Origin of the sequence: Mycobacterium sp. AZCC_0083 (assembly GCF_014202335.1) — a bacterium.
In the GTDB taxonomy this organism is placed as follows: Bacteria; Actinomycetota; Actinomycetes; order Mycobacteriales; family Mycobacteriaceae; genus Mycobacterium.
Window position 1 is genome coordinate 112166 of record NZ_JACHGP010000009.1, and the last position, 57671, is coordinate 169836.

Genomic DNA, 57671 nt, shown 5'->3' on the forward strand with positions numbered 1-57671 from the left:
GCCCATTCCTGGTGTGCCACAACCGCATACACCAGACCGCGACCACCGGCGGCGTCGGGCACCAGCCGAGCCGACGAGAGCACGCGCGCCAGCATCGGCAGCCAGGAGAACGGATGGGTGTCCAACAGCGTCCGGCTGATCGCGGCGTTGTCGACGCCGAGTTCCAGCAGCCGGGCGGCCAACCGGTGCGCCCTTGCGCTGGCCCACCGGAACGAGCCGGTGTCGGTGGTCAGCCCTGCGTAGAGGCAGTGCGCCACGCTGGCATCGATCGGCTTGCCCCACGCGTCGAGGATCTCGGCGACCAGCATCGTCGTCGAGTCGGCGGATGGGTCGACGTAGTTCGAGGTGCCGAACAGCTGGTTGGAGGCGTGGTGGTCGATCACCAGCACCTCGCGATCGGGATCGGCGAGGTCCCGCAGGTCGCCCAACCGGTTCACGCTGGGGATATCGACCGTGATGACCAGGTCGGGATCGCGACGCATCAAGTCGGGCGCCACCAGCAGGTGCCCGCCGGGCAGTGTCTGCAGCGATTCGGGCAGGACGGCAGGCGCCGCGAACGCGACCTGAACGTCCTTGCCCGCCTGCGAGAGGACCAGCGCCAACGCCAGCCCCGCTCCGATGGTGTCTGCGTCGGGGAAGACGTGGCACACGATGCCGACGGTTCCGGCCGCGCTGAGTATGTCGACCGCACCAAAGGCGTCGACGCGCAACGAGGGCCGGGCTATCTCAGTCGTCGGATCGATCGCGGTCACCGGTGTCCTCTGGGTCGAACTGGTGGTCAACCACCACATCTGGTTCCCCACCGGATTCCTCCGCCCCAGAGACACGGTACGGGTCCGCGTCACCCGCTGGTGTAGCACCCTGACGAATTCGTGCCAGGTCGGCGTCGGCGGCGCGGGCGCGAGCCAGCAGTTGCTCCATGTGTTGCGAGGTCTCGGGCACCTTGTCCAACACGAATGCCAGCGTCGGGGTGAAGCGCACACCGGTGGCCGCGCCGACCCTGGTCCGCAGCGTGCCCTTCGCGCGCTCCAGCGCCGCCGCGGCGCCCGCATAGTCCGGCTCGTCCTGCAACGTCTCGCCGCGCACGGTGTAGAACAGCGTCGCGTCGTGCAGGTCTCCCGTCACCTTCGTGTCCGTGATGGTCACGAAGGCCAACGGGGGATCCTTGATCTCGAACTCGATCGCCGACGCGACCACGGTGCCGATGCGTTTCGAGAGCTTGCGCGCCCGCCCAGCATCAACCATTGGTATCGACGCCCCTACACACGTGCTTTTTCGACGAGCTCGTACACCTCGATGACGTCGCCTTCCTTGATGTCGTTGTACGTCAAGGTCAGACCACATTCGTAGCCGTCGCGCACCTCGGTGGCGTCGTCCTTCTCCCGCTTCAGCGACGAGATCGTGACGGTCTCGGCCACCACGACGTTGTCGCGCAGCAGACGAGCCTTGGCGTTGCGTCGGATGATGCCCGAGGTGACGAGGCAGCCGGCGATGTTGCCGACCTTCGACGACCGGAAGATCGCCCGGATCTCGGCGCGGCCGAGCTCCTTCTCCTCGTAGACCGGCTTGAGCATGCCCTTGAGCGCTGCCTGGATCTCGTCGATGGCCTGGTAGATCACCGAGTAGTACCGGATGTCCACGCCTTCGCGGTTGGCCAGTTCAGTGGCCTTGCCCTCGGCACGGACGTTGAACCCGATGATGATGGCATCCGACGCCGACGCCAGGTTGACGTTGGTTTCGGTGACACCACCGACACCGCGGTCGATGACGCGCAGCTCCACCTCGTCGTCGATCTCGATACCGAGCAGGGCCTCTTCCAAGGCCTCGACGGTGCCCGAGTTGTCACCCTTGAGGATCAGGTTGAGCTGCGAGGTCTCCCTCAATGCGGCATCCAGATCGTCAAGGCTGATGCGCTTGCGGGTACGCGCGGCGAGCGCATTGCGCTTGCGCGCACTGCGACGATCGGCGATCTGGCGAGCCGTCCGGTCCTCGTCGACGACCAGCAGGTTGTCACCGGCACCAGGCACCGACGTGAAGCCGATGACCTGGACCGGCCGCGACGGCAGGGCGTCGTGGACGTCCTCGCCGTGCTCGTCGACCATGCGACGGACACGCCCGTAGGCATCGCCCGCGACGATCGAGTCGCCGACCCGCAGCGTGCCGCGCTGGATGAGCACGGTGGCCACCGGGCCGCGACCGCGGTCCAGGTGTGCCTCGATCGCCACGCCCTGGGCCTCCATGTCGGGGTTGGCCCGCAGGTCCAGCGTGGCGTCGGCCGTCAGCAGCACCGCTTCGAGCAGAGCGTCGATGTTGGTGCCCTGCTTCGCCGAGATGTCGACGAACATGGTCTCGCCACCGAAGTCCTCGGCGACCAGGCCGTACTCGGTCAGCTGCGCCCGGATCTTCTGCGGGTCAGCACCTTCCTTGTCGATCTTGTTGACCGCCACCACGATCGGCACGTCGGCCGCCTGCGCGTGGTTGATGGCCTCCACCGTCTGCGGCATGACGCCGTCGTCGGCCGCGACCACCAGGATCGCGATGTCGGTGGCCTTCGCACCGCGGGCACGCATGGCGGTGAACGCCTCGTGACCGGGGGTGTCGATGAAGGTGACCAGTCGCTCGTTGCCATCCAGTTCGGTGAGGACCTGGTAGGCGCCGATGTGCTGGGTGATGCCACCCGCCTCGCCCTCGCGGACGGTGGCGTTGCGGATGGTGTCCAACAGGCGGGTCTTGCCGTGGTCGACGTGACCCATGACGGTGACCACAGGCGGGCGGAACTCGAGGTCCTCCTCGCCGCCCTCGTCCTCGCCGTAGGTGAGGTCGAAGGACTGCAGCAGTTCGCGGTCCTCGTCCTCGGGGCTGACGACCTGGACGACGTAGTTCATCTCGCCGCCGAGCAGCTCCAGCGTCTCGTCACCAACCGACTGGGTCGCGGTGACCATCTCGCCGAGGTTGAACAGCGCCTGCACCAGCGCGGCCGGGTTGGCGTTGATCTTGTCGGCGAAGTCGACGAGCGATGCGCCGCGCGCCAGCCGGATGGTTTCGCCGTTGCCCTGCGGCAACCGCACGCCACCGACGACCGGTGCCTGCATGTTCTCGTATTCGGCGCGTTTTGCCCGCTTCGACTTGCGTCCGCGACGGACTGCGCCGCCGGGACGACCGAAGGCACCTGCTGCGCCACCGCGCTGACCGGGACGGCCACCACCACCGCCGCCACCGCCGCCACCTGGGCGTCCACGGAAGCCACCGGCTGGTGCGCCGCCGGGAGCTCCAGCGCCGCCGCCTGCACCGCCACCGCGGTAGTTGCCACCACCGCCGCCGCCTGCGCCGCCACCGGGACGACCACCTGGCGAGGAGCCCGGGCCACGACCACCTGGGCCTGGCCGCGGACCACCGGGACGTCCTGTCGCAGCGGCGCCAGGACGGGCGCCGGGCGGACGCGGCGGCATGTTGCCTGGCGTCGCGCCGGGACGAGGTCCACCGCCGGGGCGGGGTCCGCCACCGGGGCGAGGGGGCGCGCCCTGCGGCGGGCGCGGGGCGGGACGCTCGACCGGCTGCGCCGAGGAGAACGGGTTGTTGCCGACGCGCGGTGCACGGGGGCCGGGCCGCGGGCCACCTGGGGTGGGACCGGGCCGGACGCCTGGGCTTGGCGCCGCAGTGGCCGGTGCCGCGGACTCCGCTGGTGCGGCGGAAGCCGCAGGTGCGGGCGGCGCGACGGCGGCCGCTGCAGGCGGCTCGACGGGTGCCGCGGGCGCGGCGGGGGGTGCCTTGGGCGCCGGCTTCGGGCCCGAGGGCCTTGGCGTCGAGGTCGACACCGCAGCCTCGGCCGGAGCCGCCGCGGCGGCCTTGGCCGGCGCGGAGGGGGCACTCGGGGTGGCACCGTTGCCTGCGGGCTTCGCGGGCGCAGGCTTGGAGCCGCCCAACGCCTCACGCAGCCGTCGGGCGACGGGCGCCTCGACGGTCGACGATGCTGATTTAACGAATTCGCCCTGTTCGCTCAGTCGGGCGAGCACTTCCTTGCTGGTAACACCGAGCTCTTTCGCCAACTCGTGTACGCGGGCCTTACCTGCCACTACAACTCCTGTCTAGGAGGCGACAGCGGAAGGCCGCGCCTCGGGTTTAGCTATGACGCATGGTCATCGAGACTTCACGGTGTGCTCATGTTCTTCGCTACCTGTTCTGTTGCCGGGTGGTGCGAGTCGTAGTACTCGACCACCGCGGAGGTGTCCGGCGAACCGGTGATGCGCAGCGCTCGGGCGAACGCTCGCCGCCGGATTGCCACGCTTAGGCACTGCTGGTGAGGGTGCAACCACGCACCCCGCCCCGGCAGATTACTCGCTGCATCAACGCAAACGACGTGTTTGTCGTTCCCGTCTCGCACCGCGACCACTCGTAGCAGTTCGACGGCCAGCTCTCGCCTTCGGCAACCGATGCACGTCCGCACTGGTCCGACCTGGTGGTCGGGGCGTTCGCGCGCGGCGGCAGAAGTCTCGCGCTGGATCACGGCTCAGTCTAGCGTCACCGTTCCCGCAGACAGAATCGCCTGCTGGCCTACCGCTCGCGGGCGGCTCCCTGGGGGGCTCCTGGGGCCGACGAGCTGTCCGGTTCGGGGGCGGCATCACTGCGAATGTCGATCCGCCAGCCGGTGAGCCGGGCCGCCAACCGCGCGTTCTGGCCCTCCTTGCCGATCGCCAGCGACAGCTGGAAGTCGGGCACCACGACGCGCGCCGCCCGGCCTGCCTCGTCGATGACGCTCACCGACACCACCTTGGCGGGCGAAAGGGCGTTGGCGACGAACCTGGACGGATCGTCGTCGTAGTCGATGATGTCGATCTTCTCGCCGGACAACTCGCTCATCACGTTGCGCACGCGCTGCCCCATCGGACCGATGCAAGCCCCCTTGGCATTGAGTCCGGACACCCGCGACGCGACGGCGATCTTGGAGCGGTGGCCTGCCTCGCGGGCCACCGCGGCGATCTCGACCGAACCGTCGGCGATCTCGGGTACCTCGAGGGAGAACAGCTTGCGCACCAGATTCGGGTGGGTGCGCGACAAGGTGATCAACGGCTCACGGGCGCCGCGGCTGACGCCGACGACGTAGCAGCGCACCCGGTCGCCGTGCTCGTACTTCTCCCCCGGCACCTGCTCGGCAGCGGGGATGACGCCCTCGGATCCCTTGGTCTCGCTGCCGACCCGCACCACGACCAGGCCGCGGGCGTTGGCCCTTGCATCACGCTGGATCACTCCGGCGACGATGTCGCCCTCGCGGGCGGCGAACTCACCGAAGTTCTTCTCGTTCTCCGCGTCGCGCAGACGTTGCAGGATCACCTGACGGGCCGTGGTGGCGGCGATCCGACCGAAACCGTCTGGGGTGTCGTCCCATTCGTTGATCAGGTTGCCGTCTTCGTCGGTCTCACGGGCCATCACCTTGACGATCCCGGTCTTGCGGTCGATGTCGATGCGGGCCTCGGCTTCGTGCCCCTCGGTGTGGCGATACGCGGTGAGCAACGCGGACTGGATCATCTCCACCACCGCGTCGACCGCAATTCCCTTGTCGACCTCGATGGCATGTAATGCCGCCATGTCGATGTTCACGCTTCGGCCTCCTTCTCTGGCTCGCCGGCCAGTTCGAGCTCACGCCGGTCTGGCGGCGAGAACTCAACCTGGACAACGGCTTTCGTAATAGTGTCGCGGGGCACCTCGCGAATGGCGTACTTGCCTCGGCCGCCATCGGCGACCACCAGTGCCACGTTGCTCGTGCCAAGTTCACCCAACCGTCCGGTCACCTGCGAACCGTCGGACAGCGTCATCTCCACCACGCGTCCCCTGGCTCGCCGGAAGTGCCGGTCGGACGTCAGCGGCCGGTCGACGCCGGGTGACGTCACCTCGAGTACGTAGGGCGGGCCGTCGTCATCGAGCTGGTCGAGCAGTTCGGCCGCCGATCGCGCCAGTACGGCGGCTGCGTCCAGGTCAATGCCCTGGTCACCGTCGGCAACGACGACGATGCGCGGCGGCTTGGCGGTCTCCTGGACGACGACGTCCTCGATGTCGTATCCGGCGCGCGTGAACTCTTCCGCGAGAAGCTCGATCACCTGCTGCTGCGATGGCAGTCGCGCGGACCGCAGCGGGACATCCGATGCCACGGCGAGCTCCTCGTCTTGAGTTGTACGGACACGATCTGGGCTGGATGACCAGGAATCGAGTATCAACGATACGCCAGCGCAGGAGGGCCAACCCGCAAACGGCGGCGCCGTCCAGCCGATCCACAGCCCGTGGCAACTGGCAGGATGTCCTCCGATGTCCAAAGTGCCGAGCGCCCTTCCCACAGTCAGTAGGCGGCGCGTCCTGATCTCCGGCGCGGCCCTGGCACTGCTGTCCACGACGGCCGCGGGCTGCGGTGCACCGGCCAAGAAGCCCGACGTCGACGCGCTCGTCGCGCAACTGGACCGCGCGCGTGCGGACAGTCAGCTGGCGGCCGGAGCGGCGTCTGCGGCCCGTCCAGACGTCGCTGCGGCGCTGACCACGGTGGCTGCCGAGCGTTCCGCACACGTCCAGGCGCTCTCCGACGAGATCACCAGGATCTCCGGCGAGACGCCGCAGACGTCGGCGTCGGCCAGCCCGACGTCGACAAGCACCACCGGCCAGCCGCTCCCGCCGCCCACACCGCGCGACGTGATCGCCGCCCTCAAGCAATCCGCAGACAGTGCCGCGCAGTCGGCCGCGCAGCAGTCTGGCTACCCCGCCGGGCTGCTCGGGTCGATCGCCGCATCGTGCACGGCGGCGTTCACCGTCGGCCTCGACGGCGGGCAGTCGTCATGACGACGCCAGGGACGGCACCGGCGACGAGCCCGTCGCGGCCCCCGAACGGTCCGGACGCCGCGTTGTTCGACGCCGTCGCGAACGAGCACGGCGCGATCTACGGGTACGGCCTGGTGTCGGCGCATTCGACGCCGGACGTCAACGACCTGGTGTCCGACGCGATGGCGGGGCACCGCCAACTCCGTGAGGACGCCATCGCCCGCCTCAAGGGTCGCAACGTGCCCGCCCCGCTGCCCGCGACCGGCTACCAGATGCCGATCGAGGTCGACAGCCCCACCGACGCCGCGAAGCTCGCGTTGCGGATGGAGGAGGACTCCGCGGTGGCGTGGCGCGCGGTGCTCGAGCAGGCGACCGCGGGCGAGGACCGTACCTTCGCAGTCACGGCGCTGACGCAGTGCGCGGTCACCGCGGCCAAGTGGCGCGACGTGCTGAAGGTGGTGCCGAACACCGTGCCGTTCCCCGGCGGCACCGAGTAGGGCGCGCTAGCCCGTAACGAAGGCCGAGATGGCTGCAGAAATTTCAAGGCCTGCGTCGTCGACGGCGATCTCCCGATTCTCGCCGGTGAAGCGGTTGCGCAGCTCGACAGTCCCGTCGGCCCAGCCGCGGCCCACCACCACGATCCACGGCACGCCCACCAGCTCGGCGTCCTTGAACTTCACTCCCGGCGAGGCCTTCCTGTCGTCCAACAGCACCTCGACGCCGAGACGATCCAACGCGCCTGCCAGCTCGGTGGCACCGGCGCGGGCCTCCTCATCCTTGTTCGCGATGACCACGTGGGCGTCGAACGGGGAAACCGATGCGGGCCAACGCAATCCGAGCTCGTCATGGTGCTGCTCGGCGATCACGGCCACCAACCGGGACACCCCGACACCGTAGGAGCCCATGGTCAACCGCACCGGTTTGCCGTTCTCGCCGAGGACGTCGGCGCTGAACGCGTCGGCGTACTTGCGGCCCAACTGGAAGACGTGACCGATCTCGATGCCGCGGGCGCTCACCAGCGGACCGGCGCCGTCGGGTGACGGGTCACCGTCGCGGACCTCCGCGACGTCGATGGTGCCGTCGGCCACGAAGTCACGACCGGCAACCAGCCCCGTGACGTGCTTACCGGGTTCGTTGGCGCCGGTGATCCACGTGGTGCCGTCCACCACACGTGGATCGATGAGGAAGCGAACGCCGTTGTCCAGCAATGCCTTCGGACCGATGTAGCCCTTGACGAGGAACGGGGTCTTGGTGAAGTCGTCGTCGCCGAGCATGACGTACTCGGCGGGTTCCAGCGCAGCGCCGAGTCGCTTGTCGTCGACGTCGCGGTCGCCGGGCAGCCCGATCGCCAGCAGCTCCCACTCCCCACCGGGGACCCTGGTCTTCAACAACACGTTCTTGAGCGTGTCGGCCGCGGTGACGGTGCGGCCGAGATCCGCGCCGTTGGCCCAGTCGACCAGGGTGGCGATCGTCGGGGTCTCCCCCGTGTCGTAGACGACCGGCTCGGGCAGCCCGTCGATCGGCAACGCGTCGGGCGCCGTGGTGACGACCGCTTCGACGTTGGCCGCGTACCCCGACTGCAGGCAACGCACGTAGGTGTCCTCGCCCACCTCGCTCTCGGCGAGGAACTCCTCCGAGGCGCTGCCGCCCATGGCGCCGGACGTCGCCGCGACGATCACGTACTTCACCGCCAGCTTGGCGAAGATCCGTTGGTAGGCCTCACGATGCGCGTGATAGGCGTTCTTGAGGCCGTCGTCGTCGACGTCGAACGAGTACGAATCCTTCATGATGAATTCGCGGCCACGCAGAATGCCTGCGCGCGGCCTGGCCTCGTCGCGGTACTTGGTCTGGATTTGGTACAGCCGAAGCGGAAAGTCCTTGTAGGAGCTGTACTCCCCCTTGACGGTGAGCGTGAAGAACTCCTCGTGGGTGGGGCCAAGCATGTAGTCGTTGCCACGGCGGTCCTTGAGCCGGAACACGCCGTCGCCGTACTCGGTCCAGCGGTTCGACGTCTCGTACGGTGCACGCGGCAACAGCGCAGGGAACCGGACCTCCTGAGACCCGACCACCGCCATCTCGTCGCGGATCACCTTCTCGATCTTGTTCAGCACCTTGAGCCCAAGCGGCAACCAGCTGTACAGGCCGGGCCCGACGGGCCGGACGTAACCGGCGCGGATCAAGAGTTTGTGGCTGGGCACTTCGGCGTCTGCCGGGTCCTCGCGCAGCGTGCGCAGGAACAGCTCGGACATGCGGGTGATCACAGCCGACAACCTTAGCGACCACGGCGAACCCCTCCTTCACGTGCGTACCCGACCCGAAATTAGGATCCCCCGTCGCTTCGCTCGCCCCGGTTCACGATCCCCCGTCGCTTCGCTCGCCCCGGTTCAGTCCCTGGCCTGCCACGTGCAGACACACGCCTCGTTACCTTCGGGATCGGCGAGCACCCAGAACGCGGGCGCCCTGACGTCGCTCAGCAGTGTGCCGCCCGCGGCGATCGCGGCTCGGACCCTGGCCTCCCCATCGTCGTGCGGCACGTCGACGTCGATGTGGATGCGGTTGCGTTGCGGGCGGGGCTCGTCCATCTGCTGAAACCAGATCGCCGGACCGCGCCCCATCGGGTCGATCAACCCCGCAGTCAGGTCGGATGGCCCCACCTCACCGACGTAACCGGTGACCGCCTGCCAGAACGGCCTGACCTTGCCGATGTCCATGGCGTCGATGGCGATCTCGAGTCCCTGCAGCCTGCCCGCCCGGTCACCGCTGCCGGGGCCCGTCGTGAACCCGCGCGACGCCAGTGCCTCGGACACCGCGCAGGCCAGCCGAACCTCGAGCGCGGTGACCAAACCGCCCAGCGGGGGCATCAGCCGTAGCAGGGCGCGCTCGGCCTGGATGTCCACGGTGAGACGGTCCTGGCCGTCGGTGCCCACGCCAGCGGCGGCGATCGTGGCGATCTCTGCGGCCTGCACCAGCGAGGCCACGTCGATCTCGGTGTACACCGCGCCGAGGACGAGGCGCCAGCCGAGCGGGCTGACGGCGTCGGAGACCTGCTGGCGGGTGAGCTGCGAGTGATCGGGCATGGCGGCCACGCTAGCGCTACAGCTCGCCTGCCTCCACCGCTTCGCGGGTGTGCTGCGCCCTGGCGATGTCCTTGGCGGAGAAGCCGATCCAGAATGCGGCAATGCCGACCAGGATCGCGATGCCAGCCACCCAGAGCAGCGAATAGGTGTAGCCGTAGCCGAGTGCGTCGAGTTGGGCGGGCGTCATGTTCTTCACCGCACCGGTGGTGCCGCCGAGGTAGAGGGTGCGCGACGTCTGCACCGCCATGATCACCACCAGGACGAGGGGTCCACCGAGGTTCTGCACCATCAATGTGATGGCCGAAACGGGCCCGATCTCCCGAGGTCCAACCCCGGCAACCGCGCACAGCGGCAGGACCACCGAGATGACTCCGATTCCGAAGCCGCCCACCACGATTGGCAGGAACAAGTCGGGGAAGTACGGGATGTCGCGGGTCAGCGTCGAGCCGAACAACATCGCCGCGAGCACGAACAGTCCGCCGCCGATGATCAGCCAGCGCGGCGCGATCAGCGGCGCCAGTCGGGTGGCCAGCACGTTGCCGACGCCGACGGCCACCGCGAACGGCAGGAAGCAGATCCCGGCCCGCAGCGCGGAGTAGCCGAGGACGTCCTGGGCCAACAGCCCGACCATCACGGTCACCGTCAGCAGCACACCGCCACCGAGGAACCACGCGATGAACGTCGCCACCCGGTTGCGATCGTTGAACACCGAGAACGGCACCAACGGGTTCTCGGCGGTGCGCTCGGCGAACAGGAACGCGATGAGGAAGATCACCGCGGCGACGGCGGCCCCGATCACCCACGGGTCGATCCAGCCGCGGGGCGGTCCCTGGGTGAACACCAGCACCGCCGCCGTGCACCCCAGCGTGGCCAGCAGCGCACCTGTGATGTCGAGTTTGAGCCGTTCGTGGTGCGTCTCGCGGATCCGCATGGCGGCGATCGCGATGATGACGATGCCGATGGGCACGTTGATCAGGAACGCCAACCGCCAGGAGATCACGGTCAGCAGGCCGCCGAGCACCAGGCCGAGCACCGATCCGGTGGCCTGCATCCCCGCCGAGACCGCCATCGCCTGGTTGCGGGCGTGCCCGACGGCATAGGTGGTGGCGATCAGCGCGAGGCCGGTCGGTGCCGACACGGCCGCCCCGACGCCCTGCAGCGCGCGGGCCGCGATCAGCGTGTACTCGTCGGTGGCCAGTCCGCACACCAGCGACGCGATGGTGAACACGCCGACGCCGGACAGGAACGCACGCTTCTGCCCGATCGCGTCGCCGACCCGGCCACCGAGCAGCAGCAGGCCGCCGAACGTCAGCACGTAGGCGGTGATCACCCAGCTCTTGCCTGCATCCGACAGATCGAGGTCGGCCTGCATGCGCGGCAGCGCGACGATGACGATGGTGCCGTCCAGCGTCGACATGAGCTGCATGCCGGTGATCGCGACGATCGCAATCCCGAGCACCGACGACGAAAGTGGCGTGTTGGTGCGCTCCGTCGACCCTGACGAACCCCCCGCGACAGACATGGCTTGCCACCCTACCCAGATCCGAATTCGGCGGGGTTCAGGGGCGCGGCGCGACTAGAGCTCGCGCCTGCCCGACGTCGAGCTAGAGTTCGCCTGCGTCGATCGCGTCCTTGACTTCCTGGGCGTGGGCGACCTGCTCGGCAGTGTAGCCGATGAACAGCGCGACGGCGCCGACGACGACGGCGACGGCCGCCACCCACAGCAGGCCGTAGGTGTAGCCCTGATCGAGGGCGTGCAGTTGCGCGGTGTCCATGTTCTTCACCGGGCCCGTCGTGCCGCCCAGGTAGAGCGTGCGCGAGGTGATGACGGCCTGGATGATGGCCAGCACCACGGGGCCGCCGAGGTTCTGCAGCATCAGCGCGATCGCCGAAACGGGGCCGATCTCGTCGAAGCCGACGCCCGCGATGGCCGACACCATCAGCGGCACCACGATCATGCCGATGCCGAATCCACCGACGGTGATGGGGATGACCAGGTTGGGGAAGTACGGGATGTCGCCGTGCAGCGTCGAGCCGTAGAGCATCGCCGCGAGAACCATCACGCCGCCTGCGATCACCAGCACCCGCGGCGGGAACCGCGATGCCAGCGCCGAGGACAGCCCGAGGCCGATGCCGAGCGCGATGACGAACGGGATGAAGCCGATGCCCGCCTTCAGCGCGCTGTAGCCCATGATGTCCTGCACGTACAGACCGATCAGTACGGTCAGCGTGAACATCACGCCACCGGCGAGGAAGACGGCCGCGAAGGTGGCCACCCGGTTGCGGTCGCGGAACAGGCTGAACGGCACGACGGGGTTGATCGCCGTGCGCTCGACGTAGAGGAAGGCAGCGAAGAACGCCATCGCCGCCAGGCAAGAGCCCAGCGTCAGCGTGGACGTCCAGCCCTTTTCAGGGCCCATCGAGAATCCGAACACCGCCGCCGTGCACGCCAGCGTGGCGAGGACGGCGCCCGTGGCGTCCAGCTTCATCGGCTCGCGATGCGTCTCGCGCAGGGTGGTGCGGGCCAGGTAGATCATCACGATGCCGATCGGCACGTTGACCAGGAAGGCCCACCGCCAGGACACCTCGGTCAGCGCCCCGCCGACGACGAGGCCCATCACCGAGCCGACGCCGGTCATGGCGGCGAAGACGGCCGTCGCGGCGTTGCGCGCAGGCCCCTTGGGGAACGTGGTGGCGATCAGTGCCAGGCCGGTGGGTGACGCGATCGCCGAACCCACGCCCTGGAGCAACCGCGCCAACACCAGGGTGGGCTCGTTCCAGGCGATGCCGCACAGGATCGAGGCGATGGTGAACAGCGCGACGCCGACGATGAAGGTGCGCTTGCGGCCGATGGTGTCGCCGAGGCGGCCACCAAGCAGCATCAGGCCACCGAAGGTCAGCACGTAGGCGGTGATGACCCAGCTGCGGCCGGCGTCGGACAGGTTGAGCTCGTCCTGAATCTTAGGAAGCGCGACGATGGCCACGGTGCTGTCCATGGTGGCCAGCAGCTGCATGCCGCCGATGGCGATGACCGCGGCCAGGAACCGGCGCGACGGCAGCCACTCGGGGTACCAGCCACTTCGCCCGATCGTCGACTGCCCCGCGTGCACGGGCAGCGCACGGTTGCTGGCGCGTTTAGCGTCACTCCGGCCTTCAGTAGCCGCCGCGCGCTCTGCGTCGTTGAGAGCCGTCATGGCGGGTTACCTTACAGTAATCTTAAGAATCCTTTAACTGCCGAAGGCCGCCACGGACCCGATCACGATGATCGCGGGAGGCCTTATGCCCTCCGCGCGGATCTGTTCTGGCGCGTCGGCAAGCGTGGTGCGCAGGGTCCGCTGTGCGGCGGTGGTGCCGTGCTGGACCACCAGGACCGGCGTTTCCGCAGCTCGGCCGCCTTCTTGCAAGACCTTGGCGAACAGCTCGATGCGCTCGACGGCCATCAGCAGCACGATCGTGCCCGACAGCGCCGCCAGGGCATTCCAATTCACTAACGATTCGGGATGGTCGGGCGCAACATGGCCGCTGACCACCACGAACTCGTGTGTGACGCCTCTGTGGGTGACCGGAACGCCGGCCAGCGCGGGCACAGCTATGGCACTTGTCACACCGGGCACCACGGACACCGCAATGCCCGCATCCGCGCACGCGAGCACCTCCTCGTAGCCGCGGGCGAAGACGAACGGATCGCCACCCTTGAGCCGCACCACGAACTTGCCCGCCCTGGCCCGGTCGATCAGTACTTCGTTGATCGCGTCCTGGGCCATCGAGCGGCCATAAGGGATCTTCGAGGCGTCGATCATCTCCACGTGCGGTGCGAGCTCGGCCAGCAGTTCGGGCGGCGCCAGCCGGTCGGCGACCACGACGTCCGCCTGCGCGAGGAGCCTGCGGCCGCGGACCGTGATCAGCTCGGGGTCGCCGGGCCCACCGCCGACGAGGGCTACCGCGCCGCGCAGTCCGTCGGGCACCTCGTCGGTGATGACGCCGCTCTGCAGTGCCTCGCGGATCGCGGTGCGGATGGCAGCGGAACGGCGGTGCTCTCCCCCGGCGAGCACGCCGACCGAAAGGCCGTCGTACTCGAACGACGCGGGCGTGACGGCGGTGCCGTCGCGGGCGGCGTCGGCCCGTACGCAGAAGACGTGGCGGCGTTCGGCCTCGGCGACGACGGCGGCGTTCACTGCCGGGTCGTTGGTGGCCGCGATCGCATACCAGGCGCCGTCGAGATCGCCGTCGCGGTAGTCGCGCAGTTCCAGTGTGATGCCCGCGGTGGCCTCCACCGCCGGACCTGCCGCAGTGGCGATCACGTGCACGTCGGCGCCGTTGGCCAGCAGCAGGGGCAACCGACGCTGGGCGACCGTGCCGCCGCCGACCACGACCACTTTCCGCCCAGTTAGGCGCAGGCCGACGAGGTAGGCGTTCTCGGTCACTGGGCGAGCTTAGAGGCTGCCGCCGCGGCGACGAAGCGGGTCGCCGCGGCTGGATGTGCGGCGGCGTGGGTGTGCAGATAGCCGGCATGCACCCCTGAGTGCACGGCGCCGTCTGCCACGACGTCCGAGGGACGCCTGCCGAACCGCCACGCCGGCTCGTAGTCGTGCCCGAATGTCACGGCGGTGCGATGGAATTCGTGGCCGACGATCCGCGTGCCCGCGGCGTGCAGCGTGGAGTCGGCCGTCGCGACGGCGTCGCGGTACCCCAGCGTCAGCCGCTCGGTGAACCGGGCCGAGCCGGACAGCACGCCACACATCGGGATGCCGTCGAGGTCGTCGACGAGATAGGTCAGTCCGGCGCACTCGGCGTGGATCGGCGCCCCCGATGCCGCGAGCTGCCGAACCTGCTGGCGTGCAACGTCGTTGGCGGATAGCTCGGCGGTGAACTGCTCGGGGAAGCCGCCTGGCAGCACCAGCGCCGCGGTGTGCGGGGGTAGCGCCTCGGTCAGCGGATCGAACTCGACGACGGCGGCTCCAGCGGCGCGCAGCAGTTCGGCGTGCTCGGGGTAGCCGAAGCTGAAGGCCTTGCCTGCGGCCAGCGCCACGACGACGTCATCGGCGGCATGCTCGGCGACGGCGGGATTCCATGCGGCGTCGGCGACGCGGGAGCCGGCTGCGTCCACGACCGCGGCGAGGTCGACGTGACGGGCGACCAACTCGGTCATCGCCGCGACGGCCTCTTGCGCGAGCCTGCCGTGCTCTACCGCCGTCACCAGGCCGAGATGCCGTGAAGGAATGGATAATTCGTCGGCCCTCGGGATCGCCCCGAGCACGGGTACACCCGTCTGTTCGCAGGCCTGCCGCAGCACCTGCTCGTGGCGTGGCGTGCCGACCCGGTTGAGGATCACGCCCGCGATCCGGACCGAGTGGTCGAACGTCGCGAAGCCGTGCAACAGCGCGGCCACGCTGTGACTCTGGCCCCTGGCGTCGACGACGAGCACGACCGGCGCACCGAGCAGGCCCGCGACGTGCGCGGTGGAGCCTTGGGCCGGGCCGACGGACTGTTCCGAGATCCGGCCGTCGAACAGTCCCATCACGCCCTCGACGACGGCGATGTCCGCCCCGAGGGTGCCGTGCTGGAAGAGCGGCCCGATCAGAGGCTCCCCGACCAGCACCGGGTCGAGGTTGCGACCAGGCAGTCCGGTGGCCAGCGCATGGTAGCCGGGATCGATGAAGTCGGGGCCGACCTTGAACGGTGCGACGCGGTGTCCGGCCCGGCGCAGGGCGCCCATCAGCCCGGTGGCCACCGTGGTCTTGCCGCTGCCCGACGCGGGTGCGGCGATCACGACCGCAGGCGTACTCACGTCACTCCCCACTCCCCGCGACCCCACTCCCCGCGACCCCACTCCCCGCGAGCGTGCGTGTCTGTTGCCCGACACGCCGCAAAATGGGAGCACTTTGCGCGCGCTCGATCGCGACGAACGCGCGCACGATCGCAACGAGCGCGCGCAGATGTTGGAAAGTATCCGGCGTGTCGCCCGCAGACACGCGCGCTCGCGGAAGGGGTGCTCACCACTCGATGCCGCGCTGACCCTTGCGGCCGCTGTCCATCGGGTGCTTGACCTTGGTCATCTCGGTCACCAGGTCGGCGGCATCGAGAAGTGCAGGCGGCGCATCCCTGCCGGTGATCACGACGTGCTGATGGCCGGGGCGCGAAACGAGGGTCGCGACCACGTCGTCGACGTCGACCCAGCCCCACTTCAGCGGATAGGTGAACTCGTCGAGCACGTAGAAGTCGTGGCGATCCTCGGCCAGCCTGCGGGAGATCTCGGCCCAACCGTCGGCGGCCGCGGCGGCGTGGTCGTCGTCGCTGCCGGGCTTGCGTGACCACGACCAGCCCGCGCCCATCTTGTGCCATTCCACTGGCCCGCCGATGCCCTGCTCGTCGTGCAGGCGGCCGAGTTCGCGAAAGGCCGCCTCCTCGCCCACCTTCCACTTGGCGCTCTTGACGAACTGGAACACCGCAATGTCGAAGCCCTGGTTCCAGGCGCGCAACGCCATCCCGAACGCCGCGGTGGACTTGCCCTTGCCGGGCCCGGTGTGCACCGCGAGCAGGGGGGCGTTGCGCCGGGCTCTGGTGGTCAGCCCGTCGTCGGGTACGGTGAGCGGTTGGCCCTGTGGCATCGAATCTCTCCCTGCCAGTAGATCAAGCGGCGCCGAGCTCGGCCCCGGACTTCACCAAGCGGGTCAAGGCATCCGCCCGGAGCTCGGAGAGCCGGACCGCGGGCGCGCCAAGGTGGTTGGCCAGGTCCTCGGCCAAACCCAGTCTCACATAGGACGTCTCGCAGTCCACCACGACCGCGGCGGCGCCCTCGGCCCGCAGCAGTCTGGCTGCGCTCCTGGTGCGACCCAGCGGGTCGGGACCACCGGTGGCACGGCCATCGGTGAGCACCACCACCAGGCTGCGGCGCGCGCGATCGCGAGCTCGTTCGCGCAACACCACGTCCCGCGCCGCCAGCAGACCCTGCGCCAGCGGGGTCTTGCCACCAGTGTCGAACCGCGCCAGCCTGCGGCTTGCGATGTGCACCGACGACGTTGGCGGCAACACCAGGTCTGCCTGCTGTCCGCGGAAGGTGATGACGGCGACCTTGTCGCGGCGCTGATACGCGTCGCGCAGCAGCGACAGCGTGGCCCCGCCGACGGCCGCCATCCTGTCGCGTGCGGCCATCGATCCGGAGGCGTCGACGACGAAGATCACCAGATTGCCTTCGCGCCCTTCGCGAATCGCGCGGCGCACGTCGTCGGGTACCACCGAGACCCGACCGGGCCGCTCTTGGTGGCGCGCGGCGGCGAGCAGGGTGCCGAACAGGTGCACGCCGTGTCCGGCGTCGGGATCGTCGGTTGCCGACACCGTTGTCCCCGTCCGGTTCCTGGCCCGCGAGCGACGGCCAGGTGCGCCCTCGCCGACCCCGGGCACCACCAGCGCCTTGGTCCGGAAGGCCGCCGCAGCCGGTGCGTTCGGCCGCGAACCGCCCGAGTGCGAACCGCCCTGGGGTGCAGCCTGATCCGGTGCTTCACCGGAGTGCCCACCGCCGCCGGGCGGATCGGGCTCCGGGTCGTGCTCGGCTTCGGGTTCGGGCGGCGGGTCACCGGCTTGGGCGAGCGCCTCGTTGAGCTGTTCGGGGTCCAGCCCCGGATCGTCGAAGGGGTCGCGACGACGCCGGTGCGGCAGGGCAAGTTCGGCCGCGACGCGAATGTCGTCGGCCACCACGGTTGGCGCGCTCTCCCCCGCATCGGCTGCGCGTAAGGCCGCGTGCGCCACCGCCGTCCTGGCCACCACCAGGTCGGCACGCATGCCGTCCACGTCGAACGCCGCGCACAGCGACGCGATGCGCCGCAACTCCCCATCCGGCAACACCACGTCGGCGACGGCCGCGCGGGCGGCAGCGATCCGGCGCGACAGATCCGCGTCGTCGTCGGCGTAGCGCGCGGCAAACCCCTCGGGGTCGGCCTCGAACGCCATGCGCCTGCGGATCACCTCGACCCGCACGTCGACGTCGCGGGACGCGGACACATCGACCGTCAACCCGAATCGGTCGAGCAACTGCGGACGCAGTTCGCCCTCTTCGGGATTCATGGTGCCGATCAACACGAACCGGGCCTCGTGGCTGTGCGAGACGCCGTCGCGTTCCACGTGCACCCGGCCCATCGCGGCCGCGTCGAGCAGCACGTCGACGAGGTGATCGTGCAGGAGGTTGACCTCGTCGACGTAGAGCACGCCGCCATGCGCGCGGGCCAGCAGGCCTGGTGAGAATGCGTGCTCGCCGTCGCGCAGCACCTTCTGCAGGTCTAGTGACCCGACCACGCGGTCTTCGGTTGCGCCGATGGGCAATTCGACGAGGCGGGCATCAGCGTCGACAGCGGACAGCACCGTCGCAAGACCGCGCACGGCCGTCGACTTCGCGGTGCCCTTCTCGCCGCGGATCAGCACGCCGCCGATCTCGGGCCGTACCGCGCACAGCACCAGCGCGAGGCGCAGCTGATCCTGTCCGACGAGTGCGCTGAACGGGTAGGAGGCCGTCACGGGTTGCCGTGAATTCCGGCGCGCACCATCGGGACGTGCGGAATTCCGTCGTCGAGGAACTCCTCGCCGGAACGGACGAACCCGTTCTTGGAGTACATCTCCTCCAGGTAGGTCTGCGCGTTGATGTGGCACGGGTAGTCACCGACCTCGGCCAGCGCGGCCTGCATCAGTCGGTTGGTGTGGCCGTGGCCGCGGTAGTTGCGCTTGGTGCACACCCTGCCGATCCGGAACGCCTTCTCCCCACCGGGATGTTCCTCCATCAGCCGCAGCGTCGCGATGACTCCTCCATCGGGATTCTCCAGCCAGAAGTGGCGGGTTTCGGCGAGCAGATCGCGTCCGTCGAGCTCCGGATATGGCGTGGCTTGCTCGACGACGAAAACCTCGACGCGCAGCTTGAGCAGTTCGTACAGCGTGGCAGCGTCGAGATCCTTGGCCCAGCTCCGCCTCGGAGCGACCATCACGAAGTCACGGCGGGCACTTCATTGGCCTGCCGGTCGAGCTTGAGCGCCTTGGTGCCCCAGTCCCATACCTCCGCGAACAGCTTTGGCTCGTTGGACAACTCGGTGCCAAGCGACGGCACCATCTCCTTGAGCTTGGGCTGCCAGCCCTCGAACCGGTCGGGGAAGCAGCGCTCGAGCACGTCCAGCATCGCGGGCACCGCGGTGGATGCGCCGGGCGATGCACCGAGCAGGCCGGCCAGGCTGCCGTCGGCGGCCGCGATCACCGTGGTGCCGAACTCCAGCACACCACCGGCACCCTTGCGCCGGATCACCTGCACCCGCTGACCCGCGACGTCCAGTTCCCAGTCGGAATCGACGGCGCCCGGCGCGAATTCACGCAGCGCGTCCACCCTGTCGGCCTCACTGAGGCGCAGCTGGCCGACGAGATAGTTCACCAGGCTCATCTCGGTGAGCCCGACGCCGAGCATCGAAGCCAGGTTGTTTGGCTTCACCGAGAACGGCAGATCGGTGATCTTGCCCTGCTTGAGGAACTTCGGCGACCAGCCCGCGAACGGGCCGAACAACAGCCAGGACTTGCCGTTGATGACGCGGGTGTCCAAGTGCGGCATGGACATCGGCGGCGCGCCCATCGGCGGCTGACCGTACACCTTGGCCTGATGTGCGGCCGCCAGTGTCGGGTCGCCGGTGCGGAGGAACTCGCCGCCGACCGGGAAGCCGCCGAAACCCTTGGCTTCCTTGATGCCGGACTTCTGCAGCAGTGGCAGGGCGCCGCCACCGGCACCCACGAAGACGAACTTCGCGTCGATCTTGCGCTTCGCACCGGTGCGACGGTTGGTCACCTTCAGCGTCCAGCGGCCGTCGGACCCCTGACTCAGGTTCTCCACCTCGTGTCCGAACAGCGTCGTCGTACCGCGCTGGGCGCCGTAGCCGATGAGTTGGCGTGACAGCGAACCGAAGTCGACGTCGGTGCCGTCAGTGGTCCAGTTGAGTGCGACGGGCTCGGAGAAGTTGCGCTTGGCGGCCATCAGCGGCAGCCGGCGGGCGAACTCGTCTTCGTCGTCGATGTACTCCATGGACGCGAACAGCGGGTTCTTGACCAGCGTCTCGCGCCGGCGCTTGAGGTAGTCCAGGTGCTCGGCGCCGTGCACGAAGGACACGTGTGGGATCGCGTTGAGGAAGCTGCGCACGTCGGGCAGCACGCCGTTCTCCACGGCGTGCGCCCAGAACTGGCGGGAGACTTGGAACTGCTCGTTGACGTGAACCGCTTTGGTGATCTCGATGGTGCCGTCGGACCGCTGTGGGGTGTAGTTCAACTCACACAGGGCCGAGTGTCCGGTGCCCGCGTTGTTCCACGGGTCGCTGCTCTCGGCGGCGGCGCCGTCGAGGCGCTCGATCAGCGTGATCGACCAGTCGGGCTCGAGCATGCGCAGCAGGGCACCGAGCGTCGCGCTCATGATGCCAGCGCCCACCAGCACGACGTCCGTCGTCGTCGTGTTGGATTTCGTAGTCTTGGATCCGTTGGGCTCAGACACCTGTTCGTTGATCCTTCGCAATCGCACGTCCGCTTGATGCGGCCTACCTACTAGTAGGTTATCCCGCCGCTCCCAGCTCCAACCCGCCAACCGGCCTCCGCTGACGTCCGTTGCATCACAGTGCGCGGTTAAGGTAGCTGTCGTGAGTTCGTCGGCGTCCGGATGGGAGCCCGACGTGCTGCCCGGGTACTGGCGGCAGACCATTCCTCTCGGCCCGGATCCCGACGGGGAGGGCGAGCTGGTGGCCACGCTCGTCCGGCGCGGGGACGCCGCCGGCGCGCAGCACGCCGTGCTCGCGCTGCACGGATATACCGACTACTTCTTCAACGCCGAGCTGGCCGACCACTTCGCCGCCCGCGGCTTCGCGTTCTACGCCCTTGACCTGCACAAGTGTGGGCGATCGTGGCAACCCGGCCAGACGCCACACTTCACCACCAATCTGGCCAGCTACGACGCGGAACTGGACCGCGCGCTGGAGATCGTCGCGGCCGACACCGACGGGGCAACGGTGTGTCTGTTCGGCCACTCCGCCGGCGGGCTCATCGTCACCCTGTGGCTGGACCGGCTGCGCCGCCGCGGTGAGGCCGGCATGCGCAACGTCGCTGCGCTGATCCTCAACAGCCCATTCTTCGACCTGCAAGGCCCTGCCGTCCTGCGCACCCCGCCAACGGCGGCAGCGCTGGTGGCCCTCGCCCGGCTGCGCAAGATGCACGTCGTCCGCAAGCCGACACCCGGCGGTTACGGCAGCAGCCTGCACCGCGACTACTCCGGTGAGTTCGATTACAACCTGGACTGGAAGCCGCTCGGCGGGTTCCCTGTGACGTTCGGCTGGATCAACGCGATCCGAAGGGGGCAGGCGCGGCTGCACCGCGGGCTCGACGTCGGTGTGCCCAACCTGATCCTGCGGTCGGACCACAGTGTCAACGAGGCACCCGATCCCGAGCTGATCCAGAAGGGCGATGCCGTGCTCGACGTCGCTCAGATCGCCCGATGGTCGGGGTGCGTCGGCAACCACACCACCGTCGCCCCGATCACCGACGCCAAGCACGACGTGTTCCTGTCGCTGGGGGGTCCCCGCGCGGCGGCCTACCGCGAGTTGGACGGTTGGCTGGATCGACACCTGGGGACCCAAACCCACGACGGCACTCTGCCAAGCACGACACGATCGGAACAGGGCTGAAACTTGGAGCACTACGACCTGACCATCATCGGAACCGGTTCGGGCAACAGCATTCCCGACCCCTCCGTCGATCCCAGGTACCAATCGATGCGCGTCGCGATCTGTGAGGAGGGCACGTTCGGCGGCACCTGCCTCAACGTCGGCTGCATTCCCACCAAGATGTTCGTCTACGCCGCAGAGGTCGCCGAGACCATAAGGAACAGTTCGCGTTACGGCGTCGACTCGAGCATCGAGAAGGTGCGCTGGCCTGACATCGTGTCGCGGGTGTTCGGCCGCATCGACCCGATCGCGGCAGGCGGCGAGACGTACAAGCGGTCGCTGCCCAACATTTCCGTGTACGCCAGCCACACCCGGTTCGGTCCCACCCAGCCCGACGGCCGCTACACGTTGCGCACCGAGGCGGGCGACGAGTTCACCTCCGATCAAGTGGTGATCGCCGCCGGTTCGCGCGTCAACATTCCCCCGGCGATCACCGACTGCGGCGTCCGCTACGAGACCAGCGACACGATCATGCGAATCCCGGCGCTGCCAGACCATCTGGTGATCGTCGGCGGCGGTTTCGTTGCCGCGGAGTTCGCGCACGTCTTCTCGGCCCTCGGCGTGCACGTCACCATCGTGGTGCGCGGTGACGGGCTGCTCACCCACTGTGACGATTCGATCTGCCACCCCTTCACCGAGTTGGCATCGCAGAAGTGGGATGTCCGCACGCACGAGAACGTCATCGGCTCCCATCACGACGGTGACCGGATCGTGCTCGAACTCGACGACGGGAAGACCCTCGGCGCCGACATGCTCCTGGTCGCGACGGGGCGCATTCCGAACGGCGACCGGCTCGACGCCGAACTGGCGGGTGTCCAGGTGGAAGACGGCATGGTGGTGGTCGACGAGTACCAGCGCACCACCGCCCGCGGCATCTACGCGCTCGGCGACGTGTCGTCGGCGTATCAGCTCAAGCACGTCGCCAACCACGAGATGCGCGTCGTGCGCCACAACCTGCTCAGGGACTGGGACGACACCGCCGCGATGACCAAGAGCGACCATCGGTACGTCCCGTCGGCGGTGTTCACCGACCCGCAGATCGCGACGGTCGGGCTCACCGAGGAGGAGGCAAGGGATGCCGGCCACGACATCGTGGTCAAGGTGCAACGCTACGGCGACACCGCCTACGGATGGGCGATGGAGGACGAGCACGGCATCGTCAAGCTGATCGGCGACCGCGCCACCGGCAAGATCCTCGGCGCCCACCTGATGGGCTATCAGTCGTCATCGCTCATCCAACCGATCATTCAGGCGATGAGCCTCGGTCAGACCGCGAAAGAGGTTGCCAGCGGCCAGTACTGGATCCACCCTGCGCTCTCCGAGGTCATCGAGAACGCCCTGCTCGGCCTGACCTAGCCGTAGCGCTCCTCGACCCGCCCGAAGCGCCACACGGCGAGGGCGACCAGCCAGACCACGACGAACATCCCGACGATGATGAAGCCGACGGACTCGAGGTTGGCCGACGCGATGAACGCCAGCGGGCCCGACTCGATGCCGAGCCGGTCGACCAGCAGACCGGTCAGCACGATGACGCCGATGATCAGGGCGACGATCACCGACAGCACCGTGATGGTGAGGTTGTAGTACACCTTGCGGATCGGCTTGAGGAATGCCCAGCCGTAGGCCCGTGCCATGAAGATGCCGTCGAGCGCGTCGAACAAGCTCATCCCCGCGGCGAACAGGACGGGCAGAACGAGGATGGCGTACCAGGGCAGCGTGAATGCGGCCGTCCCCGCCGCCAGCACCAGCAGCGCCACCTGGGTCGCGGTGTCGAAGCCAAGGCCCATCAGCAACCCGACCGGGTAGAGGTGCCACGGCTTGCTCACCCGGCGCATGACGCGCCCGAGCAGCCGTGCCAGGAAGCCGCGGCTGTTGAGTTGGCGTTCGAGTTCGGCCTCGTCGAACTCGCCGCTGCGCATGTTGCGGAACACCTTGGCGATGCCGACCACGGCGAACAGGTTGGTCAGCCCGATCAGGATGAGGAAGGTGCCTGCCACCACCGAACCGATCAGCCCGAGGGTCTGCAGCATCGGCGAACCCTCGTCCTGCACGGGGCCGACGAGCGCCCGCACGCCCAAGGCGAGCAGGAACGCCAGCCCGAATACGACGCTGGAGTGCCCAAGCGAGAACCAGAACCCTGCGGACAGCGAGCGCGTCCCCTCCCCGACCAGCTTCCGCGTGGTGTTGTCGATCACCGCGATGTGGTCGGCGTCGAAGGCGTGGCGCACGCCGAGCAGGTAGGCGGTCACACCGAGTCCGACGCCGAAGACGCCTGCCGACCCGAGCGTGATGTGCTGTGGCGCGACGCCGAGAATGAGGACTCCCCAACCGAACACGTGCAGGAACAGCACGACGCCGCCGATCCCCGCGATCGACGTCCAGTCGGTCCTGTCGAGTCGGGTCGCCACGTTGGTTTCTGGTTGCGTGGCGATGGATCCGACAGTCATTCTCCGACCCTATGCCCGGAACCGATCGTCTGTCTAGCTGTTCAGATGATCAGGAATGACGGGCGCCGATCCAGTGCAGCAGATCGTGCACGATCTCGTCCTCGAGACGGTAACTGACGGCGCGACCCACCCTAGTGCTGGTCACCCAGCCCTGTTGACGCAGCACCCGAAGCGCTTGGGAGGTGGCGTTTTCCGACCGGCCGACGGCGGCGGCCAGATCACTGACGCAGATTCCGGGCGCCCGGTGCAGGCTCAGCAGGATCTCCAGCCGGTTGGGATCGGACAGCAGATCGAAGCGCTGCGTCCAGCCCGTGGTGTCGACGTCGGCAAGTGCCGACGACGCGCGTTCGATCTGTGCCGTCGCGGCGCCATGCGCCGGGGCCTGGTCACGGGGCTCCACACCTGCAATTTAGTCCAGAAAGCCGGGCAACAGAGCGCTCGACGCTCAGATGTCTTAGTCGACGCAGGGGATTTGTCTGCTGTTGATGGGCTGCCCCTGGTCGGGGACGCCGTCCACGGCTGTGTCACCTGCGGCGGGCGAGGGCATCGAATCCAGCAAGGTGGCCGGAGGCGCGTAGCCCGCGCCGAGCACGATCCGGACGTGCCCGGTCGGCACCGTGGCGTCGGCCTGCGGTTCGGTGTCCAGTCCGAGCAGGGTTCCGAGTTCACGTCCGACGGAGTCGGCACCGGCTCCCACGCCGACGGAGTCGGCACCGGCTCCGACGTCGACCGCGGTGCCGGTGGGTTCGCCGGAAGACGCGTTGCGGACCTCCCCGGCACCGTAGCCGCGAGCGTGCAGCGCCTCCGACACCGTGGCGGCCAGGCCCGGGGTGCCGCCGGCGTTGATCACGTCGACGACAGTCGTCGACCTCGGCGTGTTGTCGGGCACGTTGCCTTCGAAGGCGGACGTTACCTGCGCCTTGATCGCTGCGGCGTCGATGATGTTGACGTCCTGACCGTCCACGTTGTCGTAGCGCAGCACCGGCAGCGTCTGAAATTCGACACCACGCCCGGCGAGTTCGGCGATGCGGCGGAACTGATCATCACCCCATCCGGTGGATACGACGACGTCCTTGTCCGCGACCGCAATCAGGCTCTTCAACTTGCTGAAATCGGCGAGCCCTCCGCTGTCCTGGAGCTGGCGCATCACCGATATCAGGAACGCCTGCTGACGATGGGTGCGGTCGAGGTCGCCGTTGTCGAGGCCGTGGCGCTGGCGGACGAATTCCACGGCTTGCTCGGCATCCAACGTTTGGTTGCCCGCCGGAAAGTTGGCGCCGGAGTAGTCGTCGGAAACCGCCGAGTTGAGGCATACCTGAACCCCACCCAAACTTGCCGCCAGATCGTAGAAGCCAGCCAGGTTGATTTCGGCGAAGTAATCGATCGGCACTCCGGTGAGGTTCTGCACCACCTTGAGGGTCGCCGCCCGGCCTGCTTCGCGGCCCTTGCTCTCCAGTGTTTTCTGATCGGCGACACCCTCGTCGGCGAGGTTTTGCTCGGTATCGGCTTTGGTCAGCCCATACGCTTCCTTGATCTTGATGTGGGTGTAACCCGGCACGATGCCGTCTACGGCCACGTAGTCGTCGCGGGGAATCGAAAACGCCGTCACCTGGTCGTCGGCGGCAATGTGAACCAGGATCAGAGTGTTGGTGTTGTACCCGCCGGCATCGGAGTCACCGGCATGCAGCTTGTTCAGTAGGTCCTCTGGCAGATCGTTGCCGTTCTGGTCCTTGCGCGAGTCCAAGCCCATGAGAAGGACATTCATCGCGCCCTTGCCAGATCGGGGAGCGTCAGCCCCCAAGGCGTCCAACGCTCGCGACACGGTGATGCCGTCGGTCACACGGTGCACACCCCACCAACCCACCCCTGTCACCGCCACGACCGCAACCGACGCCAGCGCGAACCCAGCGCGCCCCCACGCCCGCGCCGACCTGCCCGCACCAACGGGCGCACGGTGCCGCGGCTCTCCTTCACCTCGCACGACGGTCATCTACCGACGGATTCTGGCAGCGTCGACTGGACACTTCCTGCCAGGTTCCATCGAATTGCGATGTACCGCTTAGTCCAAGAAGCCGTGCAGCAGAGCAGCCGACGCCCAGATGTGTGCCGTCATCTCCTCGGCTGCTCGATCGCCGTCACCGGCAAGGATCGCCATCACGATGGCTTCGTGCTGTTCGTCGGAGTGCGCGATGTTGCGCGCGAGCAGCGGGATGTGGTCGAGCAGTTCGTTGAGACGCATTCGGTTCTCGGCGACCAGCGCCACCACCGACGGCGCGCCCGCGGCCTCGGCGATGGCAAGGTGCAGCCGCGAGTCGAGCCGCCGGTAGTCCTCGGGCGGGGCGCCGCGCACGTCGGTCAGCCTGCTCCACAGCGTCTCGCGCTCGGTCGCGGCCAGCGTCCTGCCCGCGGCCATCCGCGCTGCGCCGACCTCGAGGATCTCGCGCAGCCGCAGCGCGTCGTCGATCTCGGCGCGGCTGAAATGAACTCCGTCACCGCTGGGTGCGGGGAGCTCGTCGGCAAGGAATGTGCCCCCGTACCGGCCGCGCCGAGACTCCAGGTAGCCCGCCTCGGACAGGGACTTGATCGCTTCCCGGACCGTGTCGCGGCTGACGCCGAGGCGGGTGGCGAGCTCGCGCTCGGGTGGCAGTGACTCACCCGGCGCGAGCACGCCGAGCCGGATCGTCTCGAGCAGCCGGCCGACGGTGTCCTCGAAGGCGTTGCCGAGCCGCACCGGACGCAGCAGAGCCTCGGAGCTGGGCGGCGGATCCGGTTCTTCACCGATCCCCCGGGTCGCTGCGCTGGAGCCGCGCTCGCGTGGACTGCCCTCCGGAACCGACATCAGGACCTACAGCGGCGTCACGTAGGCCGAGCTGATGCCGCCGTCGACCAGGAACGTCGACGCGGTGATGAACGACGAGTCGTCACTGGCAAGGAACGCCACCGCGGCGGCGAGCTCCTCGGGCTCGGCGAACCGGCCGAGCGGGATGTGCACCAGCCGTCGCGCTGCACGCTCCGGATCCTTGGCGAACAGCTCCTGCAGCAGAGGGGTGTTCACCGGTCCCGGGCAGAGCGCGTTGACGCGGATGCCCTGCCTGGCGAACTGCACGCCGAGCTCGCGCGACATCGCCAGCACGCCGCCCTTGGACGCGGTGTAGGAGATCTGTGACGTGGCCGACCCCATCACCGCGACGAACGACGCCGTGTTGATGATCGAGCCCTTCTGTTGCGGAACCATGTGCCGCAGTGCGGCCTTGGAGCACAGGTACACCGACTTGAGGTTGATGTTCTGTACCCGATCCCATGCATCGAGTTCGGTGTTCTCGATGAGGTCGTCCTCGGGCGGGCTGATGCCCGCGTTGTTGAACGCGATGTCGACCGAGCCGTACGTCGAGGCTGCCGTGTCGAACAGCGTGTCGACGGCCACCTTGTCGGCGACGTCGACGGGCACGAACAGTCCGTCGAGTTCGTCGGCGGCCGGCTTGCCCGTCTTGGGGTCGATGTCACCGATCACGATGGTGGCGCCCTCGGCGCGCATCCGCTTGGCGGTCGCGAACCCGATCCCACTCGCGCCGCCGGTGACGACCGCGACCTTGCCCGAAAGCCGTTGGGTCAGATCCATCTAGAGTTCTCCAATCGCAAAGAAGACGTTCTTGGTTTCCGTGAAGTGCAGCGGCGCGTCGGGGCCCAGTTCACGGCCGAGCCCTGATTGCTTGAACCCGCCGAACGGCGTGTTGTAGCGGACCGAGGAGTGCGAGTTCACCGACAGGTTGCCGGATTCCACCGCGCGAGATACCCGCAGCGCCCGCGACAGGTTGTCGGTCCAGATCGACCCGGACAATCCGTACGGTGAATCGTTGGCGAGCTCGATCGCATCGGCCTCGTCTTCGAACGGCAGCACGGTGACGACGGGTCCGAAGATCTCCTCGGTGACCGCACGATCGGTCCGCTGTGGGGTGAGAACCGTTGGCGGGAACCAGTATCCGGGGCCGGTCGGTGCGGAACCGCGGAACGCGACGGGCGCGTCGTCGGGCACGTACGATGCCACGGTGTCGAAGTGCGAACGCGACACCAGCGGACCCATCTCGCTATCGCGCGATGCCGGGTCACCGACGACGACGCCCTTCACCGCAGGCTCCAGGAGTTCCATGAACTTGTCGTAGACGTTGCGCTGAACCAGGATTCGGCTGCGCGCGCAGCAGTCCTGCCCGGCGTTGTCGAACACGCCATACGGCGCGGTGGCCGCGGCCTTCTCGAGATCGCAGTCGTCGAACACGATGTTGGCACTCTTGCCACCGAGTTCCAGGGTCACCCGCTTGACCTGGGCGGCGGCGCCTGCCATCACCTTGACGCCCACCTCGGTGGAGCCCGTGAAGACGATCTTGCGGACGTCGGGGTGACTGATGAAGCGCTCCCCCACCACCGAGCCCTTGCCAGGCAGTACCTGGAACAGTCCGTCGGGAAGGCCCGCTTCCCGTCCGAGTTCGGCCAGCCGCATGGTGGTCAACGGGGTGATCTCGGCGGGCTTCACCAGTACCGCGTTCCCCGCGGCGAGTGCGGGCACGAAGCCCCACGACGCGATGGTCATCGGGAAGTTCCACGGCGCGATGACGGCGACGACGCCGAGTGGCTCGTTGAACGTGACGTCCAGTCCGCCGGCCACGGGAATCTGCTTGCCGGACATGCGTTCCGGGCTCGCCGAGTAGAACTGCAGCACGTCGCGGACGTGACCGGCCTCCCACTCGGCGTTGCCGATCACGTGCCCGGAGTTCGCCACCTCGAGAGCAGCCAGCTCGTCGACGTGCGCATCCACCACGGCGGCGAACGATCGCAAAGCGCTCGCCCGCTCGGCGGGTGCCAGCTTCGCCCACTGCTTCTGCGCGGACTTCGCGCGGGCGATCGCGTCGTCGGTGGCAGGTACGTCGAGCAGTTCGACGGTGCGCAGCTCCTCTTCGGTCGCTGGGTTGATCAGTGTCGACGTGGTCAAGAGGTGGCCCTTTCCGTTGCATATTCCGCCGCTGCCTGCACGACACCGGCGAACAGTCGAAGGTCATCGAGTCGTTCCTCGGGGTGCCACTGCACCGCGAGGACGAACTGTGGCCCGGGAATTTCGACCGCCTCGACGACGCCGTCGGTATCCCACGCCGTGGCGATCAAGCCCTTGCCCAGTTCGGCGATGGCCTGGTGGTGATAGCACTGTGCATCGGTGGACTCGCCGATCAGCGAAGCCAACCGGGTGCCGGGCACGGTGCTGATCACCGATGTGTTGAACACGGCGTTGCCTGCCTGGTGCCAGTTGTGGCCGACGACATCGGGCAGGTGCTGATGCAGGGTGCCGCCGAGCGCCACGTTGAGAACCTGGGCGCCGCGGCAGATTCCGAGCACCGGCAGGCCGCGTTCGAGTGCGCGCAGCACGAGCGCGAACTCCCAGGCGTCACGTTCGCGGGCCGGCTCGTCCGTGGTCGGGTGCGGCGGCTGGCCGTACGAAGCGGGGTCGACGTCCCTGCCGCCGGTGAGCACCAGCCCGTCCAATCCGTCGAGCACCCGATCGGCGATGTCGGCGTCAACCGGTTGCGGCGGAAGCAGCGTGACGATGCCGCCTGAAAGGGTGACGCCTTCGATGTAGATGGCAGGAAGGAAGCTGGCCATCACGTCCCAGACGCCGGTCTTCGCCTGTTGCAGATAGGTGGTGACGCCCAGAACCGGGCGCCGTGCCGTATCCCGTTCAGAGCCGCTCAAAACCGCGCACCCTCTCCCAGTCGGTCACCGCGGAGTTGAACGCATTCAGTTCGATCCGGGCGTTGTTCAGGTAGTGCTCGACGACCTCGTCGCCGAACGCTTCTCTGGCCACCGTCGAGGATTCGAACAGCGCCGCCGCCTCGGCCAGTGTGGTCGGAAGCCGTTCCGCGTCACCGGTATACGCGTTGCCCGAGCATGGGTCGGGCAGCTCGAGCTCGTTGTCGATGCCGTGCAGGCCGCCCGCGATGAGCGCGGCAACGGCGAGGTACTGGTTGACGTCGCCGCCTGGCGCACGGCACTCCATCCGCATGCCGTGCCCGTGGCCGACCACGCGCAGTGCGCAGGTGCGGTTGTCCATCCCCCACGCGACGGCGGTCGGGGCGAAGCTGCCCTCGACGAAACGCTTGTAGGAGTTGATGTTCGGTGCGTAGAACAGTGTCAGCTCGCGCAGCGTGGCCAACTGGCCCGCGATGAAGCTTTGGAACATCTTGGACATGCCGCGCGGCTGATCCTCGTCGGCGAACACCGCCGAACCGTCGTCGCCGCGGAACGAGATGTGGATATGGCAGCTGTTGCCTTCGCGCTCATCGTATTTCGCCATGAACGTGACGGCCTTGCCGTGCTGGTCGGCGATCTCCTTTGCACCATTCTTGTAGATCGAATGGTTGTCGCAGGTGACCAGGGCGGTGTCGTAGCGGAAACCGATCTCCTGCTGGCCGAGGTTGCATTCGCCCTTGACGCCCTCGCAGTACATGCCTGCGCCCTCCATGCCGCGGCGGATGTCGCGCAGCAGTGGCTCCATCCGGGTCGAGGCAAGCATCGCGTAGTCGATGTTGTAGTCGGTGGCAGGCGTCATCCCCCGGTATCCGTTCGCCCACGCTTCCCGGTAGGTGTTGTCGAACACCATGAACTCCAGCTCGGTGGCGGCGACGGCGCCCATCTTGCGTTCCGCGAGCCGGTCCAGCTGCCTGCTCAGAATGCTGCGCGGCGCAGGGACGACCGGGCTGCCGTCGTGCCAGCCGAGGTCGGCCATCACCAGCGCGGTGCCTGGTAGCCACGGCAGCAGCCGCAGCGTGCCGAAGTCGGCCGTCATCACCATGTCGCCGTAGCCGCCCTCCCAGCTCGACATCGCGTAGCCGTCGACCGTATTCATGTCGACGTCGACGGAGAGCAGGTAGTTGCAGCACTCGGCACCGTGGGCGGCGATGTCGTCGACGAACAGGCGCGCCGAGATCCGCTTTCCGGTCAATCGGCCCTGCATGTCGGTGAAGCCAACGATCACCGTGTCGATCTCACCGGCGGCCACTAGGCGCTCTAGCTCCGTTTGCGACAGCATGCCGGGCCGTTCCGTGGATGTCGCCATCGCGGGCCCTCCCTTGTCAGTCATGTCGAAAAGTCAACCATTGGAAACCGTACTGCTACCTAAATCCAGGGCAGTTTTACACAACTGTCACTGCCAAAGGTAGGACACAAGACCAATAGCACTCTAATGTGCCTAGGCAGTGGACCGCCGCATCAACGGCGGACTAGGCCTGACGAAGGAGAATCACCGTGCCCGAAGGTCACGATCTGCCGGAGCTGACCGATGACGAGAGACACCTCGCCAGCCTCGGCTACACGCAAGAGCTGAATCGCTCCTGGTCCGGCTTCAGCAACTTCGCCATCTCGTTCTCGATCATTTCGATCCTTGCGGGCTGCTTCACGTCGTTCGGCCTCGGCTGGAACAACGGCGGCCCTGCGGCGATCGCCTGGGGCTGGCCGATCGTCTCGGTCTTCATCCTGATCATCGGGCTGTGCATGTCGGAGCTCGTCTCCGCCTACCCCACGTCCGGCGGCATCTACTGGTGGGCAAGCAAACTCGGTGGGGCCAAGGCCGGCTTCTACACTGGCTGGCTCAACCTGATCGGACTGATCGCGATCCTGGCGTCGGTCGCCTACGGCGCCGCGACGTTCCTGGACCTCACGCTGGGCACGTTCAGCGAAACCTGGCTCGCGGGCTACAGCTTGACCAGGACGTTCCTCATCTTCCTGGTGATTCTGGCGTTGTCGGCGACGGTCAACATCTTCTCGTCGCATCTGCTCGCGGTGATCAACAACATCTCGGTGTGGTGGCACGTCGCGGGTGCGGCGATCGTCATCGGGATCCTGATCTTCGTTCCGGCGCAGCACGCCAGCTTCGGTGACGTGTTCGCCAAGACCATCAACAACAGCGGCATGTTCGGCGGCACGACGTCGGGCTTCGGTTTCCTGCTCCTGGTGTTGCCGATCTCGGCGATCCTGACGCAGTACACGATCACGGGCTACGACGCGTCCGCCCACCTCTCGGAGGAGACCCAGGGCGCGGCCGACGGCGCGGCCAAGGGCATTTGGCGCTCGATCTTCTACTCGGCGATCGGTGGCTGGATCCTGCTGCTGACGTTCCTGTTCGCCGTGCAGGACTCCGATGCGGTGTCGGCGGGCGGCGGCGCGGTCGCGGTCATCTTTGCGCAGGCGATGGACTCCAAGTGGGTTGGCATCGTGCTCCTGATCTCGACGGCCGGCCAGCTCTTCTGCACCACCGCCTGCCAGACCAGCGCCTCGCGCATGCTGTTCGCGTTCAGCCGCGACCGTGCGGTTCCCGGACACCAGTTGTGGGCCAAGGTCAGCAAGCACAAGATCCCCGCCAACGGCGTCATCGTCACCGCGGCGCTCGCCGCCATTCTGACGCTGCCCGCGCTGGTCCAGGTCGACGTCAACGGCGCACCGGTCCCGATCGCGTTCTTCGCGGTGGTGTCCATCGGCGTGGTGGGGCTCTACCTCTGCTTCGCGGTGCCGATCTACTACCGCTGGAAGGCCGGCGACGAGTTCCCCGTCGGCAAGTGGAACTTGCGTGGACATCACAAGTGGATGGCACCCGTTGCCCTGATCGAAATCGTCGTCACCTCGATCATCGCCATGTTCCCGACGTCCTCGGGCGGCGTGCCGTGGGGTGACGCCTTCGAGTGGAAGTTCGTCAACTACACCCCGCTGCTCGTCGGCGGCGTGCTGATCCTGCTCTACATTTACTGGCACGCCTCGGTGAAGAACTGGTTCACCGGGCCCATCAAGCAGGTCGAACTCACCGAGTCGGGCGAGGAAATCATCCTCGAGACCTGACCGGTGTGGCAGGACGCCGCCGAGCTCACCAGGTGCTGGTGAGCATCACGATCTCGGCGGCCAACTGTACTGAAAGGCAGTGGGGCACGGTTTTGCGGTTGGGCCACAGATCCTCTACCCAAAGAGTTCTCGTACATCCGACGCGGTGATGGCCGACCCGAAGACCTCGCCATCGTCGACGACGGCGGTGAACAGTTCGCGCTTACGCTCCTGCAGCGCGACCACCTTCTCCTCGATGGTGCCCTGCGAAACGAGCCGATAGACCGTCACCGGCCGCGTCTGACCGATGCGATGGGTCCGGTCGATGGCCTGAGCCTCGGCTGCTGGATTCCACCACGGGTCACAAACGAAGCAGTAGTCGGCTTCTGTGAGGTTGAGTCCGAAGCCGCCGGCCTTGAGGCTGATCAAGAACACCTGGTTGGTGCCTGCCCTGAAGCTGCGGATGGCGGCCGCACGCTGGCGCGAACTCGATGATCCGTCCAGGTAGCTGTAACTGACTCCTACTGCGTCCAGGCTCGCTCGCAGGATCTCGAGGAAACCGGTGAACTGGCTGAAGACCAACGCGCTGTGGCCTTCAGACACCAACTCGGGCAACCGTTCGACCAGGAAGTCGACCTTCGCAGCGCCAACGTCGAGCTTTGACTCGTCGACCAATCCGGCATGGAGGCTGAGCTGCCGCAGCAGGGTCAACGACCGGAACACCTGAAACCGGTTCTTCTCCCATTCGCCCAGTAGCCCGAGCACCTTCTGGCGCTCGCGGGCCATCCGGGTGTCGTAGATCTTTCGGTGTTTGGCACTGAGGTCGAGCGTGAGCATCTGTTCTTGCTTCGGCGGCAGTTCCGTCGCGACCTGGCCCTTGGTTCGGCGCAGCATCACCGGCTTTATCCGGCGGCGCAGCACGGGCAACCGTTCTTTGTTGCTTCCCGACTCGATCGGCTTGCGGAAGTAGTCGGTGAACGCCTTGGGCGACGGGAAGAGGCCCGGAGCGGTGATCGACAGCAAGGACCACAACTCCATCAGGTTGTTCTCCATGGGCGTGCCGGTGATGGCCAGTTTGAATCGGGCGGCGAGTCGACGCACGCATTGATGGGTTTTGCTGGTGTGGTTCTTGACGAACTGGGCCTCGTCGAGAATGACTCCCGCCCAATCGATCCCGGCGTACGCTTCGAAATCGATGCGCAGCAGAGCATACGAGGTGACGACGATGTCGGCGTTCGCAGCTTGGTCCGCCAGTGACGTGCCCGATCGGGCTTCCGTGCTGGTGACGGCCACCGCAGTCAGCCCAGGGGTGAACTTGCGGCACTCGTCGACCCAGTTGGTGACCACGCTGGTGGGCGCGACCACCAGGAACCGTCGGGGGCCCCGCTCGGCGGCGCGGGCGATGAGCGCGAGGGTCTGCACCGTCTTACCTAGCCCCATGTCGTCGGCCAGCACGCCACCAAGTTCGTTGTCCCACAAGAACGACAGCCAGTTCAGGCCGTCGCGTTGATAGTCCCGCAGCGTGGCATCGAGACCCTCTGGCACGGCCACCGGAACGGGTGGCCGCGCCGTGGCCAGCCGCGCGAGACTTTCCTGCCAGGCGGCAACCTGCTTGTCGACGACGCCAAGGGCAAGCAGCTCCTCCCACAACGTGACGTTGTAAGAACCCGCATTAACCTTGTCGCCCTCGATCTCGCCGAGCGCCCGCGCTTCCTCGATGAGTTCCCGCAGGCGGAGGAGTTCCGGCGTGTCGAGGCGGAAGTAGACCCCGTTGGGCAGCAGCATATGCGTTGCCCCCGAGGCCAATTCTGCGATGACCGCGGCGATGGGCACCTGTTGCCCGTCGACCTGCACGGAGATGCTGAGGTCGAACCAGTCGTTGCGCACCGGCTCCCCGTCGCCGCTGCTGAACTCCAGCTGCGGAGCGTCGTCCGCGGCACGGAAATCACGTGCGCCCTCGTCTAGCTCGACTGTGAAGGCGTCGCGGCAGTCCAGTTGCGGGAGGATCTCGCTGCAGAGCACCGCGGCCTCGACCAACGTAAGTTCGGTGGCCGAGCGCAAGGTTGCCGTCGATGCCACCGTGGTGGCGTCTGCCGCGGAATTGGCATCGTCGATCGCCAACAACTCGTCAACTACCCCGGCATAGGCAATGCCGCGCAACTTCCGCTGGATATGTTGTGTCGCTTGCTGTTTCCAGGTGTGCGCCGCGGCCGCGACGGCCCGCAGCGCGGGGGTGGCCCGCTCCCAGGCGAGGTCCTCGGCGTCCGCGTCACGGTAACCCGTCCGCTGCGGATGCGAATCGGGATCGAAATCGTGGTGTTTGTCATTCACCTCGTAGCGCGTGCTCCAGAACGCACGGGCGCCATCGTGACTCAGCTTCACCGTCAGTACTGGCAGCGGCCCACTGATGGTGGGCGGGGTGAATAGCCCCTCCTCGATCTCCACCGGCGCGACGTCGACCAACCGTGGGAGCACGTCGAGCGAGAACTCCGCGATCGTCTCGGCGGGAATGTGCACCCGGTCGTTGCGGCCGATAAGGTCCAGCGTGGTACGTCCGGGCACCGGATCGAACCGGCCTAGCCGCAATACCCCGTCGACGACCCTGTACATCCCGTGCGGAGAAGGTGAACCGATCAGGCCCACACCGTCGGGATCACATCGCTCGCCGTCCACGACAAGAACGACCGACATTGTGGCGCCACCGGCGTCATCGGAGACGAAGTCGAGCCGCAACTGCGCATTCTTGATGAAGTCGACGGCTTGCAAACCTTTGGCGGCGACCATGGTGACCCCGACGGCGACGGCGTCGTCAAGCCGCGACCAGAAGGCGGGTGGCACGTGGCTGATGGTCATGGCGTCGCCGATGGGCAGGACACCAGACCTGTTCGCTTCGTTCAGGAGCGCACGGACCGCGGCATACTGGCTCCGATCGAATTCGCCGGCCTCGGCGTGGTACGCCAGGCGTTGCCAGGTCAGGCCGGTCTTGATCCAGGTTCCGCGCTTGCCGACGGTGACGGGGCGCAGCGCGATCGTCGTGCCGGGACGGTACCGAGTAGGTGCTGCGATGGAGAACTCCAACCCGATCGGCGAGGCGTGCTCGCCGCTCAGAGGCGCCAGCTCGTCCAACACCTTGGTGAGAACGGTGCGCCACCCGTCGGTGTCGGGAGGCCGAGACTCACCCTGCGCAGCAGTCAGTAGCAGTGCGACGGCGTGTTTGCAGTAGGCGCCGACAGGGCAGGAGCAGTCGGCCCACACCAGCTCGAGATCGTCGTCGAAGGACTCGAAGTTGACGCTGACCCCGTACACGCGGTCGCCAGAACCGGAACAAAAACCAGTGAGCTCGAGGCCGTCATCGCTCCATGCCGTATCGCGTACACGGCCCTGATTGGCATACCGCAGACCGCGTGTGATCGCCGCATCGTCGAAGTCGGCGAGAAGTTCATCAGTGTCGAGGACGAAGCCGTGGGGCGACAACATAGGCGAAGGATAGAGACGGGCCCCGACATCGTCAGTGACGTCGGGTCGGTGTGTCCGCGCGCAAGGCAGCGGGGCGAATCGCATGCAGCACGGGCGACACTGCGGCCACTTCCGCAACGGACATTGAGTCGCGGTGAGCGATTCTTCCCCTCACCAGGTGCTGGTGCGCATCACGATCTCGGCGGCCAACTGGGCCGTCGACTCGTGCGCGTTGCGCCTGCCGAGCAGCTCGACCAGTCGGTAGTCGCCGTAGACGTAGCGCTGGCTGGCCTTGGCGACGTTGCGGGCCGACGGCGTGCTGACCAGCGCGGTGGTGTTCACCTCCACCGGTGGACAGTGCTCGTCGCGGATCACGCCTGCCTGGTCGGCGACGCACGGGTGGCCGCGGTCGATCACGACCAGTCCGATGAAGCGGTCGAGGCGGGTGGCCGCGAGCTCCCACGCCAGTTCTCCGCCGACGCGATCGCCGACCAGCAGCGCCCAGCGCACCTTGAGGGCGTCCAGGATGCCGACCACCGCCTTGGGGCTCAGCCGCGGGTCGGGTGCGATGACGACGGTCCGCAGCGATGCGGTGTGCAGCCGCTGACAGACGGCGTCGTAGGCCGACGGTCCCTGGTGTGCGGCCCCGAGCAGGACGACGACCGACCCCTTGTCGGGACCCGACACGTCCACGGTGGCCGGGAACCCGTCGACGGTCACCACGGTCGAAGGCATTCGGTCACGCTACAGGGATTGATCGTGTTCGCGGGCGGGTTTTCACTCGGTCCTTACTTTGCAGTCAGCTCGACTCGAGGCGCTGCGCCTGCTTGGTCACGAGTTCCATAAACGTCTGCGGCAGCGTCGCTTTGACGGCGATTGTCGGGTTCGGCGTCGGGAGTGCGATCCCGAACAGGGCCGAACGCCCGACGTTCTCGAAGGAGAAGTAGACGCTGCTGCGCACCGTGCCCAGCTGCATGGTCTGCTCGTAGGCGAGCGCACCGGGGCGCGGTGTCTCGAGCCGGGTGGTGGTCATCGGGATGCCTTGCGATGACCGGTCGAAGAAGGTCTGGAAGCTGGCACACCGCTGCGCCACCGCGTCCAGCGCGTCGAGGTCGAGTGGCCATGACACCACGGTCATCACGATCCGGGCACCGTCGTAGGCCACCACGTACTTCACCGCGCTGCCCGCGCCGCGCTCGGCCGAGGCGGCGATCACTCGGGTGAGTCCGTCCGAGCAGCCCTCGGGACTGGACAGCATCGCCGGTGGTCCGCCCGCGCCGTCGGCCTGGCCGGGTTTCTCGGGGATGCGGTCGTACTGCACGCCGGGCGGGAAGTCGGCGGCGGTCAGAACCGCCGACTCCAGCCGGGCGCCCGGCCAGGTCGCGGTGCCTTCGATGGCGTGTGCGCAGCCGGACAGTGCGGTGGTGATGACCACCAGTACCGCGGCTGCGGTGCGCCGTCCGATCATGTATCGAGGTTACTCAGTCCCGAGGTCACGGTCGGGCGCCTCGGCGCGCCCCGCTCCAGAAGCTCCATGACGGCGTCGACGTCGAGGTGGGCGGCCAGCAGGTCGGCCATCAGGTCGAGTTGGCCGTCGCGGCGCGCGGTGACGTCGACGTCGTCGGCGACCACGAAGCCGCGTCGCCCCGCCGCCTGCGCGGCCTCGGTCAGCCACCGGCGGCGCACGTCGTCGTTGTCGAGCAGGCCGTGCCAGTGGGTGCCGAACACCGCATCGCGACGGATCCCCACTTGAAAGCCGGAGCCGAGCCAGTCGGCCTCGGCACTGCGGGTCAGCTGCCCGTGGTGAATCTCGTAGCCGCGCAGCGGAATACGGCCGCTCCCGTCCCAGAGCTCGAGGGTCTTCTCGGCGGCGAACACGACGTCGGCATCGAGCAGGCCGAGGCCCTCGGTGCGGCCCTTTCCGGATTCCACGGGGTCGTCGATGGTGCGGCACAGCATCTGGAAGCCTCCGCACACCCCGAGCACCGGCCTGCCCGACGCCGCGTGGGCGACCACGCCGTCGGCCAATCCGGTGGCGCGCAGCCAGCCGAGGTCGGACACCGTGGCCTTGCTGCCGGGGATTACCACGACGTCGGAGTCGGCCAGATCGGCGGGATCGGTGACCCACCGGACCAGCACCCCGGGCTCGCAGGCCAGTGCCTCGACGTCGGTGGAGTTCGAGATGCGCGGCAACCGGACGGCCGCCACCCTCAGCCACTCGGTGCCACGCGGTGGTTGAGCCTCCCCCACCGCGTGATGGGCGCGCACGGACAGCGAGTCCTCGGCGTCAAGCCACAGGCCGTCGCTGTACGGGATGACGCCGTAGGTCGGCCTGCCGGTCAGGCGTTGCAACTGGTCCAGCCCTGGTGCCAGCAGCGAGGGATCGCCGCGGAATTTGTTGACGACGAATCCGGCGATCAGGCGCTGGTCGTCGGGTTCGAGCACGGCGACGGTGCCGAACAGGTGAGCCAGCAGCCCGCCGCGGTCGATGTCGCCGACCAGCACGACGGGCAGGTCGGCTGCGCGCGCCAGGCCCATGTTGGCCAGATCGGTTGCCCGCAGGTTGATCTCGGCCGGTGAGCCCGCGCCCTCACAGATCACTGCGTCGAATTCGCTTCGTAGCGAGGCGAGTTCGTCGGCCACCACCGTGGCTAGTTCGGTTCTGTGCTGGAAGTAGTCGGCCGCGCCGACCGAGCCTGCGACCTTGCCGCGGACCACCAGCTGCGAGGTGCGGTCGCCGCTGGGCTTGAGCAGGATCGGGTTGAACCGGACGCTGGGTGCGAGACCAGCGGCGCGTGCTTGCATGGCCTGTGCGCGGCCGATCTCGCCGCCGTCGGCGGTGACCGCCGAGTTGTTGGACATGTTCTGCGCCTTGAACGGCGCGACGCAGATACCCTTGCGGGCCAGCAGTCGACACAGCCCGGCGACCACCATCGACTTGCCTGCGTCCGAGGTGGTGCCCGCAACCAGCAGCGCGCCGGCCATGATCACTTTTCTCTCGCGAGCAGACGTAAATGGCCCTCATTCACGGCGTGTCAGGGCCTTTTGTTGGAGCCGTTGGCGTTCCGCTTGCGGACCGCCAACGGACTGCTCGCGGGGGAACGGTCACTCGGCCAGGGTGAGGATTTCGGCGCCGTCGTCGGTGACCACCAGCGTGTGCTCGAACTGTGCCGTCCACTTCTTGTCGACGGTGGCGACGGTCCAGCCGTCGTCCCAGATCTCGTAGTCCAGCGCGCCGAGGTTGATCATCGGCTCGATGGTGAACGTCATGCCCGGCTCGATGATGGTGTCGACGGCGGGCTGGTCGTAGTGCAGCACGACGAGGCCGTTGTGGAAGGTGGTGCCGATGCCGTGGCCGGTGAAGTCGCGAACGACGTTGTAGCCGAACCGGTTCGCGTAGGCCTCGATCACCCGCCCGACGACCGACAACGAGCGCCCCGGTTTGACGGCCTTGATCGAGCGCATCGTCGCTTCGTGGGTGCGTTCGACGAGAAGCCGGTGCTCCTCGCTGACGTCACCGGCGAGGAAGGTCGCGTTGGTGTCGCCGTGCACGCCGTCGACGAAGGCCGTGACGTCGATGTTGACGATGTCGCCGTCCTGCACCACCGTCGAGTCGGGGATGCCATGGCAGATGACCTCGTTGAGCGACGTGCAGCACGACTTCGGGAAGCCCTTGTAACCCAGCGTCGACGGGTAGGCACCATGGTCGACCATGTAGTCGTGGGCGATCCGGTCGAGGTGATCGGTGGTCACGCCGGGCGCGACGGCCCTGCCCGCCTCGGCCAGCGCATTCGCCGCGATGCGTCCGGCGACCCGCATCTTCTCGATCACCTCGGGTGTCTGCACCCATGGCTCACTGCCTTCCTTCGCGGTCGCCTTCCACGCGTACTCCGGGCGGGCGATCGACTTGGGTACCGGCAGTGTCGGCGACAGGTCTCCTGAACGGAGGGCGGTGCGAACGGGCATCATGCCAGCGTAACCAACATGGCCTCGTTAGCCGCGACGGAACCTCTTCATCACCGCCCTGCGCGGCCCGCGGATGTCGATCGACCCGCAGACGCTGCGCCCGGTGAGGACGACGTGTGGAATGCCCTCGGCGGGTGCGTCCTTGCGGTGATCGCGGGCGCTGCCGACGACCACCTCGACGTCGTCGATCGACGCGCTCGCGCCCTCGGGCAGCCGGATGTCCACCGACCCGAACTTGACGTCCAACTCGATCACCACGATCGGGCCTGCGAAGCGCGCCTTCGTCAGGTCCAGGTCGATCGAGCCCATCCGCCGAACCAAAGCCAGCCGGGTGGGGACCACCCACTCCCCTTGGCGCTTCAGTGAACCGAGCACACCGCGTAGCTCGACGCGGTCGGTCGAGGAGGTGACGATCGCGCCGGGCCCTGGCAGGTCGCCGACCAGGGCGGCGAGTTCGGTGTGCAGGCGCGCCAGCGACACGGCGCCCGATCGCTCCTCGAACTCGTCGATGTCGATCAGCCCAAGCGCCACGGCATTGTGCAGCCTGCGCAGGGTGCCGTTGCGGTCGGCATCGGAGATGCGCAGCGCCGCGACTTCTCCGTTCGCACCGGAGTTGGCGCCCGAGTTCATGCTGGTCATGTTGCGTGCCCCTTCCAAGGGACAGGCTACTCAGGCCAGGTAGTCGGGGGGCAACCCGTTGAGCATGTCCTTGCACATCCGCACCGCGTACTCGGAGCTACCGCCCCCGACGATCAGCGCGGCGAAGGCCAGGTCACCGCGGTAGCCGGCGAACCACGCATGCGAGCCGCCGTTGAACTCCGCCTCGCCGGTCTTGCCGCGCACGTCGCCCGTCCCCTTCAGATCGGTCGCCGTGCCGTTGGTCACCACCAGTTGCATCATCGGGCGCAGGCCGTCGAGCATCTTCGACGAGATGGGCGTGGTGTCGCCCGTCACCTGGGTCTGGCGGCCTTCGATGAGTTGCGGCACAGGGGTTTTCCCTGCAGCGACGGTCGCGGCGGCCAATGCCATGCCGAACGGGCTGACCAGCACCTTGCCCTGCCCGAAGCCGTCCTCGGTGCGTTCGGTGAGGTTCACCGTCGGCGGCACCGACCCGGTGACGGTCGTGATCCCGTCGACCACGTAGTCGGTGCCGATGCCGTACTGCGCGGCGGCCGTGGTCAGGCCCTTCGGCGGCATCCTGCTCGCCAGCTCGGCGAAGGTGGTGTTGCACGAACTCGCGAACGCCCGCGACATCGGCACGGTGCCGAGGTCGAATCCGCCGTAGTTGGGGATCGTGCGTTGGCCGATGTCCATATGGCCTGGGCAGGCCAGCAGCGTGTTGGGGGTCGCCATGTCGCGGTCGATCGCCGCGCCTGCCGTGACGATCTTGAAGGTCGACCCCGGCGGGTAGAGCCCGCTGGTGGCGGTGGGTCCGTCGGCGTCGGCCGCGGAGTTCTGCGCGACGGCCAGGATCTCACCGGTGGACGGCTTGATCGCCACGATCATGGCCTTGCGGCCGACCATGTTGACGGCGTCCTGCGCCGAATCCTGCACGGCGCGATCAAGACTGATGGTCACCGACGGTGACGGTGCTCCCGGCACTTCGTTCAGCACGTCGACCTCGGCGCCGTTCTGGTTGACGCTTTCGACGCGCCAGCCGGCCTCGCCGTCGAGTTCGTTGACCACCGACTTCTTCACCTGGTCGATGATCGCCGGCGCGAAGCGATCGTCGGTGGGCAGCAGTTCGGGCTGTGGGGTGATGACCACCCCTTGACGATTGCCGATCGCGGCCGCCACTTGATCGCGGTCGGATTGCCGCAGCGTGATCAGATCGAGCGGCTTCGCCGAGGAACTGGCCTGCTCGGCGAGGGTCTGGGCGTCGATGGTGGGGTCGAAGGGACGCAACGCGTCGGCGACGGCGATCGCGGTCGCCATCAGGCCGCCGCCGCCGAGCTTCGCGGCCTTGGCATCCAACGTGTAGTGGTACAGGTAGCCGGGAACTAGGACGTCGGTGCCACCGCGCTCGTTGACCGAGGCTCGGGGCGGCGCGTCTGGGCGTAGCGCGAACGTCTGATGCTCGCCCAGGTTCGGGTGCAAACCCGTTGCGCTCCAACGGACTTCCCAGCGGCCCTCGTCGCGCAGCATGTTGAGCTGTCCGTCGTAGGTCCAGGTGCGGTTCTTGGGAAGGTGCCAGGTGTACCGGTAGGTCACGCTGCCCGTGTCCTCGGCGTACTTCGAGCTCAGGATCATTGCGTCGAGGCCGGTGGCCTGCAGTCCTGACCAGGCTTCGGTCAGCGCGGACCTGGCTTCGGTGGGTTTGTCGCTGAGGTCGGCGGCGGCGCCGGTGTTGCCTGCCGCGAGTGCGGCGAAGAACGCTGCAGCGACCGGCTCGGGGCCGTTGGGCTTCGGGGTGCAGGAGGTCAGCGCCCCCGCCGTGCCAACGAGGATGGTCACCGTCAACAGACCGGCGACCCGTGATGCAGATGAGGTTCGCGTTGCCATTGGGGCCAATGTTATGAGTGTGGCTGCCCGTTCGGCGTGAGGCGCACCGAGATCGAACCGTGATTAGTTCGTAAGGATCAGTCGAGCAGGACCGTGGCGAAGGTGCCGACCTGGCGGAATCCGATGCGCGCGTAAGTGGCCCGCGCGACGGTGTTGAAGCCGTTGACGTAGAGGCTCGCGGTGCGGCCGCTGCGGACGACGGCGGCGGCGAGCGTCGCGGTGCCCGCGGCACCAAGGCCACGGCCACGGCAGTCGGGATGCACCCACACGCCCTGGATCTGGCCGACCGCAGGCGATTGCGAGCCGACCTCGGCCTTGAACACGACCTCGCCCCTTTCGAAGCGCGCCCATGCCCTACCCGCGGCGATCAGCGCGGCGACGCGGCGCCGATAACCGCGGCCACCGTCCCCGAGCCGGGGATCGACGCCGACCTCACCGATGAACATGTCGACGGCGGCCACCAGGTAGGCGTCGAGCTCCTCGATCCGGACCGGGCGCACCGCGGGGTCGACCGCGCACTGCGGTGCGCCGTCGAGCGCCATCAACGGTTGGTGCTCGCGCACGTCGCGGGCCGGGCCCCAGGCGTGCTCGAGGCGGCGCCACATGGGCACCACCAACTCGGCACGGCCGACCAGCGACGAGCAACGGCGCGTGGTGCTCATCGCCTTGTCGGCGAAGGCGTTCAGATCTGAGGTCTCGCCGCGCAGCGGAATGAGATTCGGCCCGGCGTAACACAGCGACTCGCCGGGGCGACGCCGCGTCCAGAGCTCTCCTCCGATGGCGGTCGGCTCGACGCCGTGATCGGCGACCCTCGAGGCCACCATGCAGGTACCGACCGGATCGTCGTCGAGCACCCTGCGCACCATGGCGGCATCGCGGACGACCGTCACCCGACGCTCGTCGGTGAGGCGGAATAGCGGTGGGGCCGACATGGTGCTTCTTTCCAACTACAACCCGGGGCAGGTGACCCCGCTCACAGGGTCACGACTCAGCTTACGGTCACAACGGGAGAACCGCTCGCATCATCCGGAGAGCGCTCTTCGGCAATTCGCATCGCCTCTTCGATCAGCGTCTCCACGATCTGCGACTCCGGCACGGTCTTGATGACCTCGCCGCGAACGAAGATCTGCCCCTTGCCGTTTCCGGACGCCACGCCGAGGTCGGCCTCGCGGGCCTCGCCCGGCCCGTTGACGACGCAGCCCATCACGGCGACGCGCAGCGGGAAGTCCAGGCCCTCCAGCCCGGCGGACACCGCGTTGGCCAGGGTGTAGACGTCGACCTGGGCGCGCCCACACGACGGGCAGGACACGATCTCCAGCCCGCGCGGTCGAAGGTTCAGCGATTCCAGGATCTGGTTGCCGACCTTGATCTCCTCGACAGGCGGCGCCGACAGCGAGACCCGGATGGTGTCGCCGATGCCCTTGGACAGCAGCGCGCCGAACGCGACGGCCGACTTGATGGTGCCCTGGAACGCCGGGCCTGCCTCGGTGACGCCGAGGTGCAGCGGGTAGTCGCACTGCGCGGCGAGCTGCTCGTAGGCCTCGACCATGACGACGGGATCGTTGTGCTTGACGCTGATCTTGATGTCGCCGAAGCCGTGCTCCTCGAACAGCGAGGCCTCCCACAGCGCCGACTCGACGAGTGCTTCCGGGGTGGCCTTGCCGTACTTCTTCATCATCCGCGCATCCAGCGAGCCTGCGTTGACGCCGATACGGATCGGGATGCCCGCGTCGCCTGCGGCCTTGGCGACCTCTTTGACGCGGCCGTCGAATTCCTTGATGTTGCCGGGGTTGACGCGCACCGCGGCGCACCCTGCGTCGATGGCGGCGAAGATGTACTTGGGCTGGAAATGGATGTCGGCGATGACCGGGATGTTCGCCTTCTTGGCGATCGCAGGTAGGGCGTCGGCGTCTTCCTGACGGGGACACGCGACCCGGACGATGTCACACCCCGATGCGGTCAGTTCCGCGATCTGCTGCAGCGTGGCGTTGATGTCGTGGGTCTTGGTGGTGCACATCGACTGCACCGCGATCGGGTAGTCGCTGCCGACGCCGACGTCACGGACCATCAGCTGGCGGGTCTTGCGCCGCGGCGCCAGGGTGGGCACGGGCGGTGCTGGCATACCGAGCCCGATGGAGGTGGTCATGGCATCTCCTACTGGAAGAGTCTGATGGGGTTGACCAGGTCAGCGGTCACGGTCAGCAGCATGTAGCCGACCACCACGACGAGCACGACGTAGGTGGGGACCATCAGCTTGAGGTAGTTCACCGGCCCCTTCGCATCGACGCGACGGGCCGACCGAATCATATTGCGGATCTTCTCGTACACCGCGATGGCGATGTGGCCGCCGTCGAAGGGCAGCAGCGGGACCAGGTTGATCGCGCCGAGCACGAAGTTCAGCTGGGCCAGGAAGAACCAGAACGCCACCCACAGCCCATGGTCGACCGTGTCGCCGCCGATGATGCTGGCGCCGACCACGCTGATCGGCGTCTCCGGGTCGCGTTCGCCTCCGCCGATCGAATGGATCAGCGCGCCGACCTTGGTGGGGATCTTCACCAGTGACTTGCCGATCTCGACGGCCAGATCGCCGGTGAAGGCGAACGTCGCGGGCACTGCCGAAAGGGGGTTGTACTGGGTGGGCCCGAACTCGGCGGGCGCGACGCCGATGGCGCCGATCGTGGTCGGGCTGGTGTCGTCCTTCTTCACCCACCGCTCGGTGCGCTCGACGTTGACGACGGTGGTGAATTCGCGGACCTGACCTTCTTCGCTGCGCTGCACGACGAACGGCGTCGGCCCGCCGGCCTTGCGTACGGCGGCCACCAGCTCGTCGAAGGTCTTCACGTCTGTGCCGCCGACCTTGACCACGGTGTCGCTCGGCTTGATGCCTGCGTTCGCCGCGGGGCCCGGGCCGGTGCACTTGCCCGGCTTGCCATTGCTGATATCTGCTGCGACACAAGCGGTTTCGCCGACGATGGCCGTGGTGGGCGGATGGATGTTCGGCAGCCCCCAGGTCACGGCGATGCCGTAGAGCAGCACCAGGCCGATGACGAAGTTCATCGCGGGTCCGGCGAACAACACCGCGACGCGTTTCCACACCTTCTGCCGGTACATGGCGTACTGGCGGTCCTCTGGTGCGATCTCGTCGACCGACGTCATGCCTGCGATATCGCAGAAGCCGCCGAGCGGGAGGGCCTTGACCCCGTACTCGGTGTAGCCGAGCTTGTTGGGCCGCATCGTCGACCACAGCGTGGGACCGAAGCCGACGAAGTAGCGGCGCACCTTCATTCCGGTGGCCCGCGCTACCCACATGTGCCCGCACTCGTGCAGGGCCACGGACAGCAGAATGGCCAGCGCGAAGAGCACGATGCCGATCACGAACATCATCTGGTGGGTACTACCTCCTGTGCGGACCTCTTCAGCGCGGCTCTTGCCTTGGACCGAGCCCAGTCCTGCGCTTCGAGTACGTCTTCCACGGTAGCTGGTTCGGCAGCCCACTGGTCTGCGGCGTGCAGGACCTCACCCACCGTTCCGACGATGGCCGGGAACCGGATGCGGCCCGCCAGGAACGCTGCAGCCGCCTCTTCGTTGGCGGCGTTGTAGACCGCGGTCAGGCAGCCACCCCCGCGTCCGGCGTGCCTGGCCAGCGCGACGGCCGGGAACACGGCGTCGTCCAATGGTTCGAATTCCCAGGTCGAGGCCGTCGTGAAGTCACATGCCGAGGCCGCGCCTGCCACCCTGGCGGGCCAGCCGAGCGCCAGCGCGATGGGCAGTTTCATGTCCGGCGGGCTGGCCTGGGCGATGGTAGAGCCGTCGGTGAAGGTCACCATCGAGTGCACGATCGACTGCGGGTGCACCACGACGTCGATGCGGTCGTAGTCGATGCCGAACAGGAGGTGCGTCTCGATCAGCTCGAGGCCCTTGTTCACCAGCGACGCCGAGTTCAGCGTGTTCATCGGCCCCATCGACCAGGTGGGATGGGCACCGGCCTGTTTCGGGGTGACGTGCTCCAGGTCGGCCGCCGCCCAACCCCGGAACGGTCCACCCGATGCGGTGAGCACGATCTTGGCCACTTCGTCGGGTGTGCCGCCTCGCAGGCACTGCGCCATCGCGGAGTGCTCGGAGTCGACGGGCACGATCTGTCCTGGTGCAGCGGCCTTGAGCACCAGCGGACCACCCGCGACCAGTGACTCCTTGTTGGCCAGCGCCAGCCGGGCCCCGGACCGCAGTGCGGCCAGCGTGGGCCGCAGGCCGAGCGCGCCGACCAGCGCGTTGAGCACGACGTCGGCCTCGGTCTCCTCGACGAGCCGGGTGACGGCGTCGGGTCCGGCGTACGTCACGTTCCCGATCCTGGCGGCGGCCGCCGGGTCGGCGACCGCGACGTTGGTGACGCCGGTCTGAGCCCGTTGGCGATCGAGCAGATCGGCGTTGCCACCGCCTGCAGCCAGCCCGACGACCTCGAAGCGGTCCGGATTGGCGGCGATGACGTCGAGCGCCTGGGTGCCGATCGAACCGGTGCTCCCCAGAATCAGGACTCGCAAGCGCGCCGAAACTCCCGGGTCGCTTCGCTCCTGCCCTCCGGTACTCACCGACCCATTGTGCCGCGCCATGCCCTTCTCGAACGAGTCCGAGTCCGTCAGGACCGAAATGTGACGCAAACATGACGTGCCGCCGTGGATGCCATCCGTGACCAGCGTCACCGCGAATGCCAGGTGTCACGGGCGACGGCACGCGTCGTCCCAAACACACACGGGAGTGATGACACATGATTTCAGTTCATCGAAGGGCGCTTACCGCGGCAGGCCTGAGCGCGGTCGCGCTCCTCGGCGTAGCCGCCTGTTCGAACGATTCCAAGCCGGAGGCCTCCAGCAGCAGCGCCGCCACCTCGTCGAGCGTGGCGATGACCACCCCAGCACCCACTGCCAAGGCCGACCTGGCCGCTGATCTCGTCGGCGCGAGTTGCGCCGCATACGCCGAGCAGGTCCCCAGCGGACCGGGTTCGGTCTCGGGCATGTCGATGGACCCGGTCGCCACTGCGGCGTCGAACAACCCGATGCTGAAGACGCTGACCCAGGCAGTCTCCGGCAAGCTCAACCCCGGTGTGAATCTGGTCGACACCCTCAACGGCGGCGAGTTCACCGTGATCGCCCCGACCGATGACGCGTTCGCGAAGATCGACGCCGCGACGCTGGAGAAGCTCAAGACCGACGCCCCGTTGCTGAACGGCATCCTGACCTACCACGTGATCCCCGGCCGGCTGAGTCCCGGGCAGGTCGCGGGCACGCACGAGACGGTCGAGGGTGGCAAGGTCACCGTCACCGGCGTCGGCGAGGCATTGAAGTTCGACGAGTCCGGGCTGGTGTGCGGCGGCGTCAAGACCGCCAACGCAACCGTGTACATGGTCGACACCGTGCTGATGCCACCGGCCATGTGAATCCCGCACACCACCAATGACATTGTGGTGACGTCGCTTTGAGCGAGGGCCCCGTCCACGCCGGGGTCTGCTACGAATGGAAGCCATGATCACACTGATCGCCGTCGGCTTCATCGGCGGGCTGATCACGGGAATCTCCCCGTGCATCCTGCCGGTGTTGCCGGTCATCTTCTTCTCCGGCACCCAGAGTGTCCGCGAGCCGGTCGGCGGTGGCGCAGTGGCGACCGAGGTGCGGCCGACACGGTCGCAGACTCTGCGGCCCTATCTGGTGATCGCAGGTCTGGTGCTGAGCTTCAGCGTCGTCACCCTGCTCGGTTCGGCACTGTTGTCGCTTCTGCACCTGCCCCAGGACGCCGTCCGCTGGGTGGCGCTCGTCGCGTTGGTGGCGATCGGTCTCGGACTGATCTTCCCGCGCTTCGAAGCGCTGCTCGAGAAGCCGTTCGCCAAACTTCCGCAGAAGCAGTTCGGCAACGGCCGCAACGGTTTTGGCCTCGGCCTCGCACTCGGCGTCCTGTACGTGCCGTGTGCGGGTCCCGTGTTGGCAGCAATCGTCGTCGCGGGAGCGACCGGCACCATCGGCTTGAACACCGTGGCGCTGACGCTGTCCTTCGCCGTTGGCGCCGCACTGCCGTTGTTGTTCTTCGCACTCGCGGGCCGCCGGGTCGCCGAACGGGTCGCCGCCTTCCGTAACCGCCAGCGCCAGATCCGCATCGCCGCAGGCGTCGTGACGATCCTTCTTGCGGTTGCGCTCGTCTTCAACCTGCCCGCAGTGCTGCAACGCGCCATCCCCGACTACACCAGCGCGCTGCAAGAGAAGGCCGGCGGTGAGGAACAGATCCAGAATCTGAACCTGGGTGGTCTGGTCAACGAGCAGAACGCTGCGCTGTCGAACTGCCCGCAAGGGGCAAGCGAGCCAGTGGATTGCGGCCCAGCGCCCGACATCAAGGGCATCACCAAGTGGCTCAACACCCCCGGCGGTGCCCGGATCGATCTGAAGTCGTTGCGCGGCAAGGTCGTTCTCATCGACTTCTGGGCCTACTCGTGCATCAACTGCCAACGCGCCATCCCCCATGTCACCGGGTGGTACGACGCGTACAAGCACAAGGGACTCGAAGTCATCGGAGTGCACTCCCCCGAGTACGGATTCGAGAAGGTGGACACCAACGTCGCGAGCGGCGCCGCCGACCTGAACATCCACTACCCGATCGCCATGGACAACAACCTGTCCACGTGGACCAACTACCGCAACCGCTACTGGCCTGCCGAGTACCTCATCGACGCCAACGGCACCGTCCGGCACATCAAGTTCGGTGAGGGCGACTACGACGTGACGGAAGGCCTGATCCGCCAACTACTTTCGGATGCGAACAAGGACGTCGACCTGCCGCCCGCGATCGACGGGACCGACACGACTCCGACCACCTCACTCACCCCGGAGACCTACTTCAGCGTCGGCAACGTCGCGAACTACGGCGGTGGGGGGACGTACGACCAGGGCGAGGCCTCCTTCGATCTCCCGGGCCAACTCGCCGACGACTCGTTCGCGCTGAAGGGCCGCTGGGCACTGGACTACCAGGGCGCCACCGCCGCGGACGACGGCGCCACCATCGCCCTGAACTACCACGCCCGCAACGTCTTTCTGTTGGTTGGCGGCACCGGCAACGTGACGGTCACCCGCGACGGCAAGACCACCGTGATCCCGGTCAGCGGTTCGCCGAACACGCACCAGATCGTCGCGGACGACAGCGCGGGGGCTGGCCACCTCGACGTCAGCCTCGGCAAGGGGCTTCAGGCGTTCTCGTTCACCTACGGCTGACGGGCCGACGGATCGGCGGTGGCCTCGATCTTCATCACCTTCTCGTCGCGGATGGTCAGCACCACGACGGCGAAGAGCCGCCCCTTGTCGAACGCCAGCAGTACCGGCTCTCCGGCAGGGCCGCCGACGACGGTCGCACCAGGACCCAGGTAGCGCATCAGGTTCGCCGCGACGGCCTGCGGCCCGTGGTTGACCTGCTGCGGCGGGGCGGGATCGCCGAGCACCGTGCCGACGCCCCAGACCGTGGGATCGAGAACCGACGCCAGCGTCTCGACGTCGCCGTTCGCGCATGCCGTGATGAAGATACTGGTGACACGTCGGTGATCGGTCCGCACGACGTCGGCCGCGTGGGGCGCGGCGTCGGCGAACTTGCCGCGGGCGCGGCGGGCCAGTTGTCGGCACGTGCCGGCCGGCCTGCCGACCGTCTCGGCGATCTCGTCGAACGGAACGGCGAACACGTCGTGCAGCACGAACGCGACCCGCTCGCCTGGGGTGAGCCGTTGCAGCACCTCGAGCAGGGCGGTGTGCACCTGGTCGTCGAGGGTGACGCGGTCGGCGGGATCGTGTCCGTCGGGGACGTCGTGTTCGGGCCGTAGCACGGTCTCGAGCCGGACCCGGGCCGACCGGAGCTGATCCAGGCACAACCGCCCGGCGACGACGGTCAACCAGCCGCGGATGTCGTCGATCGCGGCCGGGTCGGCGCGGGACAGTCGAAGGAACGTCTCCTGTGCGACGTCCTCGGCGTCACCGACGTCGCCAAGCATCTGGTAGGCGAGATTCACCAGGTAGGGCCGGTGATCACGCCACGCCGCGGTGATGTCGCGTTCGGTGCTGGAGACATCGCTCATGCATGTACGACGAATCAGCGACGCGAAAAGTTACAGCTCGGGGTTCGTAACTTTTCGCCGTGACCGCCCGTCCTTGATTGCAGGTATCCACTGCAACTCAAGGAGCGCACCATGGCCCACCCAACCGCAGTAGTCGTCACTGGGGCGACCGGCAACGTCGGCAGACCGCTGGTCACCGAACTCGCAGAAGCCGGCGTCGAAGTCAGGGCGGTCACCCGCCAGGCCGACGCAGGCTTCCCGCCCGGCGTCACGACGTTCGACTCCGCGATCGCAGCCCTGCCAGGCGCCGATGCGGTGTTCCTCAACTCGCGCGCGCTTGGAGACGAGTTGGCCGCAACGGTCGACGCGGCCCGCCCTGCAGGGGTGACGCGACTGGTCGCGCTGTCCGCCATCAACGCCGACGACGAGTTCTCCCGCCAGCCGTCCCGCTTCCGGGGCGACCGCAACAAGGAGGTCGATCAACTCGCCGCCGAGTCGGGCCTGGAATGGGTCAGCCTGCGCCCCACGGTGTTCGCCACGAACTTCGCAGGCATGTGGGCGCCTCAGATCCGGGCTGGTGACGTGGTCGGCGGCCCGTACGCGTCGGCGTCCACCGCGGTGATCGCCGACCCCGACATCGCCGCCGTCGCCGCGCACGCCCTGCTGACCGATGACCTGTTGGGCAAACGGGTGCCGCTGACCGGACCGGAGGCGCTCACCAACGTCCAGCTGGTCGAGGCCATCGGCACCGTGTTGCGCCGTCCGCTGCGCTATCAGGAGGTGCCGCCGGAACTGGTCAGGCAGCGCTTCATCGCCATCGGTTTCGGGGCCGATTTCGCGGACGCGTACATGGCGCTGCTTGCCGAGACCGTCGACCGGCCCGCGTTGGTGACCCATGACGTGGAGAAGATCCTCGACCGGCCTGCCACCTCGTTCGCGCAGTGGGTGTCCGATCATCGCAGCCGGTTCGCCGATTAATAAGGGAGACAAGCCATGTCCGAACCCAAACCACCGCGGTGGCTTAAGCCGATGAACAAGTTGATGATCGCCATGCAGCGACTGGGCGTGCAGACTGGGCCCGCGATGGTGCTGACGGTGCCAGGCCGCAAGTCCGGCCAGCCGCGCAGCACACCAATGACGCCGTTCGACCACGACGGCGGTCTGTACACCGTGGCGGGCTTTCCCGGTGCCGACTGGGCGGCCAACGCCCGCGCGGCCGGCGTCGGCACGCTCACCAGCGGCCGCCGGTCGCGTCAGGTCAGGATCGTTACGCTGTCCCCCGACGAATCCCGGCCCGTACTAAGGGCATTCGCGATCAAGGTGCCGGTCGGCGTCGGGTTCGCCAAGCGCAGCGGGCTGGTCGTCGATGGCACGCCCGACGAGTTCGAGGAGCTGGCGGGACGATTGGCGGTGTTCCGGTTCGATCCGGTGTGACCGTCAGACGGTCGCCACCGTGCCGCCGTCGACGACGATGTCTGCGCCGACTACCGACGATGCGGAGTCAGACACCAGGAATCCGATCACCTCGGCGATCTCCTCCGGTCGCGCGGGGCGTCCCAAGGGAATTCCGCCGAGCGAGTCCATCAGCGTCTGCAGCGCGGTGGCCGCGTCGGTGCCTCCCGCGGCGGCGATCCGCTCGACGAGTGCATCGGCCGCGCTGGTCTGGATGAAGCCTGGCGATACGGTGTTGACCCGAATCCCCTTCGGCGCCAACTCGTTGGCAAGCCCCTTGCTGTAGGCGCGAAGGGCCGCCTTGGCCGCGGCGTAACCGAGGGTGCCGTCGTACAGCGGCATCCGGCTCTGGATGGATCCGACGTGCACGATCGCGCCGGAGCCGGCCGCGATCATGGCGGGCACCAAAGCACGGTCGAGTCGGGCCGCGCCGAGCAGGTTGAGCTGCAGCTCGTCGAGCCAGTGCTGGTCGGTCAGCGCTGCGAATCCGCCTGCGGGCGACGCTGATCCGCCTGCGACGTGAACCAGGATCTGCGCGCCACCGAGCCCGGCCACGTGTTCCGCGACGGTCCTGGTCCCGTCGACCGTGGTGATGTCGGCGGCGCCGGCACCCTTGCTCCCCCCGGTGATCACGGCCCGGCGGCCGTCGAGCGTCATCACGCCACCCCGCCCCGGTCGGACCGGAAGATGGGCCAGCACAGGTCGGTCTCCCACCGCGACGAGTCGTCGGTGTCCCAGGCGAAACGCGGGTAGTACTCGCGCAGGGGTCCGTCGACGCTGATCTCGTGTCGGGTCGCGTACTCGCCGAGTGCGCTGTAGGCGAGGTCGACGTCGTCGTGCTGACCATGGTGGCGTACCACGACGAGTTCTGCTGCCGGCACGGTGAATTCGCTCGCTCGCCCGACCGCCCGGACGTTGCCTGCCACGGGAATGAACATCGTGACCGGGCCGCGGTCACGGGCGAAGACATCGAACCCGAACAGCCCGCCGGGTGGGCCGGTCGCGGCCAGGCCCTGCGTCCGTACCGCGTCCCGCAATTCGGTGATCGCGCCCTCCCACCAGGTGACCAGGTCGTCACGGTCGACGTCGGCGTGCACCGCGATCGACGGCACGGCGGGCACGCTGCGGTGCTGAAGTGCGGCTGCGTCCGTCGGCCTGTCGAGGATGTCGCGCAGCGCCTTGACGGCGTCGCGGGTCTCTGCCAGCTGGGCCTCCAGGCGGCCGAGGTGGGCGCTGATCATGGCGTTGCGGTCGTCGGGGTCGGCGGCCAGGACCGAGCGCACCTCGGGGATCGGCATGTCGAGGCCCCGCAGGCGGCGCACCACCTGCGCGGTGCGCACCTGATCGTGCGAGTAGTAGCGGTAGCCGGTGGCCGGGTCGACGTGGTGCGGTTCGACCAATCCGACGTCGTGGTAGTGCCGCAGCGTCTTGACGGTCAACTGCGTCATCCGGGAGAAGTCACCGATAGAGAGAACGCCAGCTGGCATGTAGCCAGTCTGGCGTCTCCTCCTACGGGAGGGTCAAGCGCCTCTCAGGCGCGGCTGGCCGAGTCAACGGTCGACCGGCGCACGGCGATGTCGCCGGAACCGGTGCGGACGTGTACGAGCAGGGTTTCGTCGCCGTCGGCGGGACCGTCGGCGGAGTTGAGTCCGTTGCTGACCGTGCCGGACCGGGTCTTCAGGTTCAGTTGGGCTGCAGTGCCCTCGGCGATGTCGACTCGGATGTCGCCGCTGCTGGACTGTGTCGAGACGGCGCCGGCGACCGCCCTGTCGATGGTGACGGACCCGGAAGCCGTCCGCGACTTCGCATCTCCCCGTAGCTCGCCGACCACGAGCGATCCGCTCGCCGCCTGGAACAGCAGGTTGCCGTGGAGTTCGCCGATCCTGGTGTCACCCGAGGCCGTCGAGATCGACGCCGAGCCCGCCACGTTGGTCACCTCGATGTCGCCGGATGCGCTGTCCGCCTTCACACTTCCGGTGACGGTGTCCATCACCACGTGTCCGCTCGCCGTCGCGAGTTTGCAGTCGGCGAGGCTGCCGTCGACGTGCACGTCGGCGGAGGCCGACGATGCGTCGAGCCGGGACCCCGATGGCAACGCGATGTGGAGGTCGACCGCGCCGCCGCGGCCCAGCTGAATGAATCGCCTGCCTGCCGTGACCTTCAACGTGCCGTTGTTGAAGTCGACGCGCGTCTGCTCGGCGATCCGCACGTCCGATGGCTTATTCGGGTCGCGGGGCTGGACGTCGACGACGGTGTCGTCGCGGTCGGCCGCGGTGAGGCGAACCGTTCCGGCGACGACCTCGACGACGGCCGTGATGGGCTTGGGTGTCTGGAACGTGGACATCGCTATATCTCCTCTGTTGTTGATGGATGAGCGGTTGTTGGCTCAGCGGACCCAGCCGCTGAAGTTCTTGTCGGAGTCGTTGTGCGAGCCCCCACGGGTCGGTCGTGCGTCCGCGCCGAGAGCACCGCTGACGGCGCGCACCAACCAGGCGTTGACCGAAAGGCCGGCGCCGCGGGCGGCCGCGTCGACCGCGGTCCTGAGGCTTTCGGGTAACCGCAGCGTCACCCGCCAGGTGCCGCTGTCGTCGAGGTCACCAGAGGCGGCCGCCTCGGGAATCGTCGCCGCCGGTTCATCGGGGGCCGGCGTCACGACGAATGCCGGGTCACGCCCGCGCAACCGCACGTCGACCGATCCGGGTGCCAGCTCGCGGGTGATCTCCTCGGCGGCCTCGGACAGTGCCTCCAGCAGAGCAAGGCGGAACGCCGACTCCAGCGGTGCGCTGAGCCGGTCGGCCAAGGCCGCGGCGTCGGCGCCGCCCGCTTCGGCGGCGACGTTCAGCTCGTGCCGGACGGAGTCGACGTAGGGCTGCAAATCCATGACGTCATGGTGACACCATTATGACGTCACTGCAAGTGTCACTGTGGTGTCGACACCGTATTGCCAGGTCAGCCCGGCGGAAAGTGCTCGATCCAGTGCCGCGCGATGTCGACCCGACGCGTGATCCACACCTTGTCGTGCGACTGCACGTGATCGAGGAACCGCTCCAGCGCCGCGATGCGGGCCGGACGGCCGACGAGGCGGCAGTGCAGCCCGATCGACAGCATCTTCGGGGCGCCCGCGGCGCCCTCGGCGTACAGCACGTCGAACGCGTCCCGCAGGTAGGTGAAGAAGTCGGTGCCGCTTGGGAATCCGCTCGCCGAGACGAACTTCATGTCGTTGGTGTCCAGCGCGTACGGCACCACCAGGTGATGCTTGCCGTCGACGTGCGTCCAGTAGGGCAGGTCGTCGGCGTAGGAGTCGGAGTCGTACAGGAAGCCGCCGTGTTCGACGACCAGGCTGCGGGTCTGCGGCGAATCCCTGCCGGTGTACCAGCCCAGCGGTGCCGCGCCCGTGAGCGTCGTCATCAGCCTGACCGCTTCGGCAAGGTGTTCGCGCTCGATGGCGGGTTCGACGAGCTGGTAGCTCAGCCACCGCAGCCCGTGGCAGGCGATCTCGTCACCGCGGTCGGTGAACGCGGCGACGGCCTCGGGGTTGCGGGCGAGCGCGACGGCGACGCCGAAGACGGTCAGTGGCAGGCCGCGCCGGTCGAACACCCGCAGGACGCGCCACAGCCCGGCGCGCGACCCGTACTCGTAGAGCGACTCCAGGCTCATGTGCCGGTTCGGAAACGACTGCGCGCCAACGACTTCGCTCAGGAACGTCTCGGAGCCTGCGTCACCGTGCAAGACGTTGTTCTCGGCGCCTTCCTCGTAGTTGAGGACGAACTGCACCGCGATGTTGGCGCCACCCGGCCAGCGCGGGTCGGGCGGGGTGGGTCCGTAGCCGATCATGTCGCGCGGGTAGTCGCCTGTGCCGGAGCCGTCCGTCATGTTCGCATTCTGGCAGCCGAGCGAGCACCCGGGGTTTCCGACGGCGTGAATACGGGCAGGATCAGCGCATGCCCACGTTGCTGTGGTTCCGTCGCGACCTGCGCCTGCACGACTTGCCCCCCGATGCTGGACGCCGCGCGGACCGACGGCGAGGTGCTCGCCTGCTACGTGCTGGACTCACGGCTGGAGGGCTCGGCGGGCCCGCGGCGACTGCAGTTCCTCTACGACTCCCTACGCGAACTCCGCGACGGCTTGGACGGCAGGCTGCTGATCACCCGCGGTCGTCCCGAGATCCGAATTCCCGCTCTGGTCAAGGAGATCGGTGCGATCTCGGTGCACGTGTCGGCCGACTTCTCCCCCTTCGGCATGCGCCGCGACGCGGCGGTGCGGGAGGCACTTGGAGACGTGCAGCTCGAGGAGTCCGGGTCGCCGTACCTGGTATCGCCCGGCCGGGTGGCCAAGGCTGACGGCACGCCCTACGAGGTCTTCACCCCGTACTACGCGGCATGGCGGGAGCGTGGCTGGCGCGTACCGGCCAAGACGGGGCCGAAGTCGGCGCAGTGGATCGACCCTGCGGACATCGGCGGTGGTGTCGACGTACCCGCGGGTGACGCCGAACTGGACCCACTACGCCGAGGACCGTGACCGTCCCGACCGCGACGGCACCAGCAGGATGTCGGCGCACCTCAAGTTCGGCACCATCCACCGTTGCCGCCGAGTGTGTTCTAGTGACACGCTCGTGCGGCGTCCCCTTGCGGGGTTTGGGTTCTGGCTTCACCGCCCACGGCCGCCGCTTTGCACGGGTCGGTCTTACGCGGGCTCGCCAGGCTGGCGGTATCCGCCGGTCTGGCCCGCCGTCTCCAGCGCTACCGCTGGAACTTCTGACGCGCGGCGCCGTGGTCCCGACTGGACCACAACTGGCGCATCCCGGCCAGTCACGGGATTAACTTGTGCCGCCAACCTACCTTCGCCCTCCGACAAGCAGCGCTAGAGCACACCGAACTGGACTTAAACACCCAACCATCCACCCCCGCACCATGGCCGCCGACCTCGGCGGCGGCAAGGGCGCCCAGGCGTACCTGCGCGAGCTGGCGTTCCGCGACTTCTATGCGGGCGTGCTGTACGCATGGCCCGGCAGCGCGTGGTGGAACTGGAACACGTCGTTCGATCGCATCGAGGTCGACGACGATCGCGATGCGCAGCGACGGTTCGAGCCTTGGAAAGCCGGCCGCACGGGATTCCCGATCGTCGACGCGGGCATGCGGCAGCTGGCGCAGACCGGCTTCATGCACAACCGGGTGCGGATGATCGTCGCCTCGTTCCTGGTCAAGGATCTGCACCTGCCGTGGCAGTGGGGCGCGAGGTGGTTTCTGGAGCAGCTCACCGACGGCGACGTGGCCAGCAACCAGCACGGCTGGCAGTGGGCGGCGGGCTGCGGCACCGACGCCGCGCCGTA

At 67.8% G+C, this 57671-nt stretch carries 50 protein-coding genes and 3 pseudogenes (2 of these 53 running past the window's edge); 11 read left to right on the forward strand and 42 right to left on the reverse strand.

Going from position 1 to position 57671, the window contains the following annotated elements:
- From HNP02_RS22695 to rimP, 7 genes and pseudogenes are all read right to left on the reverse strand, one after another.
- Window positions 1–752, reverse strand: the 5' portion of a protein-coding gene (locus tag HNP02_RS22695; protein ID WP_309241664.1) for a bifunctional oligoribonuclease/PAP phosphatase NrnA. Its footprint begins 250 nt before the window's first position; only the first 752 of its 1002 coding nucleotides appear in the window; its start codon is at window positions 750–752; its stop codon lies off the left edge, out of view.
- Entirely contained in the window at window positions 727–1245 is a 519-nt protein-coding gene (gene rbfA / locus HNP02_RS22700; protein ID WP_184442739.1) for a 30S ribosome-binding factor RbfA, read from the reverse strand. The genes HNP02_RS22695 and rbfA overlap by 26 nt, the downstream gene beginning before the upstream one ends.
- 14 nt (window positions 1246–1259) lie before the next feature.
- On the reverse strand, window positions 1260–4073 hold the full coding sequence (infB, locus tag HNP02_RS22705; protein WP_184442740.1) for a translation initiation factor IF-2: 2814 nt from the start codon (window positions 4071–4073) through the stop codon (window positions 1260–1262).
- Between the two features lie 74 nt (window positions 4074–4147).
- Window positions 4148–4282: a hypothetical protein gene (locus HNP02_RS44100; protein WP_375373704.1), complete on the reverse strand. Its 135-nt coding sequence runs from the start codon at window positions 4280–4282 to the stop codon at window positions 4148–4150.
- A gap of 9 nt (window positions 4283–4291) precedes the next feature.
- Window positions 4292–4504: pseudogene (locus HNP02_RS44105) on the reverse strand (YlxR family protein); the annotation flags it as partial.
- A 47-nt stretch (window positions 4505–4551) separates the two neighbouring features.
- Window positions 4552–5595 (reverse strand): transcription termination factor NusA, encoded by a 1044-nt coding sequence (nusA, locus tag HNP02_RS22715; protein ID WP_184442742.1) that lies wholly within the window; start codon window positions 5593–5595, stop codon window positions 4552–4554.
- Window positions 5592–6143 (reverse strand): ribosome maturation factor RimP, encoded by a 552-nt coding sequence (rimP, locus tag HNP02_RS22720; RefSeq protein WP_184442743.1) that lies wholly within the window; start codon window positions 6141–6143, stop codon window positions 5592–5594. Before rimP ends, nusA begins: the two co-directional genes overlap by 4 nt.
- A gap of 154 nt (window positions 6144–6297) precedes the next feature.
- Between rimP and HNP02_RS22725 the strand changes: the two genes are divergently transcribed.
- Window positions 6298–6819 (forward strand): hypothetical protein, encoded by a 522-nt coding sequence (locus tag HNP02_RS22725; RefSeq protein WP_184442744.1) that lies wholly within the window; start codon window positions 6298–6300, stop codon window positions 6817–6819.
- Window positions 6816–7295 (forward strand): ferritin-like domain-containing protein, encoded by a 480-nt coding sequence (locus HNP02_RS22730; protein WP_184442745.1) that lies wholly within the window; start codon window positions 6816–6818, stop codon window positions 7293–7295. The genes HNP02_RS22725 and HNP02_RS22730 overlap by 4 nt, the downstream gene beginning before the upstream one ends.
- Window positions 7296–7301: 6 nt before the next feature.
- On the opposite strand, the gene HNP02_RS22735 is transcribed toward HNP02_RS22730, so the two are convergent.
- The 10 genes from HNP02_RS22735 to mqo form a co-directional block, all read right to left on the reverse strand.
- Complete coding sequence (locus HNP02_RS22735; RefSeq protein WP_184442746.1) at window positions 7302–9059, reverse strand: proline--tRNA ligase; 1758 nt, start codon at window positions 9057–9059, stop codon at window positions 7302–7304.
- A 123-nt stretch (window positions 9060–9182) separates the two neighbouring features.
- Window positions 9183–9875 carry a VOC family protein gene (locus HNP02_RS22740; RefSeq protein WP_184442747.1) on the reverse strand — a complete coding sequence of 231 codons (693 nt, stop codon included), beginning with the start codon at window positions 9873–9875 and terminating at the stop codon, window positions 9183–9185.
- A gap of 16 nt (window positions 9876–9891) precedes the next feature.
- Window positions 9892–11397 carry an MFS transporter gene (locus tag HNP02_RS22745; protein ID WP_184442748.1) on the reverse strand — a complete coding sequence of 502 codons (1506 nt, stop codon included), beginning with the start codon at window positions 11395–11397 and terminating at the stop codon, window positions 9892–9894.
- An 82-nt stretch (window positions 11398–11479) separates the two neighbouring features.
- Window positions 11480–13069 (reverse strand): MFS transporter, encoded by a 1590-nt coding sequence (locus HNP02_RS22750; RefSeq protein ID WP_184442749.1) that lies wholly within the window; start codon window positions 13067–13069, stop codon window positions 11480–11482.
- A gap of 33 nt (window positions 13070–13102) precedes the next feature.
- Window positions 13103–14299 (reverse strand): uroporphyrinogen-III C-methyltransferase, encoded by a 1197-nt coding sequence (cobA, locus tag HNP02_RS22755; protein WP_184442750.1) that lies wholly within the window; start codon window positions 14297–14299, stop codon window positions 13103–13105.
- Complete coding sequence (locus tag HNP02_RS22760) at window positions 14296–15663, reverse strand: cobyrinate a,c-diamide synthase (protein WP_184442751.1); 1368 nt, start codon at window positions 15661–15663, stop codon at window positions 14296–14298. The genes cobA and HNP02_RS22760 overlap by 4 nt, the downstream gene beginning before the upstream one ends.
- A 205-nt stretch (window positions 15664–15868) precedes the next feature.
- On the reverse strand, window positions 15869–16483 hold the full coding sequence (gene cobO / locus HNP02_RS22765) for a cob(I)yrinic acid a,c-diamide adenosyltransferase (RefSeq protein ID WP_184442752.1): 615 nt from the start codon (window positions 16481–16483) through the stop codon (window positions 15869–15871).
- Between the two features lie 22 nt (window positions 16484–16505).
- The gene (locus HNP02_RS22770; RefSeq protein WP_184442753.1) at window positions 16506–18383 is read right to left on the reverse strand and encodes a magnesium chelatase subunit D family protein; all 1878 of its coding nucleotides are present in this window, start codon (window positions 18381–18383) and stop codon (window positions 16506–16508) included.
- Window positions 18380–18844: a GNAT family N-acetyltransferase gene (locus HNP02_RS22775; protein ID WP_184442754.1), complete on the reverse strand. Its 465-nt coding sequence runs from the start codon at window positions 18842–18844 to the stop codon at window positions 18380–18382. Before HNP02_RS22775 ends, HNP02_RS22770 begins: the two co-directional genes overlap by 4 nt.
- Window positions 18841–20298, reverse strand: a complete 1458-nt coding sequence (mqo, locus tag HNP02_RS22780; protein WP_375373703.1) for a malate dehydrogenase (quinone) — start codon at window positions 20296–20298, stop codon at window positions 18841–18843. Before mqo ends, HNP02_RS22775 begins: the two co-directional genes overlap by 4 nt.
- A gap of 220 nt (window positions 20299–20518) precedes the next feature.
- Between mqo and HNP02_RS22785 the strand changes: the two genes are divergently transcribed.
- Together HNP02_RS22785 and mtr are read left to right on the forward strand one after the other, a co-directional pair.
- Window positions 20519–21556 (forward strand): alpha/beta hydrolase, encoded by a 1038-nt coding sequence (locus HNP02_RS22785; protein ID WP_184442756.1) that lies wholly within the window; start codon window positions 20519–20521, stop codon window positions 21554–21556.
- A gap of 3 nt (window positions 21557–21559) precedes the next feature.
- Entirely contained in the window at window positions 21560–22951 is a 1392-nt protein-coding gene (gene mtr / locus HNP02_RS22790) for a mycothione reductase (RefSeq protein WP_184442757.1), read from the forward strand.
- Here the strand turns inward: mtr and HNP02_RS22795 are convergent.
- The 8 genes from HNP02_RS22795 to HNP02_RS22830 form a co-directional block, all read right to left on the reverse strand.
- Window positions 22948–24042, reverse strand: a complete 1095-nt coding sequence (locus tag HNP02_RS22795) for a HoxN/HupN/NixA family nickel/cobalt transporter (RefSeq protein WP_184442758.1) — start codon at window positions 24040–24042, stop codon at window positions 22948–22950. The genes mtr and HNP02_RS22795 overlap by 4 nt on opposite strands.
- A gap of 49 nt (window positions 24043–24091) precedes the next feature.
- Window positions 24092–24442 carry a helix-turn-helix transcriptional regulator gene (locus tag HNP02_RS22800; RefSeq protein ID WP_184442759.1) on the reverse strand — a complete coding sequence of 117 codons (351 nt, stop codon included), beginning with the start codon at window positions 24440–24442 and terminating at the stop codon, window positions 24092–24094.
- Window positions 24443–24496: 54 nt separating this feature from the next.
- Window positions 24497–26032, reverse strand: a complete 1536-nt coding sequence (locus HNP02_RS22805; RefSeq protein WP_184442760.1) for an LCP family protein — start codon at window positions 26030–26032, stop codon at window positions 24497–24499.
- A 69-nt stretch (window positions 26033–26101) separates the two neighbouring features.
- Window positions 26102–26824, reverse strand: a complete 723-nt coding sequence (locus tag HNP02_RS22810; protein ID WP_184442990.1) for a FadR/GntR family transcriptional regulator — start codon at window positions 26822–26824, stop codon at window positions 26102–26104.
- Between the two features lie 63 nt (window positions 26825–26887).
- Complete coding sequence (locus HNP02_RS22815) at window positions 26888–27661, reverse strand: 3-oxoacyl-ACP reductase (RefSeq protein ID WP_184442761.1); 774 nt, start codon at window positions 27659–27661, stop codon at window positions 26888–26890.
- Window positions 27662–29026 carry an aldehyde dehydrogenase gene (locus HNP02_RS22820; RefSeq protein WP_184442762.1) on the reverse strand — a complete coding sequence of 455 codons (1365 nt, stop codon included), beginning with the start codon at window positions 29024–29026 and terminating at the stop codon, window positions 27662–27664.
- Window positions 29023–29778, reverse strand: a complete 756-nt coding sequence (locus tag HNP02_RS22825; RefSeq protein WP_184442763.1) for a gamma-glutamyl-gamma-aminobutyrate hydrolase family protein — start codon at window positions 29776–29778, stop codon at window positions 29023–29025. Before HNP02_RS22825 ends, HNP02_RS22820 begins: the two co-directional genes overlap by 4 nt.
- Window positions 29765–31114 (reverse strand): glutamine synthetase family protein, encoded by a 1350-nt coding sequence (locus tag HNP02_RS22830; protein WP_184442991.1) that lies wholly within the window; start codon window positions 31112–31114, stop codon window positions 29765–29767. The genes HNP02_RS22825 and HNP02_RS22830 overlap by 14 nt, the downstream gene beginning before the upstream one ends.
- Window positions 31115–31329: 215 nt before the next feature.
- Between HNP02_RS22830 and HNP02_RS22835 the strand changes: the two genes are divergently transcribed.
- The gene (locus HNP02_RS22835) at window positions 31330–32913 is read left to right on the forward strand and encodes an amino acid permease (RefSeq protein WP_184442764.1); all 1584 of its coding nucleotides are present in this window, start codon (window positions 31330–31332) and stop codon (window positions 32911–32913) included.
- A gap of 114 nt (window positions 32914–33027) precedes the next feature.
- On the opposite strand, the gene HNP02_RS22840 is transcribed toward HNP02_RS22835, so the two are convergent.
- From HNP02_RS22840 to dxr, 11 genes are all read right to left on the reverse strand, one after another.
- A complete protein-coding gene (locus HNP02_RS22840; protein WP_184442765.1) occupies window positions 33028–36369 on the reverse strand; it encodes a DEAD/DEAH box helicase in 3342 nt (1113 codons plus the stop codon).
- Between the two features lie 150 nt (window positions 36370–36519).
- Window positions 36520–37083: an alpha/beta fold hydrolase gene (locus tag HNP02_RS22845; RefSeq protein WP_184442766.1), complete on the reverse strand. Its 564-nt coding sequence runs from the start codon at window positions 37081–37083 to the stop codon at window positions 36520–36522.
- Between the two features lie 64 nt (window positions 37084–37147).
- Window positions 37148–37816, reverse strand: coding sequence for a hypothetical protein (locus HNP02_RS22850; RefSeq protein WP_184442767.1), 669 nt, complete (start codon window positions 37814–37816; stop codon window positions 37148–37150).
- Window positions 37813–39336 (reverse strand): cobyric acid synthase, encoded by a 1524-nt coding sequence (locus tag HNP02_RS22855; protein WP_184442992.1) that lies wholly within the window; start codon window positions 39334–39336, stop codon window positions 37813–37815. The genes HNP02_RS22850 and HNP02_RS22855 overlap by 4 nt, the downstream gene beginning before the upstream one ends.
- A gap of 117 nt (window positions 39337–39453) precedes the next feature.
- Window positions 39454–40314, reverse strand: a complete 861-nt coding sequence (gene map / locus HNP02_RS22860) for a type I methionyl aminopeptidase (protein ID WP_184442768.1) — start codon at window positions 40312–40314, stop codon at window positions 39454–39456.
- 27 nt (window positions 40315–40341) lie between these two features.
- The gene (locus HNP02_RS22865; protein ID WP_184442993.1) at window positions 40342–40944 is read right to left on the reverse strand and encodes a DUF1707 domain-containing protein; all 603 of its coding nucleotides are present in this window, start codon (window positions 40942–40944) and stop codon (window positions 40342–40344) included.
- Between the two features lie 39 nt (window positions 40945–40983).
- Window positions 40984–42816 (reverse strand): penicillin-binding transpeptidase domain-containing protein, encoded by a 1833-nt coding sequence (locus tag HNP02_RS22870; RefSeq protein ID WP_184442769.1) that lies wholly within the window; start codon window positions 42814–42816, stop codon window positions 40984–40986.
- A 77-nt stretch (window positions 42817–42893) separates the two neighbouring features.
- The gene (locus HNP02_RS22875) at window positions 42894–43748 is read right to left on the reverse strand and encodes a GNAT family N-acetyltransferase (RefSeq protein WP_184442770.1); all 855 of its coding nucleotides are present in this window, start codon (window positions 43746–43748) and stop codon (window positions 42894–42896) included.
- A 56-nt stretch (window positions 43749–43804) separates the two neighbouring features.
- Complete coding sequence (gene ispG / locus HNP02_RS22880; RefSeq protein ID WP_184442771.1) at window positions 43805–44962, reverse strand: flavodoxin-dependent (E)-4-hydroxy-3-methylbut-2-enyl-diphosphate synthase; 1158 nt, start codon at window positions 44960–44962, stop codon at window positions 43805–43807.
- A gap of 8 nt (window positions 44963–44970) precedes the next feature.
- Window positions 44971–46200 (reverse strand): RIP metalloprotease, encoded by a 1230-nt coding sequence (locus tag HNP02_RS22885; protein ID WP_184442772.1) that lies wholly within the window; start codon window positions 46198–46200, stop codon window positions 44971–44973.
- Entirely contained in the window at window positions 46197–47423 is a 1227-nt protein-coding gene (gene dxr, locus HNP02_RS22890) for a 1-deoxy-D-xylulose-5-phosphate reductoisomerase (protein ID WP_184442994.1), read from the reverse strand. The genes HNP02_RS22885 and dxr overlap by 4 nt, the downstream gene beginning before the upstream one ends.
- Before the next feature lie 155 nt (window positions 47424–47578).
- On the opposite strand from dxr, the gene HNP02_RS22895 reads away from it, so the two are divergent.
- Both HNP02_RS22895 and HNP02_RS22900 read left to right on the forward strand, forming a co-directional pair.
- Window positions 47579–48247: a fasciclin domain-containing protein gene (locus HNP02_RS22895; RefSeq protein WP_184442773.1), complete on the forward strand. Its 669-nt coding sequence runs from the start codon at window positions 47579–47581 to the stop codon at window positions 48245–48247.
- A gap of 85 nt (window positions 48248–48332) precedes the next feature.
- A complete protein-coding gene (locus HNP02_RS22900; RefSeq protein ID WP_184442774.1) occupies window positions 48333–50063 on the forward strand; it encodes a cytochrome c biogenesis protein CcdA in 1731 nt (576 codons plus the stop codon).
- On the opposite strand, the gene sigI is transcribed toward HNP02_RS22900, so the two are convergent.
- Window positions 50054–50911 (reverse strand): RNA polymerase sigma factor SigI, encoded by an 858-nt coding sequence (gene sigI, locus HNP02_RS22905; protein WP_184442775.1) that lies wholly within the window; start codon window positions 50909–50911, stop codon window positions 50054–50056. The genes HNP02_RS22900 and sigI overlap by 10 nt on opposite strands.
- 111 nt (window positions 50912–51022) lie before the next feature.
- Between sigI and HNP02_RS22910 the strand changes: the two genes are divergently transcribed.
- The gene (locus HNP02_RS22910) at window positions 51023–51868 is read left to right on the forward strand and encodes an NAD(P)H-binding protein (RefSeq protein WP_184442776.1); all 846 of its coding nucleotides are present in this window, start codon (window positions 51023–51025) and stop codon (window positions 51866–51868) included.
- Window positions 51869–51883: 15 nt separating this feature from the next.
- A complete protein-coding gene (locus HNP02_RS22915; protein WP_184442777.1) occupies window positions 51884–52324 on the forward strand; it encodes a nitroreductase family deazaflavin-dependent oxidoreductase in 441 nt (146 codons plus the stop codon).
- Window positions 52325–52327: 3 nt separating this feature from the next.
- Here the strand turns inward: HNP02_RS22915 and HNP02_RS22920 are convergent, their stop codons facing one another.
- The 5 genes from HNP02_RS22920 to puuE form a co-directional block, all read right to left on the reverse strand.
- Window positions 52328–52999, reverse strand: coding sequence for an oxidoreductase (locus HNP02_RS22920; protein ID WP_184442778.1), 672 nt, complete (start codon window positions 52997–52999; stop codon window positions 52328–52330).
- Entirely contained in the window at window positions 52999–53829 is an 831-nt protein-coding gene (locus HNP02_RS22925) for a MerR family transcriptional regulator (protein WP_184442779.1), read from the reverse strand. Before HNP02_RS22925 ends, HNP02_RS22920 begins: the two co-directional genes overlap by 1 nt.
- 44 nt (window positions 53830–53873) lie before the next feature.
- On the reverse strand, window positions 53874–54686 hold the full coding sequence (locus HNP02_RS22930) for a DUF4097 family beta strand repeat-containing protein (RefSeq protein ID WP_184442780.1): 813 nt from the start codon (window positions 54684–54686) through the stop codon (window positions 53874–53876).
- 42 nt (window positions 54687–54728) lie between these two features.
- Complete coding sequence (locus HNP02_RS22935; protein ID WP_184442781.1) at window positions 54729–55223, reverse strand: histidine kinase; 495 nt, start codon at window positions 55221–55223, stop codon at window positions 54729–54731.
- 68 nt (window positions 55224–55291) lie between these two features.
- Entirely contained in the window at window positions 55292–56215 is a 924-nt protein-coding gene (puuE, locus tag HNP02_RS22940) for an allantoinase PuuE (RefSeq protein ID WP_255506834.1), read from the reverse strand.
- 68 nt (window positions 56216–56283) lie between these two features.
- Here puuE and HNP02_RS22945 point away from each other — a divergent pair.
- A pseudogene (locus HNP02_RS22945) lies at window positions 56284–56912 on the forward strand (deoxyribodipyrimidine photo-lyase); the annotation flags it as partial.
- Window positions 56913–57192: 280 nt separating this feature from the next.
- A pseudogene (locus tag HNP02_RS22950) lies at window positions 57193–57671 on the forward strand (FAD-binding domain-containing protein); its annotated part runs 175 nt beyond the window's last position; the annotation flags it as partial.

Bases quoted from the DNA above. Each gene is read 5' to 3' on its own strand.
- rbfA (WP_184442739.1), bottom strand. From the start codon at position 1,245: ATGGTTGATGCTGGGCGGGCGCGCAAGCTCTCGAAACGCATCGGCACC.
- HNP02_RS22725 (WP_184442744.1), top strand. From the start codon at position 6,298: ATGTCCAAAGTGCCGAGCGCCCTTCCCACAGTCAGTAGGCGGCGCGTC.
- HNP02_RS22730 (WP_184442745.1), top strand. From the start codon at position 6,816: ATGACGACGCCAGGGACGGCACCGGCGACGAGCCCGTCGCGGCCCCCG.
- HNP02_RS22740 (WP_184442747.1), bottom strand. From the start codon at position 9,875: ATGCCCGATCACTCGCAGCTCACCCGCCAGCAGGTCTCCGACGCCGTC.
- HNP02_RS22745 (WP_184442748.1), bottom strand. From the start codon at position 11,397: ATGTCTGTCGCGGGGGGTTCGTCAGGGTCGACGGAGCGCACCAACACG.
- HNP02_RS22750 (WP_184442749.1), bottom strand. From the start codon at position 13,069: ATGACGGCTCTCAACGACGCAGAGCGCGCGGCGGCTACTGAAGGCCGG.
- cobO (WP_184442752.1), bottom strand. From the start codon at position 16,483: ATGCCACAGGGCCAACCGCTCACCGTACCCGACGACGGGCTGACCACC.
- mqo (WP_375373703.1), bottom strand. From the start codon at position 20,298: ATGAGCGCGACGCTCGGTGCCCTGCTGCGCATGCTCGAGCCCGACTGG.
- HNP02_RS22795 (WP_184442758.1), bottom strand. From the start codon at position 24,042: ATGACTGTCGGATCCATCGCCACGCAACCAGAAACCAACGTGGCGACC.
- HNP02_RS22805 (WP_184442760.1), bottom strand. From the start codon at position 26,032: ATGACCGTCGTGCGAGGTGAAGGAGAGCCGCGGCACCGTGCGCCCGTT.
- HNP02_RS22815 (WP_184442761.1), bottom strand. From the start codon at position 27,661: ATGGATCTGACCCAACGGCTTTCGGGCAAGGTCGCGGTCGTCACCGGC.
- HNP02_RS22830 (WP_184442991.1), bottom strand. From the start codon at position 31,114: ATGCTGTCGCAAACGGAGCTAGAGCGCCTAGTGGCCGCCGGTGAGATC.
- HNP02_RS22840 (WP_184442765.1), bottom strand. From the start codon at position 36,369: ATGTTGTCGCCCCACGGCTTCGTCCTCGACACTGATGAACTTCTCGCC.
- HNP02_RS22845 (WP_184442766.1), bottom strand. From the start codon at position 37,083: ATGCCTTCGACCGTGGTGACCGTCGACGGGTTCCCGGCCACCGTGGAC.
- HNP02_RS22850 (WP_184442767.1), bottom strand. From the start codon at position 37,816: ATGATCGGACGGCGCACCGCAGCCGCGGTACTGGTGGTCATCACCACC.
- map (WP_184442768.1), bottom strand. From the start codon at position 40,314: ATGCCCGTTCGCACCGCCCTCCGTTCAGGAGACCTGTCGCCGACACTG.
- HNP02_RS22865 (WP_184442993.1), bottom strand. From the start codon at position 40,944: ATGAACTCGGGCGCCAACTCCGGTGCGAACGGAGAAGTCGCGGCGCTG.
- HNP02_RS22870 (WP_184442769.1), bottom strand. From the start codon at position 42,816: ATGGCAACGCGAACCTCATCTGCATCACGGGTCGCCGGTCTGTTGACG.
- HNP02_RS22875 (WP_184442770.1), bottom strand. From the start codon at position 43,748: ATGTCGGCCCCACCGCTATTCCGCCTCACCGACGAGCGTCGGGTGACG.
- ispG (WP_184442771.1), bottom strand. From the start codon at position 44,962: ATGACCACCTCCATCGGGCTCGGTATGCCAGCACCGCCCGTGCCCACC.
- HNP02_RS22885 (WP_184442772.1), bottom strand. From the start codon at position 46,200: ATGATGTTCGTGATCGGCATCGTGCTCTTCGCGCTGGCCATTCTGCTG.
- dxr (WP_184442994.1), bottom strand. From the start codon at position 47,423: ATGGCGCGGCACAATGGGTCGGTGAGTACCGGAGGGCAGGAGCGAAGC.
- HNP02_RS22895 (WP_184442773.1), top strand. From the start codon at position 47,579: ATGATTTCAGTTCATCGAAGGGCGCTTACCGCGGCAGGCCTGAGCGCG.
- HNP02_RS22900 (WP_184442774.1), top strand. From the start codon at position 48,333: ATGATCACACTGATCGCCGTCGGCTTCATCGGCGGGCTGATCACGGGA.
- sigI (WP_184442775.1), bottom strand. From the start codon at position 50,911: ATGAGCGATGTCTCCAGCACCGAACGCGACATCACCGCGGCGTGGCGT.
- HNP02_RS22910 (WP_184442776.1), top strand. From the start codon at position 51,023: ATGGCCCACCCAACCGCAGTAGTCGTCACTGGGGCGACCGGCAACGTC.
- HNP02_RS22915 (WP_184442777.1), top strand. From the start codon at position 51,884: ATGTCCGAACCCAAACCACCGCGGTGGCTTAAGCCGATGAACAAGTTG.
- HNP02_RS22920 (WP_184442778.1), bottom strand. From the start codon at position 52,999: ATGACGCTCGACGGCCGCCGGGCCGTGATCACCGGGGGGAGCAAGGGT.
- HNP02_RS22925 (WP_184442779.1), bottom strand. From the start codon at position 53,829: ATGCCAGCTGGCGTTCTCTCTATCGGTGACTTCTCCCGGATGACGCAG.
- HNP02_RS22930 (WP_184442780.1), bottom strand. From the start codon at position 54,686: ATGTCCACGTTCCAGACACCCAAGCCCATCACGGCCGTCGTCGAGGTC.
- HNP02_RS22935 (WP_184442781.1), bottom strand. From the start codon at position 55,223: ATGGATTTGCAGCCCTACGTCGACTCCGTCCGGCACGAGCTGAACGTC.
- puuE (WP_255506834.1), bottom strand. From the start codon at position 56,215: ATGACGGACGGCTCCGGCACAGGCGACTACCCGCGCGACATGATCGGC.